Annotated in this window: 30 protein-coding genes, 12 pseudogenes and 1 riboswitch; of the genes and pseudogenes, 13 read left to right on the forward strand and 29 right to left on the reverse strand. The window is 63.2% G+C overall.

Annotation, left to right across the window (positions count from 1 at the left end; translation table 11 throughout):
* Positions 1-40: 40 nt before the first annotated feature.
* The 5 genes from YO9_RS0101295 to YO9_RS0101310 all read right to left on the reverse strand — a co-directional run bounded on the left by YO9_RS0101295 (position 41) and on the right by YO9_RS0101310 (position 3,714).
* On the reverse strand, positions 41-901 hold the full coding sequence (locus YO9_RS0101295; protein ID WP_016995863.1) for an ABC transporter permease: 861 nt from the start codon (positions 899-901) through the stop codon (positions 41-43).
* The gene (locus YO9_RS0101300; protein WP_016995864.1) at positions 898-1,968 is read right to left on the reverse strand and encodes an aliphatic sulfonate ABC transporter substrate-binding protein; all 1,071 of its coding nucleotides are present in this window, start codon (positions 1,966-1,968) and stop codon (positions 898-900) included. The genes YO9_RS0101295 and YO9_RS0101300 overlap by 4 nt, the downstream gene beginning before the upstream one ends.
* Before the next feature lie 104 nt (positions 1,969-2,072).
* Positions 2,073-2,552, reverse strand: a complete 480-nt coding sequence (locus tag YO9_RS0101305; protein ID WP_396350712.1) for an ABC transporter ATP-binding protein — start codon at positions 2,550-2,552, stop codon at positions 2,073-2,075.
* Positions 2,467-2,955: an ATP-binding cassette domain-containing protein gene (locus YO9_RS21210; protein ID WP_396350710.1), complete on the reverse strand. Its 489-nt coding sequence runs from the start codon at positions 2,953-2,955 to the stop codon at positions 2,467-2,469. Before YO9_RS21210 ends, YO9_RS0101305 begins: the two co-directional genes overlap by 86 nt.
* Positions 2,956-2,964: 9 nt before the next feature.
* Positions 2,965-3,052, reverse strand: a riboswitch (SAM riboswitch).
* A gap of 110 nt (positions 3,053-3,162) precedes the next feature.
* A complete protein-coding gene (locus YO9_RS0101310) occupies positions 3,163-3,714 on the reverse strand; it encodes a DUF2231 domain-containing protein (RefSeq protein WP_016995867.1) in 552 nt (183 codons plus the stop codon).
* 510 nt (positions 3,715-4,224) lie between these two features.
* Here YO9_RS0101310 and YO9_RS0101315 point away from each other — a divergent pair.
* Positions 4,225-4,587 carry a YciI family protein gene (locus YO9_RS0101315; protein WP_016995868.1) on the forward strand — a complete coding sequence of 121 codons (363 nt, stop codon included), beginning with the start codon at positions 4,225-4,227 and terminating at the stop codon, positions 4,585-4,587.
* 93 nt (positions 4,588-4,680) lie between these two features.
* On the opposite strand, the pseudogene YO9_RS0101320 reads toward YO9_RS0101315, so the two are convergent.
* Positions 4,681-7,051: pseudogene (locus YO9_RS0101320) on the reverse strand (ATP-binding cassette domain-containing protein).
* Between the two features lie 68 nt (positions 7,052-7,119).
* Positions 7,120-7,635: a DUF4232 domain-containing protein gene (locus YO9_RS0101325; protein WP_016995871.1), complete on the reverse strand. Its 516-nt coding sequence runs from the start codon at positions 7,633-7,635 to the stop codon at positions 7,120-7,122.
* A 247-nt stretch (positions 7,636-7,882) separates the two neighbouring features.
* Between YO9_RS0101325 and YO9_RS0101330 the strand changes: the two genes are divergently transcribed.
* Entirely contained in the window at positions 7,883-8,317 is a 435-nt protein-coding gene (locus YO9_RS0101330) for a DUF3054 domain-containing protein (RefSeq protein ID WP_016995873.1), read from the forward strand.
* Between the two features lie 30 nt (positions 8,318-8,347).
* The gene (locus YO9_RS0101335) at positions 8,348-8,626 is read left to right on the forward strand and encodes an Lrp/AsnC family transcriptional regulator (RefSeq protein ID WP_016995876.1); all 279 of its coding nucleotides are present in this window, start codon (positions 8,348-8,350) and stop codon (positions 8,624-8,626) included.
* Between the two features lie 90 nt (positions 8,627-8,716).
* Here the strand turns inward: YO9_RS0101335 and trpD are convergent.
* A pseudogene (gene trpD / locus YO9_RS0101340) lies at positions 8,717-9,743 on the reverse strand (anthranilate phosphoribosyltransferase).
* 209 nt (positions 9,744-9,952) lie between these two features.
* Here trpD and ctaE point away from each other — a divergent pair.
* From ctaE to qcrB, 4 genes and pseudogenes are all read left to right on the forward strand, one after another.
* Positions 9,953-10,591, forward strand: a complete 639-nt coding sequence (ctaE, locus tag YO9_RS0101345) for an aa3-type cytochrome oxidase subunit III (protein WP_016995883.1) — start codon at positions 9,953-9,955, stop codon at positions 10,589-10,591.
* 60 nt (positions 10,592-10,651) lie between these two features.
* A complete protein-coding gene (gene qcrC, locus YO9_RS0101350; RefSeq protein WP_016995885.1) occupies positions 10,652-11,443 on the forward strand; it encodes a cytochrome bc1 complex diheme cytochrome c subunit in 792 nt (263 codons plus the stop codon).
* A gap of 73 nt (positions 11,444-11,516) precedes the next feature.
* Positions 11,517-12,611, forward strand: coding sequence for a cytochrome bc1 complex Rieske iron-sulfur subunit (gene qcrA, locus YO9_RS0101355; RefSeq protein ID WP_016995887.1), 1,095 nt, complete (start codon positions 11,517-11,519; stop codon positions 12,609-12,611).
* Positions 12,611-14,274, forward strand: a pseudogene (gene qcrB / locus YO9_RS0101360) (cytochrome bc1 complex cytochrome b subunit). The gene qcrA and the pseudogene qcrB overlap by 1 nt, the downstream one beginning before the upstream one ends.
* Positions 14,275-14,340: 66 nt before the next feature.
* On the opposite strand, the gene YO9_RS0101365 reads toward qcrB, so the two are convergent.
* The 7 genes and pseudogenes from YO9_RS0101365 to YO9_RS0101395 all read right to left on the reverse strand — a co-directional run bounded on the left by YO9_RS0101365 (position 14,341) and on the right by YO9_RS0101395 (position 21,306).
* Positions 14,341-15,000: a dihydrofolate reductase family protein gene (locus tag YO9_RS0101365; RefSeq protein ID WP_031272459.1), complete on the reverse strand. Its 660-nt coding sequence runs from the start codon at positions 14,998-15,000 to the stop codon at positions 14,341-14,343.
* A gap of 125 nt (positions 15,001-15,125) precedes the next feature.
* Positions 15,126-15,830: a polysaccharide deacetylase family protein gene (locus YO9_RS0101370; RefSeq protein ID WP_223285929.1), complete on the reverse strand. Its 705-nt coding sequence runs from the start codon at positions 15,828-15,830 to the stop codon at positions 15,126-15,128.
* A 363-nt stretch (positions 15,831-16,193) separates the two neighbouring features.
* The gene (locus YO9_RS0101375; RefSeq protein ID WP_031272463.1) at positions 16,194-16,598 is read right to left on the reverse strand and encodes a cytochrome c oxidase subunit 4; all 405 of its coding nucleotides are present in this window, start codon (positions 16,596-16,598) and stop codon (positions 16,194-16,196) included.
* Positions 16,595-18,314, reverse strand: a pseudogene (ctaD, locus tag YO9_RS0101380) (aa3-type cytochrome oxidase subunit I). Before ctaD ends, YO9_RS0101375 begins: the two are co-directional and overlap by 4 nt.
* Before the next feature lie 10 nt (positions 18,315-18,324).
* Positions 18,325-19,187: pseudogene (gene ctaC, locus YO9_RS0101385) on the reverse strand (aa3-type cytochrome oxidase subunit II).
* A 259-nt stretch (positions 19,188-19,446) separates the two neighbouring features.
* Positions 19,447-19,815, reverse strand: a complete 369-nt coding sequence (locus tag YO9_RS0101390; protein ID WP_016995895.1) for a HesB/IscA family protein — start codon at positions 19,813-19,815, stop codon at positions 19,447-19,449.
* Between the two features lie 79 nt (positions 19,816-19,894).
* Positions 19,895-21,306 (reverse strand): annotated as a pseudogene (locus YO9_RS0101395) (M20/M25/M40 family metallo-hydrolase).
* A 231-nt stretch (positions 21,307-21,537) separates the two neighbouring features.
* Between YO9_RS0101395 and YO9_RS0101400 the strand changes: the two are divergent.
* Positions 21,538-21,986: pseudogene (locus tag YO9_RS0101400) on the forward strand (DUF3043 domain-containing protein).
* Between the two features lie 109 nt (positions 21,987-22,095).
* On the opposite strand, the pseudogene YO9_RS0101405 reads toward YO9_RS0101400, so the two are convergent.
* From YO9_RS0101405 to YO9_RS0101445, 9 genes and pseudogenes are all read right to left on the reverse strand, one after another.
* Positions 22,096-23,189: pseudogene (locus YO9_RS0101405) on the reverse strand (quinone-dependent dihydroorotate dehydrogenase).
* A gap of 94 nt (positions 23,190-23,283) precedes the next feature.
* Entirely contained in the window at positions 23,284-24,069 is a 786-nt protein-coding gene (locus tag YO9_RS0101410; protein ID WP_016995900.1) for an isoprenyl transferase, read from the reverse strand.
* A 20-nt stretch (positions 24,070-24,089) separates the two neighbouring features.
* Positions 24,090-24,845, reverse strand: a complete 756-nt coding sequence (gene recO / locus YO9_RS0101415; RefSeq protein ID WP_016995901.1) for a DNA repair protein RecO — start codon at positions 24,843-24,845, stop codon at positions 24,090-24,092.
* Positions 24,846-24,969: 124 nt separating this feature from the next.
* A pseudogene (gene leuA, locus YO9_RS0101420) lies at positions 24,970-26,723 on the reverse strand (2-isopropylmalate synthase).
* Between the two features lie 343 nt (positions 26,724-27,066).
* The gene (locus YO9_RS0101425) at positions 27,067-27,423 is read right to left on the reverse strand and encodes a LytR C-terminal domain-containing protein (RefSeq protein ID WP_031272464.1); all 357 of its coding nucleotides are present in this window, start codon (positions 27,421-27,423) and stop codon (positions 27,067-27,069) included.
* A 71-nt stretch (positions 27,424-27,494) separates the two neighbouring features.
* On the reverse strand, positions 27,495-28,772 hold the full coding sequence (locus tag YO9_RS0101430) for an LCP family protein (RefSeq protein ID WP_223285930.1): 1,278 nt from the start codon (positions 28,770-28,772) through the stop codon (positions 27,495-27,497).
* A 94-nt stretch (positions 28,773-28,866) separates the two neighbouring features.
* The gene (locus tag YO9_RS0101435; RefSeq protein ID WP_016995904.1) at positions 28,867-29,916 is read right to left on the reverse strand and encodes a GTPase Era; all 1,050 of its coding nucleotides are present in this window, start codon (positions 29,914-29,916) and stop codon (positions 28,867-28,869) included.
* A gap of 33 nt (positions 29,917-29,949) precedes the next feature.
* On the reverse strand, positions 29,950-30,456 hold the full coding sequence (gene ybeY / locus YO9_RS0101440) for an rRNA maturation RNase YbeY (RefSeq protein WP_016995907.1): 507 nt from the start codon (positions 30,454-30,456) through the stop codon (positions 29,950-29,952).
* Positions 30,453-31,544, reverse strand: coding sequence for a PhoH family protein (locus YO9_RS0101445; RefSeq protein ID WP_396350711.1), 1,092 nt, complete (start codon positions 31,542-31,544; stop codon positions 30,453-30,455). Before YO9_RS0101445 ends, ybeY begins: the two co-directional genes overlap by 4 nt.
* Before the next feature lie 198 nt (positions 31,545-31,742).
* Here YO9_RS0101445 and YO9_RS0101450 point away from each other — a divergent pair, with 198 nt between their 5' ends.
* The gene (locus tag YO9_RS0101450) at positions 31,743-32,666 is read left to right on the forward strand and encodes a GerMN domain-containing protein (protein ID WP_223285931.1); all 924 of its coding nucleotides are present in this window, start codon (positions 31,743-31,745) and stop codon (positions 32,664-32,666) included.
* 72 nt (positions 32,667-32,738) lie between these two features.
* Here YO9_RS0101450 and YO9_RS0101455 read toward each other — a convergent pair whose 3' ends face one another.
* The 3 genes and pseudogenes from YO9_RS0101455 to hrcA form a co-directional block, all read right to left on the reverse strand.
* Positions 32,739-33,404, reverse strand: coding sequence for a 16S rRNA (uracil(1498)-N(3))-methyltransferase (locus YO9_RS0101455; protein ID WP_223285932.1), 666 nt, complete (start codon positions 33,402-33,404; stop codon positions 32,739-32,741).
* Positions 33,405-33,495: 91 nt separating this feature from the next.
* Positions 33,496-34,634, reverse strand: a pseudogene (dnaJ, locus tag YO9_RS0101460) (molecular chaperone DnaJ).
* A 73-nt stretch (positions 34,635-34,707) separates the two neighbouring features.
* Positions 34,708-35,720: pseudogene (gene hrcA, locus YO9_RS0101465) on the reverse strand (heat-inducible transcriptional repressor HrcA).
* A 187-nt stretch (positions 35,721-35,907) separates the two neighbouring features.
* Here hrcA and YO9_RS0101470 point away from each other — a divergent pair.
* Both YO9_RS0101470 and YO9_RS0101475 read left to right on the forward strand, forming a co-directional pair.
* On the forward strand, positions 35,908-36,774 hold the full coding sequence (locus YO9_RS0101470; RefSeq protein WP_016995913.1) for a DUF3097 domain-containing protein: 867 nt from the start codon (positions 35,908-35,910) through the stop codon (positions 36,772-36,774).
* A 193-nt stretch (positions 36,775-36,967) separates the two neighbouring features.
* A complete protein-coding gene (locus tag YO9_RS0101475; protein WP_016995914.1) occupies positions 36,968-37,423 on the forward strand; it encodes a DUF4870 domain-containing protein in 456 nt (151 codons plus the stop codon).
* A 165-nt stretch (positions 37,424-37,588) separates the two neighbouring features.
* Here the strand turns inward: YO9_RS0101475 and hemW are convergent.
* Positions 37,589-38,831, reverse strand: a pseudogene (hemW, locus tag YO9_RS0101480) (radical SAM family heme chaperone HemW).
* Positions 38,831-40,687, reverse strand: coding sequence for a translation elongation factor 4 (gene lepA / locus YO9_RS0101485; protein ID WP_016995915.1), 1,857 nt, complete (start codon positions 40,685-40,687; stop codon positions 38,831-38,833). The pseudogene hemW and the gene lepA overlap by 1 nt, the downstream one beginning before the upstream one ends.
* Before the next feature lie 423 nt (positions 40,688-41,110).
* Between lepA and YO9_RS20370 the strand changes: the two genes are divergently transcribed.
* Positions 41,111-41,419, forward strand: a complete 309-nt coding sequence (locus YO9_RS20370; protein WP_016995917.1) for a type II toxin-antitoxin system PemK/MazF family toxin — start codon at positions 41,111-41,113, stop codon at positions 41,417-41,419.
* Positions 41,420-41,575: 156 nt separating this feature from the next.
* The gene (gene rpsT, locus YO9_RS0101495) at positions 41,576-41,836 is read left to right on the forward strand and encodes a 30S ribosomal protein S20 (RefSeq protein ID WP_016995919.1); all 261 of its coding nucleotides are present in this window, start codon (positions 41,576-41,578) and stop codon (positions 41,834-41,836) included.
* Positions 41,837-41,888 lie beyond the last annotated feature (52 nt).

Here is a 41,888-nt window from a genome sequence, read left to right on the forward strand (position 1 = left end):
AGGTGACCACCCGGCGTCGTCGTTTAACTTGCGGGGAAGACTAGGCCCAGCGGTTCACGGCTTTGCGTTCAACCACCCCGAGGATGGCGTCCGTAATCTTGCCGATCACGGCCAACAGGATGATCGCCAGAAGCAGCCGATCCGTTCGACCATTGTTCTGCGAATCGGTCAGCAGGAAGCCCAAGCCCATGGAGCTGGCGATGAGCTCCGCGGCAACCAGGAACAGCCATGCCTGCGCGAGTGCCAATCGGAGACCCGAGAACACGGACGGGACCACCGCGGGCAGCTGAATGGTTGTCAGCAACTTCAGCCCGGAGAGACCGAAAGCACGGCCGGCCTCCACCAGGTTCTTGTCCACGTGACGCAGCGCCATGTACACGGTGGTGAAGATGGGGAAGAACGCTCCGATGGCGATCAGGGTGACCTTGGAGTCCTCACCGATCTTCATCCAGAGGATCAACAGCGGAACCCAGGCCAGGCTGGGGACCGCGCGGAATGCACCGATGGTGGGAGTGAGCAGCGCATCGGCCCACTTGGACAAGCCCACGAGCGAGCCGAAAGTCAGACCCAGAACGGCACCGATCGCGAAGCCCAACAGCACGCGCTGCACGGAGATACCCACGTGGGTCCAGAGCTCACCGCGTTGGGCGAGATCGATTCCGGCCTCGACCACCGAACCCGGCGACGGGAGCTGAACGGGGGAGAAGATTCCCAACACGCTGGTGGACAACCACCACAGCAGCAGCAGTACCAGAGGGACAACGGCCCCGAGTGCGGTGCGTATAGCCCCGACGCCGCGACGCAGGGGACCGGCGACGCGAGGCTGGAGAGCGGCGTCGTCGTTCGTGGAATCTGTATCGGCCGAATTCTTGGGTGCGGGAGTGTCTACTGAGGTGCTCATGCGTCAGCCTTGATGGTCGAGGGATCGGCCTTCTCGATGAAGGAGGCGTCGATGATGGTGTCCAGGGCGTCGTCCACCTGGGACTGGTCGGAGACATCGCCTGATTCAACCAGGTACGGACCCACGCGGCGCAGAACCTCGAGCTGGGCATCACCCGGCACGGGATCGACGTCAAGGTTGGAACGCTCCGCGATGACCTTGCGGGCCACCGACTCGTCCAGGCCGGCGACCTCGGCCAGGATCTTGACGGTTTCGTCAACGTTGTCCGCAGCCCATTCGCGAGCGTGCTCGTAGGCATCGACCACGGTCTGAGCGATCTCCGGCTGCTCTTGAAGGAACGATTCCGTGGCATTGAGGAAGCCGTAGGTGTTGAACTCGAGGTTGCGGAAGAAGAGCTTGGCGCCCTTCTCTTCGGCGCCGGCCATGATCGGATCCAAACCGCTCCACGCATCCACGGAACCGTTCTCCATAGCGGAGCGGCCATCTGCGTGCTGCAAGTTCTGGACGGTGACTTCGCTGGGGTCCACGCCCGCGTCCTGCAAGGCCTGAAGTAGGAAGAAGTACGGGTCGGTGCCCTTGGTTGCGGCCACGGACTTGCCCTTGAGGTCTGCCACCTCGGTGATTTCTGAATCCGCGGGAACCACCAGCGCGGCCCACTCCGGGCGGCTGTAGAGCGAGACCACCTTGATCGGGGAGTTATTGGCGCGCGCCAGCAGGGCCGCGGAACCGGCGGTCGAGCCCACATGGATCGCTTCCGCACGCAGGTTCTCGTTGGCCTTGTTGGAACCGGCCGACTGGATCCAGTTCACGGTGACGTTCTGGTCCTTCAACGTCTCCTCGAGCCAGCCCTTCTCCTTGATGACCAGGCTCAACGGGTTGTACGTCGCAAAGTCGATGTTGAGGGTGAATGCCTCACCGTCGCCGCCGCCCTGGCTCGGGACGTTTTCGCCGCCAGAGCCTTCACCGGCGCAGGCGCTCAGGAAGCCGGAAAGCGATACGGCCCCCAGGCCCAGGGCACCAGCTCTCAGGACAGAGCGGCGAGACGGCGTGTTTTTGGACGGATTCATGGTGGGACCTCCAGGGGATCGTGAGCAGTGCGAGTAGGCCGGATGAGAGACTCGTGGCCCGAAATGTGGGTGTTCTATAGCCCGGAATGGGCTGGGTGATGCCGTTAGTGGCGGTGGGTGTCGACGCCCAGGCCAGCGAGCAGCGTCAGGCGCATTCGGCCCAGTTGTTCGTCGCTGCGGTTACGCGGGCGGTCGCCGGGCACCGTGAAGACATGCGCGATCGACGCCGCCGTCTCGCGCGGCTTGCGGCCCAGCACGACGATACGGTCGGCCAGCGGAAGTGCCTCGTCCACATCGTGGGTCACGAGCAGGACTGTGGTGGGGTGGGCTTCGTGGACCTGCAGGAGGAGATCCTGCATCTTCAAGCGGGTCAAGGCATCGAGTGCGCCGAAGGGCTCATCGAGGAGCAACACACCTGGGCGCCGGGCCAACGCCCGAGCAAGGGAGGTGCGCTGCGCCATGCCGCCGGAAACCTCACGCGGGCGCAAATGAGCGAAGTCAGCGAGCTCCACCAATTCCAGCAGTCTCTCGACGCGCTCCTGGGCCTCTGCTTTGGGAGTGCCCTGCGGCAAGCCGAGCTCCACGTTCTTGTGGATGTTCTGCCAGGGGAGGAGGCGCGGTTCTTGGAAGGCGACGGCGCAGCGATCGTCGATTCCGTTCACGGGCGTTCCGTCGATCAGAACGGTTCCCTGGGTGGGGGGCATCCAGTCCCGACGCCGCTCGCAGCAACGTGGACTTGCCGGAGCCACTGGGGCCGAGGATGGCCAGAACTTCACCGGGAACGACGTCCAGGGTGATGTCTTTCAACACAACATGGGGCTCGTTGCTGTTCTTACCCGGGAAAGCCCGGCAGACGTTGTCGAAGCGCACGGACAGCGCTTGTGAGGTGTTGTTCTGTGTGCGGTGGTTCCGCGGCTCCGTGATCGAATCAGAGGCGGCTTCATCCGCTTCTTCCGCGCGAACGGACGTGCTGGCATCAAGAGACATGGTGTAATCACTCCATCGGTCCTGGCGGTAGCACCTTGCATAAAGCCGGTTGCTGCGGCGTCACAGATCCAGGTCTCTCGGCCGCTCGGGATGGTCGCTCAAAACTAACGCGGGAGTGTCGCGCGCGCCAAATTGCCCGAAATATGACCGGTCATGGAGTGAATGAGTGGAGGCGATGGATTGCCTCGAATGTTGTTCGAAATGCGGTTATTTCACGGCCCGCAGGTTCGGAGTCTCTTCCTCAACGTTGACCCCCTGGGAGTACGTGAGGTGCCCTCCCAGGAACCCGCCCACCGTCATCACGCCCAAGCCGGCCAACCCGAGCACTTTGCCAACGGTGTGGTGTCCGGTCATTCGAGCAATGAGGGATCCCGAGTAGGTCAGCACGGTCACGTCCATGGCCGCCGCGTGGATGAATCCGACGCGAGACGCGGCGCCCTTGGTGCTCTGCCAGTCATGTAGACCGGTTGCTGCCGTGGGAATCGCACTGAGCACCCCGGCACCCACCAGGATGGTCGAAGCGCCCGCCAGTTCTTCGCCACCCAGAACATCGAGGAGTGCGGACATGCTCCACGCGCCGATAGGAATGTCGGTGAGCATCGGATGCAGCGGATGACCCAGGAAGTCCCCGCTCAGTGCCTTCTTGACGAGTGGTTGTTCCGTGACCGGTCCAACGTTCGTCTTCAGGAAATCGATCACGGAGTCCAATGAGTGGGCTTCTTCGATCCGAGTTGTGACCTGCTGAAATGCCTTGTTCACCGGGTGCCTCCTGGGCAGTCTCTACTCTGCACCGCAGGGCCGAGTCGCCGGAAGGCGCGGTGCCTGGGGTCACTAAATCGGCCGTGACCTTACTCTAAGCGTGCTGAGAAACGTTGGGTAGGGGCAAAAGGCCAGCCGTGCATGAGCGCACAGGATGCGGGGGACAGTACCTCTCGGAATTTCGTGTACCAGTGGAGGAAAAGAACGACCGCAGCGGGCCACACAGAGGAAACCTGTGCACTGGTACACCGATTCTGGAGAGCATCACCCTGCGTTCGCGAGTTCACCCGGTCATCGCAAGCTATCGGTACGCAATCCCACCGGGGCTCCGCTGAGGGAGCCCTTCTCAGAATGTACTTTACATAATGTACATTATCGGCCAAACGCAACGGTGCGCCGAAACCGCTTCCGACACCTCTATATACGTGCGTCTCCCGCGGTGGTTGAATCACTGATGGAAGCACTCGTTGCACACAGCGCGCGAGCATCACACCCGCGAAAGGTTCACCCGTGGCCCAGTACATGATTTCCGTTTTCCACGAACCTGGCGTTCAGGACGCCGGCGCCGCCTATCAGGACGACGCCGCTCTGCAGGCCGCCTTCGCGGCCGTCGCCGAGTTCAACGCAGGACTTCAGGCAGCAGGACAATTCGTTTATGCCTGTGGACTCATGCCCCCCGAGACGGCTCACACTGTGAACGCGACGGGTACCACGCCGTCTGTTGAACCCGGACCGTTTTCCGTGTCGGCAGCATCCATCGGTGGATTCTGGATCGTCGAGGCACTGGATGAGACCGTGGCGCTTGATCTCGCCACCCGCGCATCTGCCGCTTGCGGTCAGAAGGTAGAAGTTCGGCCGTTGCAGGCGGGCTAATCCCCCGTTAACTCATCAGACATAACGTTTGCCCAAGTCACGCGGCATTTGACGCGCTGACTAGGGCAAACGTCGTCGTTCTCGTGCGCCTGTTCAGGCGCCCACGTACTCCGCAAGGTGCTGGCCCGTGAGTGTGGATTTCTGAGCAACGAGATCTGCGGGCGTGCCCTCGAAAACTATCCGCCCGCCGTCGTGACCTGCACCGGGACCCAAATCGATGATCCAATCCGCATGTGCCATCACGGCCTGGTGATGCTCGACCACGATCACGGACTTGCCAGAGTCGACCAGGCGATCCAGCATGCCGAGGAGGCGTTCAACATCGGCCAAGTGGAGGCCCGTGGTGGGCTCGTCCAGGATGTAGATGCCGCCCTTCTCCCCCATGCGCGTAGCCAACTTGAGTCGTTGGCGTTCACCTCCGGACAGTGTGGTCAGCGGTTGGCCGACCTTGACGTAGCCCAGGCCGACATCAGCGAGGCGCTCAAGAATCTTGAGGGCGGCTGGGGTGCGCGCGTCACCGTCGGCGAAGTATTCGAGCGCTTCGGACACGGACATCGAAAACACGTCGCTGATGTTCTTACCGTCCACCTCGAATTCGAGAACAGCCGGCTGGAAGCGTTTGCCTTCACAGTCGTCACACGTGGAGGTGACACCCTCCATCATGCCCAGGTCCGTGTAGATCACGCCGGCGCCCTTACACGTGGGGCACGCGCCCTCGGAGTTGGGGCTGAACAGTGCGGGCTTTTCCCCGTTGACCTTGGCAAACGTCTTGCGAATGGAGTCGAGCAAACCCGTGTAGGTGGCAGGGTTGCTGCGTCGCGAGCCGCGGATCGCGCTTTGGTCGATCGAGACAATGTCCTGGTTGTCCGGCAAGGACCCGTGTACCAGTGAACTCTTGCCCGAACCGGCCACGCCCGTGATCACGGTCAACACGCCCAGAGGGATGTCCACGTCCACGTTGTCCAAGTTGTGCGAGGTCGCCCCGCGGATCTCGAGCTGACCCGTGGGTTTACGGAAGGAGTCCTTCAGCGCGATCTGGTCGTCCAAGTGACGGCCGGTATTGGTGTCACTCCCCCGCAGCTCGTCCACGGTGCCTTCGAAACAAATGGTGCCGCCATCGGTGCCTGCGCCCGGGCCGAGGTCCACCACGTGATCCGCAATCGCGATGGTTTCCGGCTTGTGCTCTACAACCAGAACCGTGTTGCCCTTGTCTCGCAGCTCCAACAACAGCTCGTTCATCTGGCGGATGTCATGCGGGTGCAGGCCGATAGTCGGCTCATCGAACACATAGGTGACATCGGTCAGCGGCGACCCTAAGTGACGGATCATCTTGGCGCGCTGTGACTCACCGCCCGACAGCGTGCTGGTGGGACGATCCAGGGACAAGTAGCCCAGGCCGATCCGCACAAAGGAATCAAGTGTTGCGGTCAAGCCGTCCAACAGGGGCTTCATGGACGGGTAATCCAGGCTTCGAACCCACTGAGCCAGATCGGTGATCTGCATGGCGCACGCATCGGCAATGCTCACGCCGTCGATCTTTGCGTTGCGCGCACCCGCCGCCAGGCGCGTCCCGTCGCATTCCGGGCAGGCTTTGAAGGTGACGGCGCGATCCACGAACTCACGGACGTGGGACTGCATGGCCTCGCGGTCCTTGTTCAACATGGACTTCTGGATCCGCGGGATCAAACCCTCGAAGGTCATGTTGATGCCCTCGACCTTGACCTTCACCGGCTCCATGTAAAGGAAATCCTGGAGCTGTTTGTCCGTGAAGTCTTTGATGGGTTTGTCCCCGGGGAAGAACTCGAGCCCGCCGTACAAACGGACGTTCCAGCCACCCTTGTTGTAGCCGGGAACAGTGATGGCGCCGTCCTTGATGGACAAGTTCTCGTCATAGAGCTCTGTGAGATCCAGGTCCGAGACCTTGCCCATACCTTCGCAGCGCGGGCACATGCCGCCGGTGATGGAGAAGGTCTTCTTCTCCTTCTTCTGGTTGCCACGCTCCACCGTGATCGCTCCGGCGCCGCTGACCGACGGGATATTGAAGGCGAAAGCTTGGGCCCGCCAATGTGTGGTTCGGCCAGACGGGAGAAGACGATGCGGAGCATCGCGTTCACATCCGTTGCGGTCCCCACCGTGGATCGCGGGTTGGCGCCCATCGGTTCTTGGTCAACCATGATGGCGGTGGTGATGCCCTCCAGCATGTCGACCTCTGGCCGGCCAACGGTGGGCATCATGCCTTGCAAGAAGGCGCTGTAGGTTTCGTTGATCAACCGCTGCGACTCCGCGGCCACGGTGCCGAATACCAAGGAGCTCTTGCCCGAGCCGGAGACGCCCGTGAAAACGGTGAGTCGGCGCTTGGGAATATCCAGACTCACGTCCCGAAGGTTGTTTTCGCGGGCGCCCGCACTCGAATCAGATCGTGGGTGTCGGCCGCGTGTTCGCGGGCCGCATCGGTTGTGCTCACCGTGTCTCCAGTGGTTGAAGAAATGCCGTCCAGATTACGACGGCGCACGGCAGTTTATCGCGCACGCGTCACTTGAACACACCCACGGTTGAGGTCGCCAAAGCCGGCGATGTGCAAGCAGTGCTCTCGTCGTACACCTGGCGCTCGTGAGCCGCACCCGGCAACTTCATGTTGATCAGATGGGTGTCCACCACGACTCCGCAATCAGCAGAGTCGAAGAGCTCGGGGCGGGTGACGCGGAGTTCAGCGGTCGCACTCTGGCCGGGCTCCAGGTAAACGGTCTCCCCCAGCTCGGCCGTTTTTTCAACGGGTGCCCCGGCCAGGGAGACTCCCCCATCGTGAATGGTTGCACGCTGAACGTCCGGGTGGCCGCTCACTTGGCACTCCTGATCACTCATATTGGTGACCGTCAAAGCCTCCGTGTATGCGCCGGTGCCTGCGCCACCCTCCACGGGATTCACCGTGACGCTCACGTTGTCGCAAGCACCCACGGCGGGAGCAGCTTGCGCGGGTGCCATCACTGAGAACGACAGACCCAGTCCGACGATTGCTGCGGTTCCGGTCAACTTGCTGATGCGTTGCATGACGACCTCCTGAGGTCGTGGGCCCCGGTGACGTTCACCGGGTTGTCAGCCCTCCGGACTTCAGTGCTTATCCGGTCATTCCAGGCTGGGGGCGGTCGTCGGGTTTGCACAAGCGAATCCGGATATCTTAATGGGCTTGTGATGCTGTGACGCCTTGATTCCGGGGTGTTCTTTCAAGAGATTGTTCAGGGTTTTACAATAACTTTCACGTCAATGTTTAAGGAATACGCGGGCCTAGAATGGGGTCATGTCCCGATCTGCATCGCCTTCCACGTCACCTTCTCCCACGTCCTCCGTGAGAACCTCTCCCCCGCACCCCGGTTCCACGAAATGGCCGTGGTTCCTGCTCGCGGATGTGGTCCTCGTGACGATCTTCGCCGCACTGGGCCGCAATGCCCATGAGCAGAGTCCTTGGGGCGCACTTGAGACCGCGTGGCCGTTCTTGGTCGGTGCGCTTGTTGGCTGGGCCATTATTCGTGCGCATCGGCGACCGGCAGCACTGTTTCCCACGGGTGTGGTCGTGTGGTTGTCCGCGGAAGTCATCGGTATGTTGCTGCGCATGGTCACCGGGCAAGGGACGGCGCTCGCCTTCGTCCTGGTCAGCTTGGGCGTGCTGGGGTTGTTCCTCCTGGGATACCGATTGATCGTGCTCCTGAGCAGCCGGGTCCGACGCACTCGCTAGGCTGAAGGTAGACGTCGAGAAAGGATTCACATGCTCACCGCAATCGTGCTGATCAAAACCACTGCCGACCGCATCCCCGAGGTGGCTCAGGAGATATCCAACATCAAGGGCATCACCGAGGTGTATTCGGTCACCGGCGATTGGGACCTCATCGCCATGGTGCGCGTACGCGAGCACGAACGACTTGCGGACGTGATCGCCGATCAGCTCTCCAAGATCAAGGGCGTGGTGTCCACGAACACCAACATCGCTTTCCGTGCCTACAGTGAGCACGACCTGGACGCAGCGTTCTCTTTGGGCATCGACTAAGCGATATTTTCCCCAGTACACGACGGACGCCGCTCCCCCGGGATCAACCCGGCCGAGCGGCGTCGTCGTTGGTTAAAGAAGCCTTGCGAACTAGGCGGACTTCGCGAACTGGACCCACCGATCCAGGACGCCTTGAGCCGCACCGGAATCGATCGACTCGGCCGCGCGGGCAATAGCCTTGGCGAACCGGTCGTGGAACTCGCCGTCCGCGGACTCGGCCACGGCCATCAAGCCGGCGGCCGAATTGAGCAGCACCGCGTTGCGGATGTGCCCCTGGGTGCCGCCCAGAACGTCACGAACCACGCCCGCGTTGTACTGGGCATCCTGACCGCGCAGGTCCTCGATGGTGGCGCGGGGCATGTCGAAATCGAGCGGCTCGAGCGAGTGTTCCGTGATCTGACCGTCACGGACCTCCCACACGTCCGACGGCGCCGTCACCGTGAGCTCGTCCAGCCCGTCCCCGCCGCGGAAAACCAACGCGCGATCACCGCGATTCTGGAAGACGCCGGCCATCAAAGGCGCCAGTGCGGCGTCCGCAACGCCGATCGCGGAGGCCTTCACCTTGGCCGGATTGGTGATGGGACCCAGGAAATTGAACGCGGTGGCCACGCCCAGTGCCTTACGGGCCACAGCCGCGAAGCGCATGGACGGGTGGAAGGTCTGAGCGAACAGGAACGTGATCCCCACGTCCGACGCCGCCTGCTCCACCTTGTCGACAGGCAGGTCCAGTTGCACTCCGAGTGCCTCCAGGACATCGGCGGAGCCGGACTTGGACGAGGACGCCCTGTTGCCGTGCTTCACCACTCGCACCCCGGCGCCGCGCACACGAGGCGGACATGGTTGAAATATTCACGCTGGAAAGCCGGTCTCCTCCGGTACCCACGATGTCCAGGGCCGGCGCGGGAACGTTCACGGTACGGGCGTGCTCGACCATCGCATCCGCGAGACCGTTGAGCTCGGCCACCGTTTCACCCTTGGTGCGCAGTGCCATGAGGAAACCCGCGATCACGGCATCGGAAACCTCGCCGTTCATGATGGTGTCCATCGCCCAATAGGACTCGTCCCAGGTGAGATCCTCGCCACGCGAGAGCGAGGTCAGAAGATTCGGCCAGTGCATGCTTGATTGGGAGCCAGTTGAGGTAGTCACAATCTGACTCTACCGCCAGATTCCGGCCGTGCACGAAGCCGCCCAACCGCTCCGATTTCGGCTCCCTTATAAGAGGAGCACTGAAATAACCTGCAAGAGAACCACTTGGTTCGCGACACGGCACCGTCGGAAGGCCTCGGTGGTTGGTTCGGGAAGAGTTTTGGCGACATAATGTCTCTGTGACAACTGCAACCCATACCCCAGCCAAACCGGCAGGCGTTAACATCAATCGCCCCAACCTCACTTCGGTGGGCACCATCGTGTGGCTCTCCTCCGAAGTGATGTTCTTCGCCGGTCTATTCGCCATGTACTTCACCCTCCGTGCAACATCTCCGGAGCTGTGGGAAGAACGGACTGCGATGCTCAACGTCCCGTTGGCGTTGATCAACACCATCATCTTGGTGCTCAGCTCTGTGACCTGTCAGTTCGGTGTGTTCGCCGCGGAGCGTCTCCAGCCCCGCCGTACCGGCAGCATCTTCCAGTTCACCAAGTGGGGAATGACCGAATGGTTTGCCCTCACTTTCTTGATGGGTGCCATCTTCGTCTCCGTTCAGGTGTACGAGTACGCGGTGCTGGTTTCTGAAGGTGTGACCATTGCGGCCGACGCATACGGCTCCGCCTTCTACATCACCACCGGCTTCCACGCGATCCACGTGACCGGCGGTCTCATCGCATTCCTGTTCATCATGGGCCGCGCCTACGTTGCCAAGCGGTTCGGACACTACGAGGCCACCTCGGCCATCGTGGTCTCCTACTACTGGCACTTCGTGGACGTCGTCTGGATCGTCCTGTTCATCCTGGTCTACTTCATTCAGTAGCCAGCAGGAACGATTCACCCCATCCCAGTCTCCAAGTACCGAGTAAAAGGAACGTTTGACGTGAAGGCACTCTCACAAAAGCGCCGCCATCCCCTGGCAGTTCTCGCACTGCTCGTCATGGCTTTGCTTCTCACCGGTGGACTCTATGCAGTTGCCACAACCACCAACGAAGCCAAGGCCGAGACCACGACCTACTCGGCACAGGACATTGAGGAAGGCCAGAAATTGTTCCTGGCCAACTGCTCCACCTGCCACGGCCTGAACGCCGAGGGCACCGAGGCCGGTCCCAGCCTCATCGGTGTTGGTGCAGCGTCGGTTGACTTCCAGGTCGGCACCGGCCGTATGCCCATGCAGATGCAGGGCCCCCAGGCACAGGTCAAGCCGGAACAGTTCAATGAAGAACAGACCAAGCAGCTTGCCGGCTACGTTGCCTCGCTCGGTGCTGGCCCGGCCATCCCCGAAGATGAGTACCTGGACGTCACCAAGGGCGACTCCGCCAACGGTGCCAAGGTCTTCCTGGCCAACTGCGCCATGTGCCACAACGCGGCAGGCGCCGGTGGTGCACTGACCCGCGGTAAGTTCGCTCCCTCCGTGATGGGTGTCGACGAGGCTCACATCTACGAGGCCATGCAGACCGGCCCGCAGAACATGCCCGTGTTCAACGATGCCAACATCACCCCTGAGGAAAAGCGTGACGTGATCACCTACCTCAAGGCCCTGGACAACAACACCGACCCGGGTGGATTCAACCTCGGCTCGCTTGGCCCGGTTTCCGAAGGTCTTCTGATCTGGAGCATCGGTCTGGCCGTTGTTATCGGCTTCACCGTCTGGCTCACTTCCCGCTCCGCCTGAGAGCAACTGCCGGTCACGGCCGGCAAACCTGACACAGCATTATTCAAAGCATCAAGAGAAGAATGAGGGACACATGGGCGACCATCGTGACGGCACTCCCCAGCACAGCGGGGCGGTTGTCACCTCGGACGGAGCGGCTAAGAATCAGTTCCCCGACCCGGGACTTCCGCCGCACCGTCCTCGTGTGACAGACGTTGACCCCAAAGCTGCTAAGCGTGCCGAGCGGCAGGTAGTACTGCTGTTCATCATCTCGATCCTCGGATCAATTCTGTTCTTCGTCGCGTACTTCGGTATTCGCGTTGACGGTCCGATCTATGACGTAGTCAATACCGAGCCGACCAGCCAGCTGCGACTCCAGAACCTGCTTCTGGGTCTTGGTATCGCACTGGGCATGTTCGGTATCGGTATCGGTGTCGTGCAGTGGGCTCGTACCCTCATGCCTGACCACGAACTGGTCGAGGAGCGTCACGACGTGCGCACCGAGGACCAACGTGCTGAGGCTCAGGAAATCCTGACCACCATCTACGACGAGTCCGGCATCAAGCGCCGCCCTCTGCTGCGTAACACCCTGATCGGTGCCGCAGTGTTGGCTCCGCTCCCCTTCGTCGGTCTGCTGAAGGACCTGGGCCCCACCGACCTCAAGGTGCTGCGTCACACCATCTGGGATGAGGGAGTCCGCCTGGTTCGTGACCCCTCCGGCACCCCGATCAAGGCATCGGATGTCACCTTGGGCTCCGCGTTCCACGTGGTCCCCGAGAATCTCTCCGAGCTGGGTCACCACGATGGCTACCTGGACCAGAAGGGCAAGGCCGTTGTGCTCCTCATGCGTCTCGACCCGGACACCGTGAACGTCTCCGCCGGTCGCGAGGACTGGAACGTGGATGGCATCTTCGCCTACTCCAAGGTCTGCACCCACGTCGGTTGCCCCATCGCACTGTACGAGCAGCACACTCACCACCTGCTGTGCCCCTGCCACCAGTCGACCTTCGACCTCACCAACGAGTGCGAAGTGATCTTCGGCCCGGCATCGCGTCCGCTGCCCCAGCTGCCCATTACCGTTGATTCCGAGGGATACCTCGTTGCGCGTAGTGACTTCCACGAACCCGTGGGACCCACCTACTCGCAGCGCGGATTCGCAGTCCGAGAGATGCAGGGTGAGGCAAACTGATGTCTTCTACTACTGATTACGAGTACCAGCCCCGCACACGCACCGGGCGGATCGCTAACTTCGTAGACACCCGTGCGGGTGTCTCCCCCATGGTCAAGGAATTCGGTCGCAAGATCTTCCCTGATCACTGGACCTTCATGTTCGGTGAGGTCGCCCTCTACAGCTTCGTGATTCTGCTGCTGTCGGGTACGTTCCTCGCCTTCTGGTTCGACCCCACCATGACCTCCCTCGAGTACCACGGCAGCTACGTGCCCATGCAGGGCGTGGAAATGTCCGGTGCTTACGCATCCACGTTGAACATCTCGTTCGACATTCGCGGCGGCCTGTTCCTGCGTCAGCTCCACCACTGGTCGGCGCTGATGTTCGTGATGGCGCTGTCGGTGCACATGCTCCGCGTGTTCTTCACCGGTGCGTTCCGCCGCCCCCGCGAGCTCAACTGGGTTGTCGGTTGCGTGCTCTTCCTCCTGGCGATCGTGGCCGGCTTCTCCGGCTACTCCCTCCCGGATGACGTTCTGTCCGGTAACGGTCTGCGCATTGCGGACGCCATGCTGAAGGCGATCCCCGTGGTCGGTACCTACATGTCGATGTTCATGTTCGGTGGCGAGTTCCCCGGTCTGGCAATTATCGGCCGTATGTACATTGCTCACGTGCTGATCATCCCCGCGCTGATCCTCATGATGATCGTGGTCCACTTGTTCATGGTTGTCGTGCACAAGCACACCCAGTACCCGGGCCCGGGTCGTACCGAGAACAACGTTGTCGGCTTCCCGGTCGGCCCCGTGTACGCGGCAAAGGCCGGTGGCTTCTTCTTCATCGTGTTCGGCATCCTGTCCACGTTGGCGGCGACCACCACCATCAACGCGGTCTGGAACTACGGTCCGTACGACCCCTCCCCGGTTCAGGCAGGTTCTCAGCCCGACTTCTACATGGGCTTCCCGGACGCGCCCTGCGCCTCATGCCCGGTGCTTGGCCCTTCTCCTGGGAGTGGACGATCTTCGGACTCGAATTCCCCATGGCCATCCTGCTGCCGTTGCTCCCCATCGGTCTGATGTTCGTGGCGATGTTCGCTTACCCGTGGATCGAGCGTTGGGTCACCAAGGACAACCGCGTGCACAACGTGTTGGACCGCCCGCGTAACGCCCCGTTCCGTACCGCTATCGGTGCAGCCGCCGTGACGTTCTACGCAGTGCAGATGATGGCGGCATCCTCCGACCTCATCGCCACGCACTTCCACGTTGGCCTGAACGACGTCACGTACTGGCTGCGTGCCTCGTACTTCCTCGGCCCGATCCTCGCGTTCATCATCACCCGCCGCATGTGCCTGGCGCTGCAGCGAAAGGACCGCGAGATCGTCCTGCACGGTCGCGAGTCCGGCCGCATCCAGGCCCTGCCGCACGGCGAGTTCGTGGAAGTTCACGAGCCCCTGGACGAGTACAAGCGCTACCGTCTGGTCGACTTCGAGGACTACCAGGTGCAGCCGGCCCGCGCTAACGCGAAGGGCAAGGTCACCGGCATGGAGAAGCTCCGTGGTCGCTTGAGCCGCTGGTACTTCGAAGACCGCGTCGCCCCCGTGACTCCTCAGGAGCTCGAGGCCGCACACGGTCACCACGACGACCACGAGTCCGTCGGAGCCGGATCCAGCAAGGCTCAGCTCGATAAGTAATCGGTTGACCTGCTAGATCGTCCAGAAGATGCCCCCGAGGTTCTCCTCGGGGGCATCTTCGTATCTTTACTCCCCTACCCGGCGTGTGAATGTCATATGAATGACTCCCGATCCGGAGACGACAGACTCCACGTGGAACCGGTCCTCAAGTCCTTCCAGACCGTCCCAGAGCCGTTCCCCGCGTCCCAGCAGTATCGGAACCACCACGATGTGCATTTGGTCGATCAGATCGGCTTGGAGAAACTCTCGGACTGTCGTGGTGCCTCCACCGATCCGGACATCTTTACCTTCCGCCAGTTGCCGAGCCCGTCGCAACGCTTCCTGCGGATCCGCATGGACGAAATAGAACGTGGTACCACCGTCCATCTCGAGTGGGAGCCGCTGATAGTGAGTCAGAACCACTACGGGTGTGTGAAATGGCGGATTGTCTCCCCACCACCCGCGCCATTCCTCGTTCTCCCATGGACCTCTGGATGGGGCGAACTTGTTCCGCCCCATAATCTCCACGCCGATGTCGTCGGCCCAGTTGCTGGCAAAGGCGTCGTCCACACCCACAGACAGCTCCTGGCTGCCGTGGAATCCCATACGTTGAAACGTACGAGTGGGCAGAGCCCAACGCAGCAGACGCTCCCCTGCATGACCGAAGGGAGCCTCCAGAGACTGACCTTCACCTACTCCGAATCCATCGAGTGAGATGGAGAAATTATGAACTCTGACGCGTGACATACGACCTCCTGGTCGTTGGGCCACGATCGATGGAGTGTGGTCGTAGCCGAAGTGAGTTCGGCCGTGTTGGCCGCCAGGCTGCTTAAGGGCTGAGCCAGTGACGCGTGTTCGCCTTGGCGCCGATGCTAGTCCTGTTCCGATTCAGCCGGAAGGACCTCCGAAAGCCGAGCAAAGCTCATCCCGCGCTCTCGAAGGATGGGAAGCGCAGCTGCGACGCCCGCAGCGGTGCCACTCGAAGGACGGTTGGAGTGCGCGAGAAGAATGTCCCCTGCTTCCATGCCCACCAGGCGATCCGTGACCGCAGCCGCGTCAAGGGTGCCACCGTCATCACCATTACGATTGAAATTCACGACCAGCAGCCCCAGGGACCGAGTGATCTCGGCCGCGACATCATCCAGGTGTGCGGTCCCCGATCGGAAGTATGCGGGTCTGGTACCCGTGAACTCCTCAATCAGCTCTTGTGCGCCCATGATCTCGTCGTACACGGCTCCCGCGTCTGAGGTACCCGCAATCCCGTAGGCCGATGCACCAGACACAGATAGCGGCTGATGGACGGTCCCGTGATTCGCAATCTCGAAGAGCGGATCGGCCGCCAGTTGCTCTGTGAAGGCCGGGTTAGCCTGCACCCATCTGCCGGCCAAAAAGAACGTGGCCGCAGTTCCAGTGTCGCGTAGTGCGCTTACCAGGGCCTCATCCAAGGAGTCGCCTCCGGGACCGCCGCAGCAATCGAACGTCAATGCAATGGGATTCGTCCCCGCCGGTAAAGACATGGCCACCCCGGGCACGTCGATCCCCCAGGCACTCGGTTGCCGAGAACCGAACTCGGTCACGACTTGCTCCCGCGACAGAGGAGAAGAAGTCGATGAAGGTGAAGAAGCCTCAGCTTCCGTACTTGTACCAGTGGGAACCGCAGTAGATTCCTGTGGGGTTTCAGAACGTGTGGCGCACCCGGTGACGGTGACCGCCCCTATACCCACGGCCGCGGTCATCAGGGAACGTCTGGTCAACTGGGCTGCACTTGTCCTGTCCACGAGACCAACTCTATCCAGACCGTGCACTCACAGACAGGTCAGCGGCACTGCGGCGGGTAATGGCCGGACATTACGTCGAATGGGGCATCGCGTGATCCCCAGGGGGCACAAAGAAGCCTCCCCGTTGCCGGGGAGGGCTTCTTCAGTGATAGAACGCCTACATCAGTGGGCGTGATCTCCGCGCGAGTGCTCGAAGATGAGTCCGAACAAGCCGAGGATCACAACCGGGACCGAGAGTCCGATGATCCACCAGCCAACGGCCAGGGCCAGCACGAAGATCGCGCAACCCATGCCCAGCAGCAGCGGCCACCAGCTCCACGGAGAGAAGGCCCCGTAGTCACCGGACATCTCCACGATCTCGCCGTCCTCACGGTCCTCCGGGAGCATGGCACCGGTGGAACGATCCACGAGCCAGAGGTACACCGCGAGCATGAAGCTCATGGCTGCCACGGCCAGCAACGCGGGGAAGCCCGCCAGTTCCTGGAAACCGGTGAGGTAGCCGTAGACCATTCCCACGACTGCGCAGAAGACACCCAGAAGAATGAAGGTTTTGATAGTGGTTTTCATCGACCGTTCCTTCCAGATCCGCCGACCAGCGGCTGTTCTGCTTCGAACTGCTGGCTGGAGAACGCCGCCAGTTCCGGGTGGTGCAGGTCCAGAGCAGGGCGCTCGGAGCGGATACGGGGCAGGGAGGTGAAGTTGTGCCGCGGGGCGGGCAAGAGGTTGCCCATTCGAGCGAGCCGCCGAAGCCCCAGGGATCGTCAACTTCAACCTTCTTGGCGTTACGTGCAGTGGTGTACACGTTCCAGAAGAACGGAATCATCGAGATACCCAGCAGGATGGCACCCCACGTGGAGAACTGGTTCATCCAGGTGAAGCCGTCCTCCGGCATATAGTCCGCGTAACGACGGGGCATACCGTCAACGCCCAGCCAGTGCTGGATGAGGAAGGTCATGTGGAAGCCGACGAACAGCAGCCAGAAGTGAATCTTGCCGATGCGCTCGTTGAGCATCTTGCCGGTGAACTTGGGCCACCAGAAGTAGAAGCCGGCGAACATACCGAACACGATGGTTCCGAAGATCACGTAGTGGAAGTGAGCCACCACGAAGTACGTATCGGACACGTGGAAGTCCAGCGGCGGGGTGGCCAGGATGATGCCGGTCAGACCACCGAACAGGAAGGTGAAGAGGAAGCCGAGAACCCAGAGGATAGGTGTCTCGAACGTCAATGACCCTTGCCACATGGTGCCGATCCAGTTGAAGAACTTCACGCCGGTGGGCACCGCGATCATCATGGTCATGAACGAGAAGAACCCGAGAGCCACGGCACCGGTCACGTACATGTGGTGAGCCCACACGGTCACGGACAGGGCGGCAATGGCGATGGTCGCGAAGACCAGACCCTTGTAACCGAAGATCGGCTTACGGGAGAAGACCGGGATGATCTCGGAGACGATGCCGAAGAACGGCAAGGCCAGCACGTACACCTCGGGGTGACCGAAGAACCAGAACAAGTGCTGCCAGAGGATGGCACCGCCATTCTCCGGATCGAAGATGTGACCACCCAGACGTCGATCCATACCCAGTGCGAACAGCGCGGCTGCCAGCGGCGGGAAGATCATGATGATCAGCAAGGAGGTGATCAGCGTGGTCCAAGTGAACACGGGCATACGCCACATGGTCATACCCGGGGCACGCATGCACAGGATGGTGGTAATGAAGTTGACGCCACCCATGATGGTGCCGAAGCCTGCAGGCCCAGGCCGAAGACCCATAGGTCACCACCAACTCCTGGACTGAACGTTGTGCTGTTCAGTGGCGCGTAAGCGAACCAGCCAAAGGACGCGGCGCCTTGAGGGGTCACGAAGCCGGCAACGGCGATCAGGGAGCCGAACAGGAAGAACCAGAACGCCAGAGCGTTCAGACGCGGGAACGCGACGTCCGGGGCGCCCAGCTGAAGCGGGACGATGACGTTCGCGAAACCGACGAACAGCGGAGTACCGAACATCAGCAACATGATGGTGCCGTGCATGGTGAAAAGCTGGTTGTACTGTTCCTTGGTCTCCAGGATCTGCATGCCCGGATCAAAGAGCTCCGCGCGGATCAGTAGCGCCATGACGCCACCGACACAGAAGAAGATGAAGGACGCGATCAGGTACATGTACCCGATGGTCTTGTGGTCAGTGGAGGTGAGCCAGTTGACGATCACCTTGCCCTTTGACCTAGGCACAACACGGGGAGCGACCGTGGTCGCTTCGTCCCGCGAATATTCGAGCGTAGACATTGCCTATCCCCTAGTTGTTGGACGTGTCGTTTTGGTTCGGGTTGCGGTTGTACTCGTCGCCGACGGAGCCAACGTTGCCCTCGCTGCGCAGCTGTTCCATCTGAGCGTCGTACTCTTCCTGGCTCACAACGGCAACGTTGAAGAGCATTTCGGAGTGGTACTCACCGCAGAGCTCGGCGCACTTGCCGGCGAAGACACCTTCGCGGCCGGTGGTGAAGCTCATGTAGTTGGTGCGCTCGGGGAACATGTCAATCTTCTCGAGGAAGGCGGGAACCCAGAAGGAGTGGATCACGTCGCGAGACTTGATCTCGAGCTCAACCTTGCTGTCCACGGGCAGGTACAGGGTGGGGAGAGTTTCCTCCACGCCTTCCTCGCCGGTCAGGTGCGCCTGAACGCCTGGTAGTAGACGTCGTCGTCGAGGTAGTTGAAGTCCCAGGCCCACTGCTTGCCGTACACCTGAACGGTGACATCCGGGTTGTCGTGGCGCGCCGTGATGGCTGTCTGTGCCCGCTCCGAGAAGAAGAACAGGGACACGATCATGGCGATCGGGACAATGGTGTAGAACACCTCGAGCGGTGCGTGGTAGGCCAGCTGACGGGGGTAACCGGTCTCGTTCTTGCGACGACGGTAAGCGATCATGCACCAGAGCATGAGGCCCCAGGTGACCAGGCCCACTGCCAGTGCTGCTACCCACGAACCGATCCACAGATCAATGATGTGGTCCGCGTTGTCAGTGGTGCCACGCTCGGTGGGCAACCAGCCCATCTTCGCTTGTTCGGAGCAAGCGGTGAGCGTGGTCGCAGCCAGGACTGCCACTGCCGAGGCCTTGAGCATCCGGCTTCGGCGGCTGCCGGATCGAGTTTGCGAACTCACAGACGGCCCTTCCTCTTCTTTGTGTGAGCTGCGTATGCGCTGGCACTGGGCGCAGGGCATACGTGGCCCGTTAATAATTCTCCCTTGAGAGCTTACCTCTCGAGCAGCGCTTCTGGTGACACTGTGTCACCGTGCCGTGTCGCCATTTTTCGTCCGGATTTCTACCCCGCGGGACGGGCCGGGGATCTCACGCAAGAACGGGGTGAATCCAACGCCCGGAGACGTTGGATTCACCCCGTTCAGGAGTGGTTGGGACTCCTTAGTGGAAGGAATCACCGCAGGCGCAGGACCCGCCCGCGTTGGGGTTGTCGATCGAGAAGCCCTGCTTGGAGATGCTGTCCTCGAAGTCCACGGTGGAGCCGTTGAGGTACGGGACGCTCATCTTGTCCACGATGACCTCCACGCCGTCGAAATCGCGGGTGCTATCTCCGTCCAGGACGCGCTCGTCGAAGTAGAGCTGGTAAATCAGACCGGAGCAGCCGCCGGGCTGCACGGCCACGCGCAACCGCAGGTCGGTGCGACCCTCCTGATTGAGGAGATCACGAACCTTCTGTGCGGCCACATCGGTCAACAGGACCTCGTGGGTCGGCATTTCTTGGGTGGTCTCGTTATCGGTGGTGACGCTCATGGTGCTCGCTTTCTGTCCAACCGGGGCCGTTCGTGGAGACGAACCGTTCTTTAATCTTCAAACGTCTCGGGTCCGGGAATCATTCCGAGTCACGGCGGCCTTGTTCAGCCAGCGCGGTCAACACCAGGGCCTCGGCGGTCACCGCGTGCAGGAAATCTCCGATGTGCAGCGACTCGTTGGCACTGTGTGCCCGCGTGTCCGGATCCTCGATTCCCGTGATCAGGATCTGGGCATCAGGGTACGCCTCCGTGAGGGTTGCCGTAAACGGGATGGAGCCTCCCATGCCGGCTTTCACCGCGGGTCGACCCCAGGCCTGCTCAAAGGCCCACAGAGCGATCTGTGAACTGACGGCCCGGGTGTCCGCACGGAAGGAAGGTCCGGTCTCTTCCAAGGAGAAGGTCACGTGCGCGGCGAACGGCGCATTGTCCTCGACGTGCTTGCGCAGTGCCTCCCCCGCCTCCTTGGGGTTCTGGCCCGGCGCGATGCGCAGGCTGAGCTTGGCACGGGCCGTCGCAGCGATCGAGTTCGACGCCGTGGCCACGTCCGTCACGTCGATTCCGGTCACTGACAGGGCCGGCTTGGTCCAGAGCCGAGAGGCGATCGAGCGGTCCCGGCCAATTGCACGCCCTCGAGCACCCCGGCGTCCGCGCGGAAACGCTCTTCCTCATAATCGACATCCACGTCGTCCTCGGAGAGCAACCCGGCTACCGCAACGGCGCCGTCGTCGTCGTGGAGCGTGGCAATCAAGCGCGCGAGCAGCGTGGGGGCGTCGAGCACGGGACCGCCGTAAATCCCGGAGTGCACCGAGTGATCCAGGGCAGAGAGCTCCACGATGCCTCCGACCACACCGCGCAGGCTCGTGGTCAGGGCGGGCACGCCCACCTCCCAGTTGGCGGAATCGGCAATCACGATGACATCCGCGGCGAGGCGATCACGGTACTCGCGCAGGAAATCCTCGAAACCGGGTGATCCGGCCTCTTCCTCGCCCTCGATGAAGACGGCGACGCCCAAGGAGGGTTCCTCCCCCGTGTGCTTGAAGAAGGCACGCAAGGCACCGATGTGGGCCATGACGCCGGCCTTGTCGTCGGCCGCACCGCGGCCCCACAGTCGGCCGTCCTTCTCGATGGCCTGAAAAGGTTCGGTGTTCCACAGTTCCCGCTTGCCCGGAGGCTGCACGTCGTGGTGGGCGTACAGAAGAATGGTGGGGTACCCCGGAGCCGGTGCCTTGCGGGCCACCACGGCCGGGTGGCCGGGTTCATCACCCTGATTTACGCGCAAAATGTCCACGCTGTCGAACGGCAACTCGGACAGCAGGTCCTTGACCGCTTCCGCGCTGCGCTCCAGGTCAGCGGGATCAAAGGATTCCCACGCCACACCGGGGATGGCCACGAGCTCGGAGAGCTCCCCCAGAAGTTGCTCGCGGGATCCGTTGACGGTTTCCCGCAGCGCATCGATGGTGTCCTGGGCCGGTGGAGTGAACTCGGTACTCATGTCCTCAACACTATCGCCGCCGTCCGGTTACGCGCCGATGGCACCGCGATGCCGCGTCTCGCGCGGACTCCGCTATCCTGGATCGGTGTTTGGACGCAAGAAAGCAGATGAATCCACGGGATCCACGGCCGTAGGCGCCTCGAGCGAGCCGGTGGAAACCACCCCCGCCGATGGCCGCAAGGGTCGCCCACTCCCAGCCGCAAGGAACAGGAAGCCGCGCGTAAGCGCCCCCTGGTCCCGGCCGATCGCAAGATCGCCAAGGCCGAATCGCGCCAGGCCGAGCGCGAGCGTCGCGCCGTGGCCAGGCTGGCATGGCCGCCGGCGATGAGCGCTACCTCGGTCCGCGCGACCGCGGTCCGCAGCGCCGCTTCGCCCGAGACTGGATCGACTCCCGCTTCAACATCGGCGAGTTCGTCCTGATCTTCTTGATCCTCATGTTGTTCATCCTGTTCCTGCCCAACCAGGCGATCGGATTGACCTTCATCTGGATCATGTACGGCTACATCGCACTGTGCGTGATCGATGCCTTCATCACCACAGCACGCATGCAATCGGCCATGCGCCGCAAGTTCGGTGAGGTGCAACGGGGCACCCGCTGGTACGCCGCGATGCGCACGTTCACCATTCGCCGCCTTCGCCTGCCCAAGCCGCAGGTTCGCCGCGGGGAACGCCCCGCCTAGGCCCGGAATTTCTCATCTGCGACAGCACACGGGACCCGCACCGATTCGGTGCGGGTCCCGTGTTCATTGTGTCTCGTCCTTCGTTGGCTCAAGGGAAGGGACTTAAGTCTCAGCCGCGAACGCGCCGCGCCGCCTTCTTGAGGCCACGATTGATGCGGGCCGCCCAGAACGGACCCTCGTACAGGAACGCCGTGTAGCCCTGCACCAGATCTGCACCGGCATCGAGACGCTCGATCACGTCCTCCGGGGTGGTCACCCCACCCACGGAGATCAGGGTCAGCCGGTCCCCCGCGTGCTGGCGCAGCATCTTCAGAACTTCCAGCGAACGACGCCGCACGGGTCGCCCGGAGAGCCCACCCGCACCACACGCGGTAATCTCGTCCTCGCTGCTGCGCAGGCCCAAACTTTCGCGGGCGATGGTCGTATTGGTGGCCACGATGCCGTCCAGCCCGAGGTCGAGGGCCAGCTCTGCAACCGCTTGGACATCGGCGTCCGCGAGGTCCGGTGCGATCTTTACCAGCAGGGGCACGTGGCGCCCGGTGACGGCGTCGGCTTCTTCACGTACCGCGCTGAGCAGCGGCCGCAGCGAATCGAGTTCCTGCAATTGCCGTAGCCCCGGAGTATTGGGCGAGGAAACGTTGACGACCAGGTAATCGGCGTACGGGGCCAATGCCCGCGTGCTCGTGACGTAATCCTCCACGGCGTCCTCGAGATCGACCACCTTGGTCTTGCCGATGTTCACTCCCACGATGGGACGCTCAAGCCCCGTCTTGAGGGACTGTTCACTCAGTGACTGTAAGGTCGCGGCCACGCGCGGGCGACCGCCTGCGCGCCGTCGTTGTTGAATCCCATGCGGTTGATGACCGCGCGGTCCTTGATCAGACGGAAGAGGCGGGGCTTGGGGTTGCCGGGCTGTGGCTGACCCGTGACGGTACCGATCTCCACGTGGCCAAAACCCAGATCCATGAGCGCGTGGGTGCCGGTGGCTCCCTTGTCGAAACCCGCGGCCAGACCGAACGCGGATGGGAAGCGAAGGCCCATGACCTCCACCGCACTTCCGGGATCGGGGCGGGTGAATTTATTCAGAATGGATCCGAGGCCGCTCCGGTGCACGACCTTGATGCCGGCGAAACCGAGGGTGTGGGCGAGTTCCGCATCCATCCAGGAGAACGCGACTTTGAAGAACGTGGGGTACAAGCGCATGGTGTCAGTTTTGCACACGCTCCGAGCCCTGAAGCCCGGGTGCTCTACGTGTCAAAGTCGCTTAAAGTCTGGATTGAGGGTTGCAAGATAACTCTCAACTACCCCTTGCGACTTTATCCACTGCTCCCCCGTAACGTCGGTCCCGGCTCGCATATTCTTCGACGGCGCGCCACAGCACCGTGCGATCAACGTCCGGCCACAGCACATCCAGGAACACGAGTTCCGCGTACGCGGATTGCCACAGCATGAAGTTGGAAATGCGCTGCTCTCCCGAGGAACGCAGAAACAGGTCGACGTCCGGGAGGTCGGGTTCGTCCAAGTATTGCTGCACGGTCGACTCGGAGATGGAGCGGGGGTCCAGCACACCGGATTGGATGTCCCGGCCCATGGCTGCTGCGGCGTCGGCGATCTCGGCACGGCCACCGTAGTTCACGCACATGGTCAGGGTGACCACGTCATTGTTCTTGGTTTCTTCCTCGGCGTGCTCCAGTCGGTTGATCACGGACTTCCACAGCTTGGGTCGGCGTCCGGCCCAGCGGACCCGGATTCCCCATTCCTGGAACGTGGGCAACTGGCGCTTCATGACGTCCCCGGTGAAGTTCATCAGGAACGCGACTTCTGAAGGCGATCGCTTCCAGTTCTCCGTGGAGAAGGCATAGGCCGAAACGTTGGGGATACCCATCTCGATCGCTCCGGCCACCACGTCCAGCAGAGCCCGCTCGCCTGCACGGTGCCCCTCGTTGCGCGGCAAACCGCGCTCATTGGCCCACCGGCCGTTGCCGTCCATCACCAGGGCTACGTGCTTGGGGACGAACTGCTCCGGGATGGCAGGGGGCTTGGCGCCACTCGGGTGTGCCGGAGGCGGGGAAAATCTGCTCACGCTCTGAGTCCTTTACTGAATCATTCGGTGCGTTCCACCAAGCTCAGGGAACGTACCGACCGTTCCATGTGCCATTGAATGTAGCTTGCCACCAGTCCCGCGGCGGCGCGGGCGGTCTTGGAATCCGCGGCGTCAATGGTTTCCCAGTCGCCCGCCAACAGTCCCTGGAGGAGCACGAAAGTGGCCTCGCTCGGTGCCGCAGACCCCGGCGGGCGGCACTGCGGGCACACCGCACCACCGATCGCTGCGGAGAAGGAGCGGTGGGGTCCTGGGGCGCCACACCGGGCGCAATCGACGAAACTGGGAGCCCATCCGGCGATCGACACCGCCCGCAGCAGGTAGGAATCCAGGGTGCGGCCGGGTTCGTGTAGCCCACGTGCCACAGCGGAGAGGGCGCCGATGAGGAGCTGGTAATGCTGTTGCGCGGTGTCGTAATCGTCCGCGGTCAGCTTCTCCGCGGTCTCCACCATGGCGGCGGCGGCCGTGTACTTGGCGTAATCGGAACCGATCTGCTCGCCGTAGGACCGCTTGCCCAATGCTTGGGAGACGATGTCCAGGGTGCGGCCCTGAACGAGTTGCAGCGTGGCCACGTTGAACGGTTCCAGGCGCGCACCGAAACGCGACGTGGTGCGGCGCACCCCCTTAGCCACCGCACGCACCTGTCCGTGCTCCTTGGTCAGCAGAATCACGATGCGATCGGCCTCGGCCAATTTATAGGTGCGGAGCACCACGGCCTCATCGCGATACGAGCGAGAAGCGAAAGTTGAACCGGCCACTCCCCTAGTCTCCCACGTTCTTCTGGCCGCTCGGGCGGCCACACGAAAGCGCCGACGCCGCTCGGCGGCCCTCCGTGCGGAAGGTCACCGAGCGGCGTCGGCGGCTAGCTCGAGGCAATGAGGGCTAGGCCTGCTCTGCCAACTGGGCGTCGCGAACGGCGCGGTTGATCGCGGAGATCACGGCCTTGAGCGAGGAGCGCGTGGTGTTGTTGTCCATGCCCACGCCCCACAGGACGCGGTCGCCCACGGCCAACTCCACGAAGCTCGCTGCCTGGGCATTGGCGGAGGCGGACATCGTGTGCTCCGAGTAGTCGAGCAGGCGAACGTCCACGCCCTCGGCGTTGAACAGCGAGATCAGCGCGTCGATCGGGCCGTTGCCCTGGGAGGTACGGTCGTGCCGCTGGCCGTCCACGTCCAGACCGATTTCCAGGACGGTGTTGCCCTCGTCCTCGGCGTGGGTGGACATGCTCGAGATGCGGTAGCGACCCCAGCGGTGATCGCCGCTCTCGCGGGCCGGCAGGTACTCGTCCGTGAAGATATTCCACAGCTGCTCGCCGGACACCTCCGAGCCGGAGTTTCCGTGAACTTCTGCACCACGCCGGAGAACTCGATCTGTGCACGGCGGGGCAGGTCCACTCCATACTCGCTCTTGAGCAGGTAGGCCACGCCGCCCTTACCGGACTGCGAGTTCACGCGGATCACGGCCTCGTAGCTGCGGCCGACGTCCTTGGGGTCGATGGGCAGGTAAGGAACGGCCCACTCCAGGTCGTTGACGCCCACGCCCTGTTCGGCGGCGTCCTTCTCCATGGATTCGAAGCCCTTCTTGATCGCGTCCTGGTGGGAACCGGAGAACGCGGTGAAGACCAGGTCGCCGCCGTACGGGCTGCGCTCGGGCACCGGCAGCTGATTGCAGAACTCCACGGTGCGGCGGATCTCGTCGATGTCGGAGAAATCGATCTCCGGATCCACGCCCTGGGTCAACATGTTCAGGCCCAGTGTGACCAGGTCCACGTTGCCGGTGCGCTCACCGTTGCCGAACAAGCAGCCTTCGATGCGATCCGCGCCGGCCAGGTAACCGAGTTCGGCGGCGGCCACGCCGGTGCCGCGGTCGTTGTGCGGGTGCAGCGAAATGATGATGTCGTCACGCTGGTACAGGTGGCGGCCCATCCACTCGATGGAGTCCGCGTAGACGTTGGGGGTGGCTTCCTCAACGGTGGCGGGCAGGTTGATGATCATCTGCCGGCCGTCACCGATCTCGAAGGTCTCGGCCACTTCGTTGCAGATGCGCGCCGCGAACTCCAGCTCGGTGCCGGTGTAGGACTCGGGAGAATACTCGTAGGTCACGTTGGTGTCCTTGAGCTGCTCCTCGTACTTCATGCACAGGCGAGCACCGGTCAGGGCGATGTCTACAATGCCGTCCATATCCTGCTTGAACACCACGCGGCGCTGCAGCCGGGACGTGGAGTTGTACAGGTGCACGATCGCGTTGGGTGCGCCCTCGATGGCCTGGTAGGTGCGCTCGATCAGGTGCTCACGGGACTGCGTCAGAACCTGAATGGAGACGTCTTCGGGAATGCGATCTTCTTCGACCAGCTTGCGGACGAAATCGAAGTCGATCTGCGAGGCCGAGGGGAAACCCACCTCGATCTCTTTGAATCCCATGCTGACCAACAGCTCGAACATCTTGAGCTTTCGGGTGGGATCCATGGGCTCGATCAGAGCCTGGTTACCGTCACGCAGGTCCACCGCGCACCACCGGGGTGCCTTGGTGATGACCTTGTCGGGCCAGGTGCGGTCCGACATGTCGAACGGGAAATTCTGCTGGTACGGCGTGTACTTGTGCACGGGCATACCGGAGGGACGCTGCAAATTCTTCACGAAAAGCGGGCCTTTCAATAAATACGAGATAGGGCCGGCACCACGAAACTCCGCAGCGGGTAGGTCGGCCGTCCGTCAGATGGGTGAGGCCCCGCTGCGGCACATAAGCAGGAGTCGCACGTTCCCTGGCCGCATGTGATCCAACGTACCACTTGGGTGGGCCGGGCCTGGAAAATGCGCGCAATCATGTCGACGGCGCTCGGGCACTGACGACGGAGCGTCACCGCTCTACGGGGCTACCGTCGGGCATGGCTCCGTCCGGTGGGTTCTGTCCAAGCAGTACGGACCGCGAGTTCCGTCCAAACGGCACGGCCCGCGCGTTCCGACCAGGCGGTGAGCCCCGTCAGTCCTGGCAGGTGAACTGCTCAGCCGTCTGCCCCTGCAGCTCATCCGGCAGCGCACCGGAGAGGTCCAGCTTGTCGCCGGAGGTGAAGTCCTGGCCGATGGAGACGCGCAGCCCCTCCAGCTCGTAGTCGGCCACGAGCTGGCTGTCCGGGACACCCAGCAGCGCCGCTAGATCATCGGCCGCGGTGGCCCACGAGGGGTTGTAGAAGATCTGCGTACCGGCCAGTGCGGTTCCGGTGCGGCTGGTTTCCGCCTGGGTGTAGCCCGATTCGGCGAGCAGTTCGCGGATCTCGCTGCCACGATCCGGGTCCCCCGAGCGATTGGCAATCGTGAGCGGGACCAACGAGGGCTGCACCTGCGGCGTCCATTCTTCCGAGGCGTCCTCGGTTGCGGACGGTTCTGGTGCGGTGGTGGGACCAGCGGGCGCTACGGTTTCTTCGAGTGCGGTACCCGGCGCGGCATCGGAGGTGGCCTGAGCTCGGTGGGCTCCGCGGCGGCGTCGTTCTCCTGACCAGCTTCAGTTTCCTGGCCGGCGTCGGTGGCCGCCCCGGAGGCTTCAGGCGACGGCGCTGCATCGGTCACGGCACGATCCTCCTGGAGTGTATCGAAGAGCCGCTCGGCCGGTTCCTCGTCCAGGACGAGCCGGTTGGGGTCCTCGGGATTCGGAACGTTGGGAACGGTCACGAAAGCGATCCGCCCCAGGTCGATCCCCGCAAAGGTTCCCCCGATCCCCACGAGCGTGGGCAGGGAGGTGAGGCCCTCGTCCACGTGCAGGTTCTGGGTCATGACCTCTGCAATCCGGTAGAGCTGCGGCAGGTTGTTCAGCGTGCCGTCGCCCTGAATCTTGCGGGTGAGCGAGGCCAGGAAGGACTGCTGCGAACGGATGCGGGATTCATCGCCGCCGTCGCCGAAGGCTGCGCGGGAACGGAGGAACGCCAAGGCCTGATCGCCCTCGACCGAGGAGATACCCGCCGGAAGTTTCAGGCCGGACTTGGGGTCGTCCACCGGGCGGTTCACGCACACCTGCACGCCGCCCACGGTGGACGAAAGCTCCTTGACGGCATTGAAATCCGCGAGCATGAAGTGATCGATGTCCACACCGGCCATCTCGTTGACCGTGGCCACGGTGCACCCCGGGCCGCCGTTCTCCACTGCGGAATTGATCATGTCCCGGTGCGCGGGGAACACTTCCCCGGACTCAGGATCCGTGCACTTGGGAATGTCCACGATCAGGTCACGCGGGAAGGACACCACGGTCACCGCGTCACGGTTCTCCGTGACGTGCACGAGCATCATGACGTCCGTGCGTCCGGAGGCGTCGTCCTCATCGCCGTATTCGGCGTTCCCCGAACCGGTGCGCGTATCCGATCCCATGACCAGGATGTCCAGCGGGCCCTCGCCCACTTCGGACGAGCCGTCCGAGAGGTTCAGCGGGCTGCTGTCCAGGTTGCTGCTGAGCCGCAGTGCCGCGACTCCCCCGATGCCGAACACGGCAATCAGACCGAACACGACCAGGATGGCCGCAATCTTGCGTGCGGACGGGCGGTGATCCCGGGAGCGGTGATGCCGACCCGTTTGCTTGAGCTTGATGTGCTCGAACTCGCGGTCCTCGTGCAGTGACTGACGACGCGTGGTGGGAGTGTCCCAGGGCGCAGTTTCACGGGACGCGTTCCTGTCGCGGCCGTGTGTGCTGCGTGAATCCACTGAGTAAGTCTCCTGTATCGGTACGTGGCGCCGTGCTGGGCCCCAGACAGATTAGTGAGGTTTCCCTAATCCCACCTGAGAACGGTTGCGAGGATCAGAATCCCAAGCGCGATAATTGTTTGGGATCCCGCTGCCATTCCTTGGCGACCTTCACGTGCAGGTCCAGGTACACCTTGGTGCCGAGCAGGGCCTCGATCTGGGTGCGGGCCTTGGTGCCGATCTCCCGCAGCCTGGAGCCTCCCTTGCCGATCACGATGGCCTTTTGCGAAGGCCGTTCGACGAACAAGCTCGCGTGGACGTCCAGCATGGGGTTGTTCGCTGCGCGGCCCTCGCGTTCGGAAGCCTCGTCCACGACCACGGCCAACGAGTGGGGCAGTTCGTCGCGCACGCCCTCCAGCGCGGCTTCACGAATCAACTCGGCCATCATGGTGATCTCGGGTTCGTCCGTGAGCTCACCGTCCGGATACAGCGGAGGGGATTCCGGCATGAGGCTCACGAGCAGCGACGCGAGTTCCTCGACCTGGAAGCCGTCCTTGGCACTCACCGGGATCACGTCCGTCCAGCCGGGTTCGGGTTGGCCGGCGCGTCCCGACTCGTTCACGGAGGCGACGTTCGAGGACGACGCCGCGCGGCGGCGTCGTCGTTGCTCGCGCTGGGCCTGCTCCTCGGCCATGACCTCGCGGCCCAGTTCGGTGACCGCAACCAACTGCTCGGCGAGCTTGTCGCGCGGCACCGAATCCGCCTTGGTCACGATGGCGACCACTGGATTGCGACCGGCCGCGGCGGCCACCTGTTGAGCGATGTACCGATCGCCCGGGCCGACTTTCTGATCGGCCGGAATGCAGAATCCGATCACGTCCACTTCGCCCAGGGTCTCGGCGACCACGTCGTTGAGCCGCTGCCCCAATAGGGTGCGGGGCCGGTGCAGTCCGGGGGTGTCCACCAGGATCAGCTGGCCGTCCTGGCGATGCACGATGCCGCGAATCGTGTGACGGGTGGTCTGGGGGCGGTTGGAGGTGATCGCAACCTTCCGGCCCACCAGGGCGTTGGTCAGCGTGGACTTGCCCACGTTGGGGCGGCCCACGAACACGGCAAAGCCCGCGCGGAACTGTTGCTCGGGGGTGTCCTGATGATCCTCAGACATCAACGTGTCCTTTCGCAAAGCATTGGGCGGGGGCTACTTCATCGTTTCGACGGGGGCATCGCGCCCCAAAAACTCTTCGAGCAAACCTCGCTGCAGGGTGAACATGGCTTCTCGTTCACCCTCTTCCACGTGGTCGTGCCCGAGGAGGTGGAGCATGCCGTGCACGGTCAACAGGCACAGTTCGTCCTGTGTGCTGTGCCCGGCCGCTTCCGCCTGACGTTCGGCTACGGGTGGGCACAACACGATGTCCCCCAGGACGCCCAGGCTCAATTCCGTTTCGGTGCCAGCCGTCAGCTCGTCCATGGGGAAGGACATCACGTCCGTGGCACCGGGCAGGTCCAGCCACTGGACGTGCAGCTCGGCCATCTGGTCCTCGTCAACCACGGAAATGGACAGCTCGGTGTCCGGGTGGATGTGCCACCGTTTGAACGCGAGTTCCGCCAGCGCCGTCAACTGCTCCGGGTCCACCGCGCGGTAGGCGGCGGGGAAGGTGGCCTGTTCCTCCGGGGTCTCCCACGGGGTGTCGATGGAGACGCTCATGCCTGTTGGTCCGGCTGCTGGGCCGATTCGGCCGCCGCTGAACGGCGCTCGTCCTTACGGCGGCGCCTTTCGTTGCGGTGCCGGTTGGTGGTGTCGAACCTGTCGTAGGCGGACACGATCTCACCCACCAGTTCGTGGCGCACCACGTCCTGGGCGGTCAGCTCACAGAACGCGATGTCGTCGATGTGCTGCAGCACGTGCTGAACCTGTCGCAGCCCCGAGGACGTACTACCCGGGAGGTCCACCTGGGTGACGTCGCCGGTGACCACGATGCGCGAGCCGAAGCCCAGGCGCGTGAGGAACATCTTCATCTGTTCCGGCGTGGTGTTCTGGGCCTCGTCAAGAATCACGAAGGCGTCATTGAGCGTGCGGCCGCGCATGTAGGCCAGCGGAGCCACCTCAATGGTTCCCGCTTCCATGAGACGCGGAATGGACTCGGGGTCCATCATGTCGTGCAGTGCATCGTAGAGCGGGCGCAGATAGGGATCGATCTTGTCGTTGAGCGACCCCGGCAGGAATCCCAGCCGTTCGCCCGCCTCGACAGCGGGGCGCGTGAGGATGATCCGATTGACCTCTTTGGACTGCAAAGCGCGCACGGCCTTGGCCATGGCCAGGTAGGTCTTACCCGTACCGGCAGGGCCCACACCGAAGACCACGGTGTGCTCGTCGATCGCGTCCACGTAGTGCTTCTGGTTCACGGTCTTGGGCCGAATGGTCTTACCGCGGGTCGACAGGATGCTCGTGGCGAGCGCACTTGCGGGGCGCATGCCCTCGGCTTCGCGCAGCATGCGCGTCACGCGCATGACGGTGCGCTCGGTGATTTCCGTTCCGCGTTGAGCAAGGACCACGAGTTCTTCGAGCAGCGCGGCCGCGGAACGGGTGTCGGCGACGGGCCCTTCGAACGCGACGTCAACATCGCGCACGGTGATCCGGACATTCGGGAAGTTCTGTTCCAAGAGGCGCAGTGTGGCATCTGCCTGTCCGAGAGCTCGCAATGCGGTGTCCCGATCTGGCATGTGAACCACAACTCGAGTGTGGCCTGGTTGGTCTTGGGGGTTCGGATCGACCCCGGAAACTTGATCAGTCATTGGGGTCAAGCCTACCGCCCGTTGCCACCCCTTGTTGTGTTGCAGGTTGGTAACGGTTTCCCTCAGGACGCACTTCTGGGTTCAGCCCCACCTGTAACTGTGGGTATCTTTGTCCACCGGTGACAAACTTGTACGTTCTGCGCGCCTCACGACGTGTGTGGAGACAACAGCTACAGCTCATACCGGGGTGGTGAACACATGAAACACAGGCATTATTCTGCCCGCAGGCCGGTGGCCGTCCTATCCGTAGGCCTCGCTCTGACCCTGGGTCTGTCAGCCTGTGGCTCCGCCGCCGATCGAGCGACCAATGCTTCCAGTACCGCACCCAGGATCGCCTCCGCGCCCATGAGCACGGACAACGCCTACGAAGGCGTTGCCACCGAGCAGACACCGGTCTACTGGGCCGGCAGTGGGGACGAAGCCCGGTATCTTTTCCGTGAGTTCCGCACCGCAGCCAATGCGGACACCGTGGATCCCGTGGCCGAGTCGGTGGTCATGATGACCACCCTGTCTCCGTTGGACGAGGACTACCGGTCCATGTGGACTCCCGTGGAAAACGTGGGTACCTCCGTGTCCCCGGATGGCACCATCACCGTGGATTTGCCCTCCAACGCCTTCGCGAGCCGGCTCTCCGCCGAGGACGCAGAACTCGCTCTCCAACAACTCGTCTACACCGTGTCCGCTGCCGCCGTGACCGCAGGCCTTCTGGATGCCGCTACCGCCAAGGAAGTTCGCGTGCTGGTGGATGGTGAATCCGGGTACAAGGCTTTCGGCTCCGTGGACCTCGACGAACCGATCACCCGCGACGCGTCCATCGCGGCACCGGTGTGGCTCATCGATCCCCAGACCAACACGGAATCGGGACAGCCCATGACGATCTTCGGCAGGGTACTCCCGGACTTCGCCTCGGCACGTTGGGAAGTCATTCCGCAGGGTGACAATGAGGCTGTCAAGTCCGGCGAGATCTCGCAACCGAGAAACACCCCCGCCTCGACCGCCGGTACAGAGTTCCGCGTACCCGTGGAGGTTCCGGCCGGCGACTACACGGTGCGGGTCACGGGTGAAAATGAGGACGGCGACGTGATCACCGACGATCACGCGGTCACGGTCGTCGAGGACTGACAGTCCCCCAAGTCCGCGTCACGCAGAACGGAACACTGCTCCGAGAGTTCTGAGCCGCGAGATGTTGGATGTTCAGGCCCAGCGGCCGGTCACAGCAGATAACGCAGCGAGAGCCGCCGGTCCCGCCGTGGAGGCGCGCATGACCTCGTTTCCGAGTTTCAGGGGCCGCGCCCCTGCCGCAACGAACCGCTCGAGCTCCTGATCGCTGATCCCGCCCTCGGGTCCCACGATGAGTCCAATCGACTCGACGCCGGTGAACTCATCGGATGAGAGACCGCCCCAGGAGAAGTCCGAGGACTCGTGCAGGACGAACCACCGCGTCTCGGCCTGCTCCTGAATCAAGGCGGCCAGGCCGTTGGAGTTCACGTGCTCGCCGAGCTCCGGCCAGCGAGCACGCCGTGATTGCTTGGCAGCGGCGGTCATCGTGGACTGCCACTTGGCCAGGGTCTTGGCGGCGCGTTCGGGCTTGAGCCGCACAATGCTGCGGTCCGCCTGCCATGGGATCACGCGGTCCACGCCCAGTTCGGTCGCGCTTTCGGCCGCCTGTAGATCGCGGTCGCCCTTGGCCAAAGCCTGCACCAGAACGAATTCGGTAGCGGGTGCGGGCTCGTGCGTCACGGACGCGACGCGCACGGTCATGGAGTCTTTCTCGCCGTTCAAGAATTCGCACGAGGCCCGAGTGCCCGCCCCATCCACCAGATCGACAGTCTCACCCGACCGCATCCTACGCACGGTCACGGCGTGACGCGCCTCGGCGCGGTGAGGACGAACTTCTCACCGGCGCTGGCTGCGCTCAGCTCACCGGGATCGGCGAAAAAGACCGGATCCGTCACAGATCGTTGAACCGATCCTTGAGCCGGGAGAAGAAACCACCGGAGGACGGCGTGTTCACGGTGGTCGCATCCGTGCGGCGCTCATTGCGCAGGGTGGCCAACTGTTCGAGCAACTCGCGCTGCTCGGAGTTGAGGTCCTGCGGAGTCTCCACCTCGATATGCACCTGCAAGTCACCGCGGCCCTTGCCGCGCAAGTGGGTCACACCCAGGTCCTCGAGGGTCACGGTGGCACCCGACTGGGTGCCCGCAGCGACGTCGACGTCCCGAGCGCCGTCGAACGTCTCGAGCTGGACCGTGGTACCCAAGGCGGCCGAGGTCATGGGAATGCGAATACGCGCGTGGAGGTCGTCGCCTTCGCGGTGGAAGGTGGGGTCCGGATCGACCTTGAGTTCCACGTAGAGGTCGCCGTTGGGTCCGCCGGCGGTGCCGGCCTCGCCCTGGCCCGAGAGTCGGATGCGGTTGCGGACTGGATGCCGGCGGGGATCTTGATGGTGAGCGGGCGGCGATCGCGCACGCGGCCCTCGCCGTAGCACTCGTGGCACGGGTTCTCGATCACGGTGCCGAAGCCGTTACACGAGGCACACGGTGCCTGCGTGGTGACCACGCCCAGGATCGACTGCTTCTGGTACTGCATGTGCCCGGAGCCGCGGCACATGGAGCACGTGGTGGGGCTGGTGCCGGGCTGGCAGCACGAACCCTCACACGTGGGGCAGACCACCGCGGTGTCCACGGTGATGTCCTTCTCGACACCGAACACGGCGTCCTTGAGGGAGATGCGCACGTTGATGAGTGCGTCCTGACCTGCCGGGTGCGCGACTGGGGGCCGCGCTGGCGGCTGCACCGGCGCCTGGAAGAACGTTTCGAAGATGTCCGCGAAGCCGAAGCCCGAGCCGGGGAAGCCCCCGCCGAATCCGGTGTCGGTTCCGTTCTCGTTACCCGTGGCGTCGTAAACGCGGCGCTTCTCGGGGTCGGCCAGGACGTCATTCGCGTGCGAGACGCGCTTGAATTCTTCGGCCGCCTCCGGGGAGGGATTCACGTCCGGGTGGAGTTTGCGGGCCTTCTTGCGGTAGGCGCGCTTGATCTCTTCCGGGCTGGCGTCCCGGGTCACGCCCAGGGTTTCGTAGTGATCGCTCACGATGGAATCGATTCTTCTTTCGTCAGTGTGTTTTTCTCAACGCGGATGGGGAACGGTGCCACGGCGGGCGCCGCTACTCCCCCAGCGTGTGGGACAAATAGCGCGCCACGCGCGGACCGCGGCCATGGTGGAGGGGTAATCCATTCGGGTGGGGCCCACCACGCCCAGTTTGGACACAGATTCTGGGCCGTAGCCGGTGGCCACCACGGAAGTTTCCGCGAGCGGATCGTCGGTACTGTCCGATCCGATGCGCACGGCCACACCACGAGCATCCTGTTGCATCTCTGACAACAATCGCAGCATGACCACTTGTTCCTCAAGTGCTTCGAGCACGGGACTAATACTGAGAGCAAAGTCACCGCTGAACCGGGCCAGGTTGGCCGTGCCGGCCATGACCAGTCGGTGGTCTTCCGACGACGCCGCGAGGGTCGCGAGTGCCTCGGCCACCACGGTGCCGGCCTCGGCGAGTTCCGCCGGCAATTGCTGCACCAGGTTGGCGGTGGCTGCGGGCACATCCTGCAGCGGACGCCCCACCACCGAGGCCAGAACTCGGGCGCGCAGTTCCATGAGTTCGTGCTCGGGCAGCGCTCGGCTGACTTCCACGATGCGCTGCAGCACCCTGCCGGACGTGGGAATGAACACCACCAGCAGGGAGGTCCCGCCCACGTCCACGAGCTCGACATGGCGCAGCGTGGTGCCGGATGCCGCGGGGTACTGGATCACGGCGACCTGGTGCGTCAGCTGGGCGAGCAACCGAACGGTACGTTCCATCGCGTCGTCCAGGTCGTCCGCGCCGTCCAGGAAGGACTGGATGGCTCGCTTCTGCGGCGACGACAGCGGGCGCACCGACGCAATCTGGTCCACGAACGTCCGGTAGCCCTTGTCCGTGGGGATGCGACCCGAGCTGGTGTGCGGTGCCACGATCAGGCCGTCCTCCTCCAGCGCCGCCATGTCGTTGCGGACCGTGGCGGAGGAGACCCCCAGTTGGTGCCGTTCCACCAGGGCCTTGGAACCGACGGGCTCCCGCGAATGCACGTAGTCCTCGACAATCGCTCGCAAAATTTCTGCTCTGCGCGGCTGACTCATTCGTGTCACCTCCCCGGCGTGTACGGACGCGGACCTTGCCCATCGACCGTGAATCACGGTCATCGTCACAATTTTGGCACTCAATGATTGACAGTGCTAATTCACATCAGTTTAGCGCCGTCCGACCGGGACGCCATTTGGTACGCTCGCGGCTGATCATCCACCCCGCACGTGAGGACGGCGCATCGTGACAGCATCCGGTTGGAACTGGGGCCCGCAGGATTTCAGCAGCCCGTCGGTGGCTCGTACCGGTCCCGTTTCACGCGAGACCGCTCTCGAACCCGGCATGGTCCTCGAGGATGCCCAGACCGGTTGGGTGGGCGCGGCCGTCAGCCTGGAGACCATCGGCGGGATGCGCGTGGTCGGACTGGAAGACCGGCACGGCAAGATCAAGACTTTCCCCCTGGGCCCGGGTTTTCTTCTGGACGGTGAGCCCATCAAACTCGGTCCTCCCGCGCGGAAGACGGGCCCCAAGAAACCCGCCCGCACCCGTTCCGGTTCGGTGGCGGTCGAGGGCTTACGAGCCGGCGTGGCCAAGGAATCCCGGATCTGGGTGGAGGGCTATCACGACGCCGAACTGGTCGCCAAGGTCTGGGGCCACGATTTGGCGGTCGAAGGCATCGTGGTGGAACCGCTCCACGGCATAGATGACCTCCCGGCGGCGGTACGCGATTTCAACCCCGGCCCCAAGCGGCGGCTCGGCGTTCTGGTGGACCACCTGGTGACGGGGTCCAAGGAATCCAAGATCGCAGCGGACGCCCTGCGCGTTCCCGGAGCCCAGGGCAATCTGCTCGTGCTCGGCCACCCCTACGTGGATATTTGGCAGGCCGTGAAGCCTTCGGTTCTGGGTTTGCAGGAATGGCCCGTGATCCCGCGCGGAATCGACTGGAAAACCGGCATGGCCAAGGCGCTGGGCCTCCCCCACAAGACACCTGCGGACATCGGTCAGGCCTGGCAGCGGATCCTGGCCCGCGTGGACTCCTACTCGGACCTCGAGCCATCGCTGCTGGGACGGGTCGAGGAACTCATCGATTTCCTCACGGCCCCGCAGTAGATCCCTCTAGTCACACACCATCCGGGCCTCTCACACAACCGCACCGTTCAGTGCCGACTGTCCGGTTGCGGGGTGGTGCGGATAACACCGCCGATTCAGCCCGGACACAGCCTGCGACCCCTAGAATGGACCGAATACTTCAAGCGCAGCCTCACGCTGCACTACGGGCTCGTTGCCCCGGAAAGAGACACCAGTGGTTGATCAAGCAGCACCCGCCCGTTCCGGTTCACGACCTGCACCCTCGAACGGCCCAGCCTTCGAGAGCATCCCCGCGCAGGCCGAACCCCTGGATATCTCCCAGGACAAGCAGTGGGCCACTCTCGCGCACCTGGGCGGTGTGGCCGGTGCCCTGCCCAGTTACCTGATTCTGCGGAGCGTAGGCGATCGCGGGCCGTTCACACGGCAGGAATCCCGAGAGGCACTCAACTTCTCCTTGCTGCCCACCGTGGTCATCCTGGCGTGCATCGCGCTGGCGTTGATTCCCGCCGTGGGCTGGATCTTCGCGCTGCTGGCGGCCCTCACGTGGGTGCTGCTCGCCGTGCAGTCGGTCATCGCCGGGATCAAGGTCAACCAGGGCGAGCCCTACCAGTACCGAGGCAACACGAACCTGTACGACAAGCTGCAGACCAAGCGTTCCGCTCAGGCCTGATCGCCCCACAAGTCGAACAAGAATTAACGACGCCGCCGCGTCCGGATTGCTCCGGACGCGGCGGTTTTCATTCGCGGTTCGTTTTAGTGCCCTGTGATCTACGTGGGGGTGGCGCTCCACTTCGAGGCAGCGCCCGACGAGCTCTTCGTCACCAATCCCTGTGCATCACCAGTCGAGCAGGCGACGGGTCACGGCGTCGGCCATGAGACGACCCTGGTCGGTGAGAATCACGCGCCCGGCGATCGCCGCGGGCCCGTCCACCCAACCGTCCGCGATGAGCCCAGCTACCGCGTTCCGTCCCTCGGGACGCAAGCTCGAGGTCTCCAGGCCTTCGTGGATCCGGATCCCCAGCATGACGTGCTCAAGGTACTGGGTGTCCGGGTCCAGGGTTTCGCGACCCACGGCCGGTGAGAGTCCCTCGCGGATCTTGTTCGTGTACGGCAGCGGATGCTTGATGTTCCACCAGCGCACGCCGTCCATGTGCGAGTGCGCACCGGGGCCAATGCCCCACCAGTCCTGGTTCCGCCAGTACGCGATGTTGTGAGCGCTGCGGTTCTGCTCGGCGCTGCGGCCTTCGGCGGCGCGGGACCAGTTGGAGACCTCGTACCACTCGAATCCGGCCTCGCGCAGCAGACGATCGGCCAGGATGTACTTCTCGGCCTGATCATCGGGATCCACCTGGGGAACCTCCCCGCGCCTGATCTGTGCGGCGAGCTTGGTGCCGTCCTCGATGATCAGCGAATACGCGGAGATGTGGTCGGGTTCCAGCTCCAGGGCGGCCTCGACGGAGCGTTGCCAATCCGCCACAGACTCCCCCGGTGTGCCGTAAATCAGGTCCACGCTGGCCGACAGCCCCGCCTTGCGCGCCCCGGCCACCGCCATCGGCACATTGGCCGGGGTGTGGGTACGTTCCAAGACTTTCAACACGTGCGGCACGGCGGACTGCATCCCGAAGGACACCCGGGTAACCCCCGCATCAGCGAGGACCTCGAACGTACGATCCGTGACCGAATCCGGGTTGGCTTCACCGTGACCTCGGCGTCCGGGGCCAGCCCAAAGCTCTCTCTGGCTTGCGTCAGCACATCGGCGAGGTTCTCGGCGGGCAGCAGCGTGGGCGTTCCGCCGCCGAAGAACACGCTGTGCAGCGGGCGCGAGGGTGCCCCAGCGGCGTCGAGAACGGAACGGCCGAAGCGGACTTCCGCGGCGGCGTCGTGATGGTAATCGTCACGGGACACGTCCGGGCCCAGTTGGGACATCGTGTACGTGTTGAAGTCGCAGTAACCGCAGCGCACCGCGCAGAACGGGACGTGCACGTACAAGCTCAGCGTGCGTTCGCCCGCCCGGGCCACGGCACTCGAGGTAGGGACCCGTCCGCGGGAGCCGGGTCCCCTTCGGGCTGAGCGGGCATTACTTCTTCTTGTCCTTGCCCGACTCTTCGTCGGAGGACAGCGCGGCCACGAAGGCTTCCTGGGGAACCTCCACGCGGCCCACCATCTTCATGCGCTTCTTGCCTTCCTTCTGCTTCTCGAGCAGCTTGCGTTTACGGGAGATATCGCCGCCGTAGCACTTGGAGAGCACGTCCTTGCGGATCGCACGAATGTTTTCGCGCGCGATGATCCGCGAGCCGATGGCCGCCTGAATGGGCACCTCGTACTGCTGGCGCGGGATCAGGTTCTTGAGCTTGCCCGTCATGACCACACCGTAGGAATAAGCCTTGTCCTTGTGGGTGATCGCGCTGAATGCGTCCACCTGTTCGCCCTGCAGCAGGATGTCCACCTTGACCAGGTCGGCGGCCTGTTCGCCGTCCGCCTTCCAGTCCAGGGACGCGTAACCGCGGGTCTTGGACTTGAGCAGGTCGAAGAAGTCGAACACGATTTCCGCGAGCGGCAGACGGTAACGCAGCTCCACGCGGTCCTCGGACAGGTAGTCCATGCCCTTCATCTCGCCGCGCTTGGACTGGCACAGCTCCATGACGGCGCCGATGAACTCGGACGGCACGAGCACCGTGGCCGAGACCATGGGCTCGCGGATCTCGTTGATGCGACCTTCCGGGAACTCGGACGGGTTGGTCACCTCGGTCTCCGTGTTGTCCTCGAGCGTCACGTTGTAGGACACCGACGGCGCGGTGGAGATCAGGTCCAGGTTGAACTCGCGTTCCAGGCGGTCACGGGTGATCTCCAGGTGGAGCAGACCCAGGAAGCCGCAACGGAAGCCGAAGCCCAACGCGGTGGAGGTCTCGGGTTCGTAGACCAGAGCGGCGTCGTTGAGCTGGAGCTTTTCGAGCGCGTCGCGAAGGACGGGGTAATCCGAGCCCTCGACCGGGAACAGGCCCGAGAAGACCATGGGCTTGGGGTCTTCGTAACCGCCCAGGGATTCCTCGGCGGGCTTGATGTGGGAGGTGACCGTATCGCCCACGCGGGACTGGCGGACGTCCTTCACACCGGTGATCAGGTAACCGACCTCGCCCACGCTCAGTCCCTTGGAGGGGATGGGCTCGGGGGAAATCACACCGATCTCCAGCATTTCGTGGGCCGCGCCGGTGGACATCATGCGGATGCGTTCGCGGGGCTTGAGGGTGCCGTCCACCACGCGCACGTAGGTGACCACACCGCGGTAGGTGTCGTACACGGAGTCGAAGATCATCGCGCGCGAGGGTGCGTCCTTGACGCCCTGGGGCGGAGGGACATCCTGCACGATCTTGTCCAATAGTGCTTCCACGCCCATGCCTGTCTTGCCCGATACGCGCAGCACTTCTTCCGGCTCCACGCCGATCAGGTTCGCCAGTTCTTCCGCGTACTTGTCCGGCTGAGCCGCGGGCAGGTCGATCTTGTTGAGCACAGGAATGATCGTGAGATCGTTCTCCAGCGCAAGGTAGAGGTTCGCCAGCGTCTGGGCTTCGATGCCCTGCGCGGCGTCCACCAACAAAAGGGTGGCTTCGCACGCGGCCAGCGAACGGGACACCTCGTAGGTGAAGTCCACGTGCCCGGGGGTGTCGATCATGTTCAGCGCGTAATCGGTGCCGTCCACGTTCCACGGCATGCGCACTGCCTGAGACTTGATGGTGATACCGCGCTCACGCTCAATGTCCATGCGGTCCAGGTATTGGGCCTTCATCTGCCGCGGGGTCACCACACCGGTGGCCTGCAGCATGCGGTCAGCCAGCGTGGACTTACCGTGGTCGATGTGAGCGATGATGCAGAAATTTCTGAGCACCGAGGGGTCGGTCGAGGCGGGTGCCGGTGGATTGACGGCCAACGGTGACACAGGCGGTCCTTTCATTCTCAGGATGACTCCCCAGTTTCCCACGTTCCGTTCGGATGGGCGAACCGGGCATCCTTGACTCACAGGCAGCGTGGTGCGCGCCGCCACTAGACTCGTGCGCATGGCAGATTTCATGCGCCTCGCGCGCCAGGGCCTCCGCGCCTACCGCATGTACAAACGAGTGTCCGGTTCCATGCAGCAGAACCGCGGCCAGGACTCCCGCCCGGACATGCAGCAGCGTCCGACGCCGCAGCAGGGCCAGTACGAGCCTCAGGGCCGGTATGAGCCGCGTGGTCAATACCAGGCGCCTACCTCTCAGCCCTCCTCGGGTGGTCGGTTGTCCAAACCGTATCTCGGTGACTGGACCGGGCCCGTGAACCCGCACTACGACCCCCATCCGGACGGTCGCCGGATCCGGGTGAGGTCGTGTGGACCTGGGTGCCGTTCCAGGAGGATTACACCCAGGGCAAGGACCGTCCCGTATTGATCGTGGATCGCGCCGGCGATTACTTGCTGTGCCTGATGCTCACGTCCAAGGACTACGACAACGCGTCCTACAACGATCCGAACTTCGTGGATGTCGGAACCGGAACCTGGGATCGCCAGGGCCGCCCCTCCGAAGCTCGTCTGAATCGCGTGATCCCCGTGCTCGCCGCGGACATCCGCCGCGAAGGTGCCGTGCTGGACCGCAATCGCTTTGACGACGTGGCCCGGGAACTCGGGAACCGGCGCTGAACACGATGATCTGATAAGCTTTATCGCTGTGTGTCCGCGCTGGTCGTCGGGCACAGCGGATGGTTGCCACCGAGAATCCCCACTCTCACACTCAGTCGATGATCATCCGTGAGCCCTCACTGACCGAAATTCCGTGAACAGTTTTAGGAGTTATACGTGGCCAACATCAAGTCGCAGAAGAAGCGCATCCTCACCAACGAGAAGGCTCGCCTGCGCAACAACGCTTACAAGTCCGAGCTGAAGACCCTGATCCGCAAGGTCAACGACGCCATTGGCGCTTCCGACAAGGACGCCGCCGAGTCGAACCTGCGCATCGTGTCCCGCAAGCTGGACAAGGCCGTGTCCAAGGGCGTTCTGCACAAGAACACCGCGGCCAACAAGAAGTCCGGCCTGGCCAAGAAGGTCTCCAAGATCTGATTCAGCCTCAGCTGACAGCCTGAGAGCCCGGTACCTCGAGGTACCGGGCTCT

The sequence above is a fragment of the Kocuria atrinae C3-8 genome (assembly GCF_000286355.1).
In the GTDB taxonomy this organism is placed as follows: domain Bacteria; phylum Actinomycetota; class Actinomycetes; order Actinomycetales; family Micrococcaceae; genus Kocuria; species Kocuria atrinae_A.

Bases quoted from the DNA above. Each gene is read 5' to 3' on its own strand.
- YO9_RS0101295 (WP_016995863.1), bottom strand. From the start codon at position 901: ATGAGCACCTCAGTAGACACTCCCGCACCCAAGAATTCGGCCGATACA.
- YO9_RS0101300 (WP_016995864.1), bottom strand. From the start codon at position 1,968: ATGAATCCGTCCAAAAACACGCCGTCTCGCCGCTCTGTCCTGAGAGCT.
- YO9_RS21210 (WP_396350710.1), bottom strand. From the start codon at position 2,955: ATGTCTCTTGATGCCAGCACGTCCGTTCGCGCGGAAGAAGCGGATGAA.
- YO9_RS0101325 (WP_016995871.1), bottom strand. From the start codon at position 7,635: ATGCAACGCATCAGCAAGTTGACCGGAACCGCAGCAATCGTCGGACTG.
- YO9_RS0101330 (WP_016995873.1), top strand. From the start codon at position 7,883: ATGTCCCGATCTGCATCGCCTTCCACGTCACCTTCTCCCACGTCCTCC.
- YO9_RS0101335 (WP_016995876.1), top strand. From the start codon at position 8,348: ATGCTCACCGCAATCGTGCTGATCAAAACCACTGCCGACCGCATCCCC.
- qcrA (WP_016995887.1), top strand. From the start codon at position 11,517: ATGGGCGACCATCGTGACGGCACTCCCCAGCACAGCGGGGCGGTTGTC.
- YO9_RS0101365 (WP_031272459.1), bottom strand. From the start codon at position 15,000: ATGTCACGCGTCAGAGTTCATAATTTCTCCATCTCACTCGATGGATTC.
- YO9_RS0101375 (WP_031272463.1), bottom strand. From the start codon at position 16,598: ATGAAAACCACTATCAAAACCTTCATTCTTCTGGGTGTCTTCTGCGCA.
- YO9_RS0101390 (WP_016995895.1), bottom strand. From the start codon at position 19,815: ATGAGCGTCACCACCGATAACGAGACCACCCAAGAAATGCCGACCCAC.
- YO9_RS0101435 (WP_016995904.1), bottom strand. From the start codon at position 29,916: ATGTCTGAGGATCATCAGGACACCCCCGAGCAACAGTTCCGCGCGGGC.
- ybeY (WP_016995907.1), bottom strand. From the start codon at position 30,456: ATGAGCGTCTCCATCGACACCCCGTGGGAGACCCCGGAGGAACAGGCC.
- YO9_RS0101445 (WP_396350711.1), bottom strand. From the start codon at position 31,544: ATGACTGATCAAGTTTCCGGGGTCGATCCGAACCCCCAAGACCAACCA.
- YO9_RS0101450 (WP_223285931.1), top strand. From the start codon at position 31,743: ATGAAACACAGGCATTATTCTGCCCGCAGGCCGGTGGCCGTCCTATCC.